53 protein-coding genes and 2 pseudogenes (2 of these 55 running past the window's edge) are annotated in these 55,894 nt (G+C 64.1%); 17 read left to right on the top strand and 38 right to left on the bottom strand.

All coding sequences use genetic code 11. The features are described 5' to 3' along the window. Positions 1-792, bottom strand: partial view of an endonuclease/exonuclease/phosphatase family protein gene (locus LPW39_RS22515; RefSeq protein WP_230780794.1) — the 5' portion only. The gene continues 75 nt to the left of window position 1, outside the view; the window shows 792 of its 867 coding nt (coding positions 1-792); the start codon lies at positions 790-792; its stop codon lies beyond the left edge, outside the window. 120 nt (positions 793-912) lie between these two features. Between LPW39_RS22515 and LPW39_RS22520 the strand changes: the two genes are divergently transcribed. Both LPW39_RS22520 and LPW39_RS22525 read left to right on the top strand, forming a co-directional pair. Next, positions 913-1,365 carry a GNAT family N-acetyltransferase gene (locus LPW39_RS22520; RefSeq protein WP_230780796.1) on the top strand — a complete coding sequence of 151 codons (453 nt, stop codon included), beginning with the start codon at positions 913-915 and terminating at the stop codon, positions 1,363-1,365. A gap of 179 nt (positions 1,366-1,544) precedes the next feature. Continuing rightward, entirely contained in the window at positions 1,545-2,069 is a 525-nt protein-coding gene (locus LPW39_RS22525) for an AAA family ATPase (RefSeq protein WP_230780798.1), read from the top strand. 23 nt (positions 2,070-2,092) lie between these two features. On the opposite strand, the gene LPW39_RS22530 is transcribed toward LPW39_RS22525, so the two are convergent. From LPW39_RS22530 to LPW39_RS22545, 4 genes and pseudogenes are all read right to left on the bottom strand, one after another. Next, positions 2,093-2,800 carry an SDR family oxidoreductase gene (locus tag LPW39_RS22530; protein WP_230780800.1) on the bottom strand — a complete coding sequence of 236 codons (708 nt, stop codon included), beginning with the start codon at positions 2,798-2,800 and terminating at the stop codon, positions 2,093-2,095. Positions 2,801-2,836: 36 nt separating this feature from the next. Continuing rightward, positions 2,837-2,983, bottom strand: a pseudogene (locus LPW39_RS22535) (zinc-binding dehydrogenase); the annotation flags it as partial. Between the two features lie 108 nt (positions 2,984-3,091). Next, positions 3,092-3,727, bottom strand: a complete 636-nt coding sequence (locus tag LPW39_RS22540; protein WP_230780802.1) for a TetR/AcrR family transcriptional regulator — start codon at positions 3,725-3,727, stop codon at positions 3,092-3,094. Positions 3,728-3,776: 49 nt separating this feature from the next. Further along, positions 3,777-4,667: a LysR family transcriptional regulator gene (locus tag LPW39_RS22545; RefSeq protein WP_230780804.1), complete on the bottom strand. Its 891-nt coding sequence runs from the start codon at positions 4,665-4,667 to the stop codon at positions 3,777-3,779. 246 nt (positions 4,668-4,913) lie between these two features. On the opposite strand from LPW39_RS22545, the gene LPW39_RS22550 reads away from it, so the two are divergent. After that, positions 4,914-5,945 (top strand): agmatine deiminase family protein, encoded by a 1,032-nt coding sequence (locus tag LPW39_RS22550; RefSeq protein WP_407928907.1) that lies wholly within the window; start codon positions 4,914-4,916, stop codon positions 5,943-5,945. Between the two features lie 21 nt (positions 5,946-5,966). On the opposite strand, the gene LPW39_RS22555 is transcribed toward LPW39_RS22550, so the two are convergent. From LPW39_RS22555 to LPW39_RS22585, 7 genes are all read right to left on the bottom strand, one after another. Next, positions 5,967-6,362 carry a VOC family protein gene (locus LPW39_RS22555; protein WP_230780808.1) on the bottom strand — a complete coding sequence of 132 codons (396 nt, stop codon included), beginning with the start codon at positions 6,360-6,362 and terminating at the stop codon, positions 5,967-5,969. Between the two features lie 48 nt (positions 6,363-6,410). Beyond that, complete coding sequence (locus LPW39_RS22560; protein ID WP_230780810.1) at positions 6,411-7,244, bottom strand: carbohydrate ABC transporter permease; 834 nt, start codon at positions 7,242-7,244, stop codon at positions 6,411-6,413. Then, positions 7,241-8,140 carry a carbohydrate ABC transporter permease gene (locus LPW39_RS22565; protein ID WP_230780812.1) on the bottom strand — a complete coding sequence of 300 codons (900 nt, stop codon included), beginning with the start codon at positions 8,138-8,140 and terminating at the stop codon, positions 7,241-7,243. Before LPW39_RS22565 ends, LPW39_RS22560 begins: the two co-directional genes overlap by 4 nt. 84 nt (positions 8,141-8,224) lie before the next feature. Further along, on the bottom strand, positions 8,225-9,511 hold the full coding sequence (locus LPW39_RS22570) for an ABC transporter substrate-binding protein (protein ID WP_269075930.1): 1,287 nt from the start codon (positions 9,509-9,511) through the stop codon (positions 8,225-8,227). 86 nt (positions 9,512-9,597) lie between these two features. After that, complete coding sequence (locus LPW39_RS22575) at positions 9,598-10,623, bottom strand: ABC transporter ATP-binding protein (RefSeq protein ID WP_230780815.1); 1,026 nt, start codon at positions 10,621-10,623, stop codon at positions 9,598-9,600. A 151-nt stretch (positions 10,624-10,774) separates the two neighbouring features. Continuing rightward, positions 10,775-10,969: a DUF2905 family protein gene (locus LPW39_RS22580; protein WP_230780817.1), complete on the bottom strand. Its 195-nt coding sequence runs from the start codon at positions 10,967-10,969 to the stop codon at positions 10,775-10,777. A gap of 37 nt (positions 10,970-11,006) precedes the next feature. Continuing rightward, a complete protein-coding gene (locus LPW39_RS22585) occupies positions 11,007-12,548 on the bottom strand; it encodes an amidohydrolase (RefSeq protein WP_330166631.1) in 1,542 nt (513 codons plus the stop codon). Here LPW39_RS22585 and LPW39_RS22590 point away from each other — a divergent pair. Continuing rightward, entirely contained in the window at positions 12,429-12,971 is a 543-nt protein-coding gene (locus LPW39_RS22590; protein WP_230780978.1) for a hypothetical protein, read from the top strand. The genes LPW39_RS22585 and LPW39_RS22590 overlap by 120 nt on opposite strands. 260 nt (positions 12,972-13,231) lie before the next feature. On the opposite strand, the gene LPW39_RS22595 is transcribed toward LPW39_RS22590, so the two are convergent. From LPW39_RS22595 to LPW39_RS22620, 6 genes and pseudogenes are all read right to left on the bottom strand, one after another. Then, positions 13,232-15,226 (bottom strand): BCCT family transporter, encoded by a 1,995-nt coding sequence (locus tag LPW39_RS22595; protein ID WP_230780959.1) that lies wholly within the window; start codon positions 15,224-15,226, stop codon positions 13,232-13,234. Positions 15,227-15,580: 354 nt separating this feature from the next. Beyond that, entirely contained in the window at positions 15,581-16,483 is a 903-nt protein-coding gene (locus tag LPW39_RS22600; protein ID WP_230780819.1) for an ABC transporter permease, read from the bottom strand. A 29-nt stretch (positions 16,484-16,512) separates the two neighbouring features. Continuing rightward, entirely contained in the window at positions 16,513-17,547 is a 1,035-nt protein-coding gene (locus LPW39_RS22605) for an ABC transporter ATP-binding protein (RefSeq protein ID WP_230780821.1), read from the bottom strand. Position 17,548: 1 nt separating this feature from the next. After that, positions 17,549-18,676 carry an ABC transporter substrate-binding protein gene (locus tag LPW39_RS22610; protein ID WP_230780823.1) on the bottom strand — a complete coding sequence of 376 codons (1,128 nt, stop codon included), beginning with the start codon at positions 18,674-18,676 and terminating at the stop codon, positions 17,549-17,551. 238 nt (positions 18,677-18,914) lie between these two features. Beyond that, positions 18,915-19,882, bottom strand: a pseudogene (locus tag LPW39_RS22615) (TauD/TfdA dioxygenase family protein). A gap of 329 nt (positions 19,883-20,211) precedes the next feature. Continuing rightward, the gene (locus LPW39_RS22620) at positions 20,212-21,285 is read right to left on the bottom strand and encodes a class I SAM-dependent methyltransferase (RefSeq protein WP_230780827.1); all 1,074 of its coding nucleotides are present in this window, start codon (positions 21,283-21,285) and stop codon (positions 20,212-20,214) included. A gap of 78 nt (positions 21,286-21,363) precedes the next feature. Here LPW39_RS22620 and LPW39_RS22625 point away from each other — a divergent pair, with 78 nt between their 5' ends. The 6 genes from LPW39_RS22625 (at position 21,364) to LPW39_RS22650 (ending at position 26,367) form a co-directional block, all read left to right on the top strand. Next, entirely contained in the window at positions 21,364-22,140 is a 777-nt protein-coding gene (locus tag LPW39_RS22625) for an SDR family oxidoreductase (protein ID WP_230780829.1), read from the top strand. A 26-nt stretch (positions 22,141-22,166) separates the two neighbouring features. Next, positions 22,167-22,541, top strand: a complete 375-nt coding sequence (locus LPW39_RS22630; RefSeq protein ID WP_230780831.1) for a dihydroneopterin aldolase — start codon at positions 22,167-22,169, stop codon at positions 22,539-22,541. A 4-nt stretch (positions 22,542-22,545) separates the two neighbouring features. Beyond that, the gene (ttcA, locus tag LPW39_RS22635) at positions 22,546-23,541 is read left to right on the top strand and encodes a tRNA 2-thiocytidine(32) synthetase TtcA (protein ID WP_230780833.1); all 996 of its coding nucleotides are present in this window, start codon (positions 22,546-22,548) and stop codon (positions 23,539-23,541) included. A gap of 133 nt (positions 23,542-23,674) precedes the next feature. Beyond that, positions 23,675-24,400, top strand: a complete 726-nt coding sequence (locus LPW39_RS22640) for a DUF4136 domain-containing protein (RefSeq protein ID WP_407928904.1) — start codon at positions 23,675-23,677, stop codon at positions 24,398-24,400. Positions 24,401-24,410: 10 nt separating this feature from the next. Next, entirely contained in the window at positions 24,411-25,052 is a 642-nt protein-coding gene (locus LPW39_RS22645; protein WP_230780835.1) for a histidine phosphatase family protein, read from the top strand. Positions 25,053-25,410: 358 nt separating this feature from the next. Beyond that, positions 25,411-26,367, top strand: a complete 957-nt coding sequence (locus tag LPW39_RS22650) for a LysR family transcriptional regulator (RefSeq protein ID WP_230780837.1) — start codon at positions 25,411-25,413, stop codon at positions 26,365-26,367. Positions 26,368-26,440: 73 nt separating this feature from the next. Here the strand turns inward: LPW39_RS22650 and ruvB are convergent, their stop codons facing one another. The 5 genes from ruvB to ruvA all read right to left on the bottom strand — a co-directional run bounded on the left by ruvB (position 26,441) and on the right by ruvA (position 33,639). Then, complete coding sequence (ruvB, locus tag LPW39_RS22655) at positions 26,441-27,508, bottom strand: Holliday junction branch migration DNA helicase RuvB (RefSeq protein ID WP_230780845.1); 1,068 nt, start codon at positions 27,506-27,508, stop codon at positions 26,441-26,443. Positions 27,509-27,527: 19 nt separating this feature from the next. Further along, a complete protein-coding gene (locus LPW39_RS22660; protein ID WP_230780847.1) occupies positions 27,528-29,441 on the bottom strand; it encodes a trypsin-like peptidase domain-containing protein in 1,914 nt (637 codons plus the stop codon). Positions 29,442-29,634: 193 nt separating this feature from the next. Next, a complete protein-coding gene (locus LPW39_RS22665) occupies positions 29,635-31,074 on the bottom strand; it encodes a trypsin-like serine peptidase (protein WP_230780849.1) in 1,440 nt (479 codons plus the stop codon). Positions 31,075-31,514: 440 nt separating this feature from the next. Next, the gene (locus tag LPW39_RS22670) at positions 31,515-32,990 is read right to left on the bottom strand and encodes a trypsin-like serine peptidase (protein ID WP_230780851.1); all 1,476 of its coding nucleotides are present in this window, start codon (positions 32,988-32,990) and stop codon (positions 31,515-31,517) included. A 76-nt stretch (positions 32,991-33,066) separates the two neighbouring features. Further along, positions 33,067-33,639 (bottom strand): Holliday junction branch migration protein RuvA, encoded by a 573-nt coding sequence (gene ruvA / locus LPW39_RS22675; protein ID WP_230780859.1) that lies wholly within the window; start codon positions 33,637-33,639, stop codon positions 33,067-33,069. A 93-nt stretch (positions 33,640-33,732) separates the two neighbouring features. Here ruvA and LPW39_RS22680 point away from each other — a divergent pair, with 93 nt between their 5' ends. The 3 genes from LPW39_RS22680 (at position 33,733) to LPW39_RS22690 (ending at position 36,084) form a co-directional block, all read left to right on the top strand. Continuing rightward, positions 33,733-34,680: a PhoH family protein gene (locus LPW39_RS22680; RefSeq protein WP_230780860.1), complete on the top strand. Its 948-nt coding sequence runs from the start codon at positions 33,733-33,735 to the stop codon at positions 34,678-34,680. Positions 34,681-34,729: 49 nt separating this feature from the next. Further along, entirely contained in the window at positions 34,730-35,188 is a 459-nt protein-coding gene (gene ybeY / locus LPW39_RS22685) for an rRNA maturation RNase YbeY (protein ID WP_230780864.1), read from the top strand. Between the two features lie 143 nt (positions 35,189-35,331). Continuing rightward, a complete protein-coding gene (locus LPW39_RS22690; protein ID WP_230780865.1) occupies positions 35,332-36,084 on the top strand; it encodes a sulfite exporter TauE/SafE family protein in 753 nt (250 codons plus the stop codon). Here the strand turns inward: LPW39_RS22690 and LPW39_RS22695 are convergent. The 4 genes from LPW39_RS22695 to LPW39_RS22710 form a co-directional block, all read right to left on the bottom strand. Continuing rightward, positions 36,081-36,983, bottom strand: coding sequence for a LysR family transcriptional regulator (locus LPW39_RS22695; RefSeq protein ID WP_230780866.1), 903 nt, complete (start codon positions 36,981-36,983; stop codon positions 36,081-36,083). The two genes, LPW39_RS22690 and LPW39_RS22695, sit on opposite strands and share 4 nt — an antisense overlap. A gap of 80 nt (positions 36,984-37,063) precedes the next feature. Next, on the bottom strand, positions 37,064-38,227 hold the full coding sequence (locus LPW39_RS22700) for an acyl-CoA dehydrogenase family protein (protein WP_230780867.1): 1,164 nt from the start codon (positions 38,225-38,227) through the stop codon (positions 37,064-37,066). Between the two features lie 67 nt (positions 38,228-38,294). Next, complete coding sequence (locus LPW39_RS22705; RefSeq protein ID WP_230780869.1) at positions 38,295-38,678, bottom strand: cupin domain-containing protein; 384 nt, start codon at positions 38,676-38,678, stop codon at positions 38,295-38,297. Positions 38,679-38,733: 55 nt separating this feature from the next. After that, on the bottom strand, positions 38,734-39,714 hold the full coding sequence (locus LPW39_RS22710) for a Bug family tripartite tricarboxylate transporter substrate binding protein (protein WP_133855098.1): 981 nt from the start codon (positions 39,712-39,714) through the stop codon (positions 38,734-38,736). A 223-nt stretch (positions 39,715-39,937) separates the two neighbouring features. On the opposite strand from LPW39_RS22710, the gene LPW39_RS22715 reads away from it, so the two are divergent. Then, positions 39,938-40,525: a dihydrofolate reductase family protein gene (locus LPW39_RS22715; RefSeq protein WP_230780871.1), complete on the top strand. Its 588-nt coding sequence runs from the start codon at positions 39,938-39,940 to the stop codon at positions 40,523-40,525. Here the strand turns inward: LPW39_RS22715 and LPW39_RS22720 are convergent. From LPW39_RS22720 to LPW39_RS22755, 8 genes are read right to left on the bottom strand one after another with little or no spacing between them, the layout of a single operon-like run. Continuing rightward, positions 40,522-42,003 carry an N-acyl-D-amino-acid deacylase family protein gene (locus LPW39_RS22720; protein ID WP_230780873.1) on the bottom strand — a complete coding sequence of 494 codons (1,482 nt, stop codon included), beginning with the start codon at positions 42,001-42,003 and terminating at the stop codon, positions 40,522-40,524. The genes LPW39_RS22715 and LPW39_RS22720 overlap by 4 nt on opposite strands. 33 nt (positions 42,004-42,036) lie before the next feature. Continuing rightward, positions 42,037-42,987 carry a MurR/RpiR family transcriptional regulator gene (locus tag LPW39_RS22725; protein WP_230780875.1) on the bottom strand — a complete coding sequence of 317 codons (951 nt, stop codon included), beginning with the start codon at positions 42,985-42,987 and terminating at the stop codon, positions 42,037-42,039. A gap of 1 nt (position 42,988) precedes the next feature. Then, positions 42,989-44,260 (bottom strand): amino acid deaminase, encoded by a 1,272-nt coding sequence (locus tag LPW39_RS22730; protein WP_230780877.1) that lies wholly within the window; start codon positions 44,258-44,260, stop codon positions 42,989-42,991. A gap of 11 nt (positions 44,261-44,271) precedes the next feature. Then, positions 44,272-45,288 (bottom strand): ABC transporter ATP-binding protein, encoded by a 1,017-nt coding sequence (locus LPW39_RS22735; protein ID WP_230780970.1) that lies wholly within the window; start codon positions 45,286-45,288, stop codon positions 44,272-44,274. 2 nt (positions 45,289-45,290) lie between these two features. Further along, positions 45,291-46,409, bottom strand: a complete 1,119-nt coding sequence (locus LPW39_RS22740) for an ABC transporter ATP-binding protein (protein WP_230780972.1) — start codon at positions 46,407-46,409, stop codon at positions 45,291-45,293. Beyond that, on the bottom strand, positions 46,409-47,302 hold the full coding sequence (locus LPW39_RS22745; protein ID WP_230780878.1) for an ABC transporter permease: 894 nt from the start codon (positions 47,300-47,302) through the stop codon (positions 46,409-46,411). The genes LPW39_RS22740 and LPW39_RS22745 overlap by 1 nt, the downstream gene beginning before the upstream one ends. Continuing rightward, positions 47,302-48,252, bottom strand: a complete 951-nt coding sequence (locus LPW39_RS22750) for an ABC transporter permease (protein WP_133855104.1) — start codon at positions 48,250-48,252, stop codon at positions 47,302-47,304. The genes LPW39_RS22745 and LPW39_RS22750 overlap by 1 nt, the downstream gene beginning before the upstream one ends. A gap of 25 nt (positions 48,253-48,277) precedes the next feature. Next, positions 48,278-49,852: an ABC transporter substrate-binding protein gene (locus tag LPW39_RS22755; RefSeq protein ID WP_230780880.1), complete on the bottom strand. Its 1,575-nt coding sequence runs from the start codon at positions 49,850-49,852 to the stop codon at positions 48,278-48,280. A 131-nt stretch (positions 49,853-49,983) separates the two neighbouring features. Here LPW39_RS22755 and LPW39_RS22760 point away from each other — a divergent pair, with 131 nt between their 5' ends. The 3 genes from LPW39_RS22760 to LPW39_RS22770 all read left to right on the top strand — a co-directional run bounded on the left by LPW39_RS22760 (position 49,984) and on the right by LPW39_RS22770 (position 52,112). After that, the gene (locus LPW39_RS22760) at positions 49,984-50,370 is read left to right on the top strand and encodes a RidA family protein (RefSeq protein ID WP_133855106.1); all 387 of its coding nucleotides are present in this window, start codon (positions 49,984-49,986) and stop codon (positions 50,368-50,370) included. A 108-nt stretch (positions 50,371-50,478) separates the two neighbouring features. Continuing rightward, positions 50,479-51,477, top strand: coding sequence for a 2-dehydro-3-deoxygalactonokinase (locus LPW39_RS22765; protein ID WP_230780882.1), 999 nt, complete (start codon positions 50,479-50,481; stop codon positions 51,475-51,477). Beyond that, positions 51,474-52,112, top strand: a complete 639-nt coding sequence (locus tag LPW39_RS22770; RefSeq protein WP_230780884.1) for a 2-dehydro-3-deoxy-6-phosphogalactonate aldolase — start codon at positions 51,474-51,476, stop codon at positions 52,110-52,112. The genes LPW39_RS22765 and LPW39_RS22770 overlap by 4 nt, the downstream gene beginning before the upstream one ends. A 203-nt stretch (positions 52,113-52,315) precedes the next feature. On the opposite strand, the gene LPW39_RS22775 is transcribed toward LPW39_RS22770, so the two are convergent. The 3 genes from LPW39_RS22775 to LPW39_RS22785 all read right to left on the bottom strand — a co-directional run. Further along, complete coding sequence (locus tag LPW39_RS22775) at positions 52,316-54,058, bottom strand: dipeptidase (protein ID WP_230780886.1); 1,743 nt, start codon at positions 54,056-54,058, stop codon at positions 52,316-52,318. A gap of 171 nt (positions 54,059-54,229) precedes the next feature. Next, a complete protein-coding gene (locus LPW39_RS22780; protein ID WP_230780888.1) occupies positions 54,230-55,090 on the bottom strand; it encodes a DMT family transporter in 861 nt (286 codons plus the stop codon). A gap of 136 nt (positions 55,091-55,226) precedes the next feature. Next, positions 55,227-55,894: the 3' end of an aminotransferase-like domain-containing protein gene (locus LPW39_RS22785; RefSeq protein ID WP_230780890.1), read on the bottom strand. It continues 730 nt past the right edge of the window; the window shows 668 of its 1,398 coding nt (coding positions 731-1,398); its start codon lies beyond the right edge, outside the window; the stop codon is at positions 55,227-55,229.

The raw sequence follows: 55,894 nt of genomic DNA on the forward strand, positions 1-55,894 counted from the left end.
GCTGCGCAGGCTGTCGCTGACCAGCGCAAAATCGCAGGCCACCGGCGTGGGCCCCCAGGTGCGGTCAAACAGGCAGAAGGTGGGCGGCTGCGGCGCACTGCCATGCAGCAAGGGCCAGCTGTCATGCCAGAGCGCGGATCCATCCGCCTGCGCTGCGACCAGGGCAGTATAGGCGGGCTCGCCGGCGTGCAGGTTGAAATCACCACACAGCACCGCATGCGGGGTGTGCACGGGCGTGGTGTAAGGCGTGGCCGCCGCTGCCGTACCGGGCAGGGCCGGCAGCTGCGCCAGTGCCTCGGCATGGATTGCCCGCAGCGCCTGCACCTGCGCCATGCGCTGGCTGGCGCTGTGGTACTCCAGATGCGTGCACATCACCCGCACCTGGCCCAGAGCCGGGTCGCGCACCGTCACCACCAGGCAGCCCCGGGGCATGCTCACCACAGCGGCCTCGGCCAGCCAGGGCAGGCGGTGCTGCGCCACCTCGGCCACCGGCAGGCGGCTGGCCACGACATTGCCAAAGCTGCGGCGCTGGCCGCTGGCATCAAAACCATCGGTGGTGGCCGCAAAGAACAGCTGCCAGCCCGGCAGCAGCGCCTGCAGCTGGGCCAGCTGGTCACCCGGTGCGCCCGCCAGCCCGCCATGGCCCACGGCCACCTCCTGCAGGCACAGCACATCGATGCCACCCGTGCCCACGCCCTCGCCCATGGCCAGCGCATGGCGCACAATGCGCGCCGGATCCGCCAGGCCATCGAGGCCGCAGCACCATTGCACATTCCAGCTCAGTATTTGCATGTGGAAAACTCTGTGGATAGCCGCGCCCGCTGGCGCCATCGCCTGCCATTGTGCAGCAGGGGCCAGGCGTTTTTCGTGTCAGCGCCCCAAGCCAGACCCGAGCGCCTCTATAGTCGGGCAATGCCCAAGCACCAAGATTCCTTTCAGATCCGCCCCGCTACCGTGGACGATGTCGCGGCCATGTTCCAGGTGCGCCTGGCCGTCACCGAGAACCGCATGAACCGTGACGCGCTGGCCGCCGTCGGCGTAACCCCCGACTCCATTGCCGATGCCATCCGCAGCGCGCCTTGCGCCTGGGTCGCCACGACCGAAGGCGAAGTCGCCGGCTTTGCGATGGTGGACCTGGACAGCGCCTGCCTGTTTGCGCTGTTTGTGCGCAGCAACCACGAAGGCCGGGGCATGGGCAGCGCCCTGTGCCAGGTCTGCGAGCAGGCCTTGTTTGCGCAGCATGAAGAGGCCTGGCTGGAAACAGCCAAAACCAGCCGCGCCGTGCGCCTCTACCGGCACCTGGGCTGGGGCAACGAGAGCGATATCGGCGATGGCGATATCCGCCTGAGCAAGCGGCGCGATTGACGCCGCACAGCGCTGCAGGCTGGCCGGGCTTCTGCTACATTGCGCTGATGGCTCTGTGCACCACCCCCCGAATTATTCGCATCGTCGAACCGACGGTGGGATAGCGCGCAGCCACGCAATCATGCAACCTACCCTGGAGGTGGGTTTTCCGTCTCTGGGCTTTCCTTCAAGGAGATGGAATGAACACCACCCAAGCGCCTGATACGTTCGCCGATAGAGACCCAGATGCCGGCACCCTGCACCTGCTCTGCGGAAAGATCGCGTCCGGCAAATCCACCTTGGCCCGGCAGCTGGCGGCGCAGCCCCGCACCGTGCTGGTCAGCGAAGATGCCTGGCTTGCCCAGCTCTACCCGGATGCACTGGTCTCGATCCAGGACTATGTGCTGCTGTCCGCCAGGCTGCGCGGTGCGATGCAGCCCCATATCGTGTCGCTGCTGCAAGCGGGTACCTCCGTGGTGCTGGATTTCCCGTCCAACACCCCCAGCACCCGCGCCTGGGCGCGCAGCATGTTTGAAGCAGCGGGGGCACCGCATGCGCTGCACTGGCTGCAGCTGCCCGACGAAGAATGCAAGCGCCGCCTGCGGGCGCGCAATCCCTCGGGCGAGCATCCGTTTGAAACCAGCGATGCGCAGTTTGACCTGATCAGCCAGCACTTTGTGGCGCCGTCAGCGGCGGAGGGCTTCCAGCTGGTGCTGCACGGCTGATACGCACCGCCAAGCACCACGCCTCAGGCGCGCTGCGGCAGGTAGCTGGGCCTGTCCGCTGCCAGTCCGCGTTTGACTTGCTGCGTCAAGTCATCGGCCAGCACCTCGTCCAGCCCGGCTTCCAGCGCATCGAGCGCGCGGCGGACGATATCCGCGGGACTGGACTTGGGGGCCTCCAGTCCGCGAGTCAGGTCGGTATCGACAAAGGCCATGTGCAGGCCCAATACCTGCGTCTTCTGCGCAGCCAGCTCGTAGCGCAGCGAATTGGTGAGCGACCAGGCGGCAGACTTGCTCGCCGAGTAGGCGGCCAGATCGCTGCCGTTCACCCAGGAAGCAATCGACAAGACATTGAGCAAGCCACCACCGCCATTGGCCGCCAGCACCGGCGCAAAGGCCTTGCTCATGCGCAGTACGGCGAAGAAATTGGTCTCGAACATGCGCCGTGCCACCGCTTCGCTGTCGTCGGCAAGAAAACCACCTGTCTGCGCGATGCCAGCGTTGTTGATCACCAGGGTCACATCTGGCGCCTGCGCCAGCGCAGCCGCTACGTCCTCGGGCTTGTTGACATCCAGCCGCAGCGGATGCACCCCTGCCTGTGGGCTGATATTGGCGGGATCGCGGGAACCCGCGTAGACCTTGCTGGCACCACGGGCGAGCAACTCGTGCACAAAGGCCTGGCCAATGCCACGGTTGGCACCAGTGACAAGAACGACAGCGTTAGCAATTTTCATGGAAATCTCCACATGGTTGTGAGGGTGAGAGAGCGCTCATTGGCGCTGGATGACGACTTTTCCCCTGGCATGGCCGGCCTCGACACAGGCCAGTGCTTCCGGGGTGCATTCGAAGGGGAAAACGCGATCCACCACCGGGCGGATCGCGCCTGACTCGATCAGCGCGGCGATCTCGTGCAACTGCCAGCAGCAGCCAGCTCTTGTTGCCATGCCGATCCAGCACATGCGCTGGCAATCTTGTATTTAGTATGATGTTCATCATATTAAGAATCAAAAAAAAGCAGCGCGCTGTTAGGCGCCGCTATCCGGTACGAGTTCCGTTGCCCGTTCGGCTGGCAGCAATTGCTTGAGTGCTGCTTCGCGCAAGCTGTCCGCCAGCACCGGGTCGTCCACCGCACGGGCCAGCAACAGGCTGCCTACCATTGTGGACAAGGTCACCATCGCGCGCTCGTGGGCCTGGGCCTGCCCCCAATCGGGCGATTGGCGGGCGATCAAGTCCACCATTGCCTTGATGTGCTGGGTGGTCACGCGGCGCACTTCCGGGGCCTGGCGTGCAGTCTCGGAGCCCAAGGCAACCAGCGGGCAGCCCTGCTCGGGATGCGCCACATGGGCTTTGGACAGATAGGCGCGGAGCATGGCCTCCCAGGTCTGGCCAGGGGGCGCCTGCGCAGCCACATCGGCCACCACGGCAGCAGATTCTGCACACGCCAGACCGGCAGCTTCGGCCAGCATCGCCTCGCGCGAGGCGAAATGCGCGTAGAAGGCCCCATGCGTCAGGCCGGCCTCTTTCATGATGTCGGCCACGCCCGTACCGCCATAGCCGCTGCGGCGGATGGCGCGCGCTGCGACGGACACAATGCGCTCATGTGTCGCTTGCTTGGCAGCAGCCCGGGTGTTGGAAGTGTCATTTCGCATGACGATCATCATACATATTTTTCGGAACCTGCGCGTCGCAGGGTGAATGCTGCGCAGCCAATCAACGTGTTGGGCCCTGTGCACCCAGCCATTGGAAAACCTGCGACACCATGTCCGAACGGGCAGGCCCTGCGGCACCCGACAGCCACCAAGTGCTGCCCGGCAAACGCGGGTAGCCCGGCAGCACCTGCAACTGCCCGCTGGCTACGCTGCCCTCCACCAGCAGACTGGGCAAGCAAGCGATACCTTGCGCTGCCAACACGGCATCGAGCACCAGCCGCACATCGTCATAGATGGCGCGCTTGCGAAAGTGCGCCAACGGCCCCAGAAAAAGCGGCGCAGTGGCCTCGGCAGTCAGGCTTTCTTCCAGGCACAGCACATCCGCATTCAGGTGGTGCTGGTCCTGTGGGACGCGGCCCAGCTTCTTGGCGGTACCCGCATCTGCTACCAGCAGCCATTCGTCTTGCAGCAGCTGCAGCTCTTGCAAGCCCGGTTGCAACAGCGGCCGGCTGCTGATGGCAATATCGACATCGATCTCATCGACAAAGCGGGCGCTTTCATCGACCGATAGCACCAGGCTCAGCCCGGGCAGCAGCGCCTGCAACTTGGGCAGCCGTGGCTGCAGCCAGCCGCGCAACAACGGAGCGGGACAGACCAGGGACACCAGGCCGGGATCGAGGTAAGTGCCAATGCGTTCCACGCCGCTGCGCAGCACGCTGAGCGAGCGCTGAACGCTGCGCAGCAGCACCTCGCCTGCAATAGTTAGCTCCACGCCCCGCCCTGCGCGGCGAAACAAGGGTTGCATCAGCTGTTCTTCCAGCTGCTGCACCTGGTGGCTGATGGCAGACTGGGTCACATGCAGCTCATCCGCTGCGCGCGAGAAACTGCCGAGCCGGGCAGCAGCCTCAAAGCCCATCAACAGCTTCATCGAAGGAATGCGCGGCTCAGACATATGAGAAGTATTAATGAATTAAGGCAAATCTTATCATTTGATCTCATAGATTCCGCCCTCCACAATGCGACCTGGTCCGAGCTTTCGGCAACGCAACCGCTCCGGACAGGAGCCATTGGAAAAGTGATGAAGACAGGTCAAGATGTAGTGCGCCATGGCGCGCACGCCCCCATGGAAGCCAACACCATGCAACGACGACAATTTCTCTCGGCCGGCACCAGCTTGGTCACCGGAGGCGCGGTGGGCATGCCAGCGCAATACGCGTCTGCGGCAGACAACCCATGGCGCATGCCCGATGAAGGCGAGCGCCATGCTGCCACCTGGATGGCCTTTGGCGCCAGCGACGAGATCTGGGGCCGGCGGCTGAAGGCGGGCGCACAGTCCAACCTGGCGCTGATCGCACAGACCATTGCCCAGCTGGAGCCCGTGCAGATGCTGGTCAGCGCACAAGACTACGACCTGGCCGCGCGGCTGTGCGGCAGCAAGGTCCAGTTGGTGGTGCAAGACATCGATGACCTGTGGATGCGTGACACCGGCCCGGTGTTTGTGAAGAAGGCAGGCGGCGGGTTCGCCGGGGTTGCATTCAATTTCAACGGCTGGGGCAACAAGCAGCAGCACCGCAACGATGCCAAGGTGGCCGCCTTTGTCGCAAAAACGGCAGGCGTTCCGTTGCTGAAAAGCAGCCTGGTCCTGGAAGGCGGCGGCATTGAGGTGGACGGCCAGGGCACCGCCATCATCACCGAGAGCTGCGTGCTCCATGCCAACCGCAACCCGGGGGTCAGCAAGGCGCAGTGCGAGCAAGAGTTGCAGCGCGTGCTGGGGATCGACAAGGTGATCTGGCTGCCTGGCATTGCTGGCCACGATATCACTGATGGCCACACCGACTTTTATGCCCGTTTCTGTGCACCGGGGGTGGTGGTCGCGGGTATCGAGAACGACCGATCCTCACCCGAGCACGCTGTCACCCAGCGCCACCTGGATATCCTGCGCAAGGCGACGGATGCACGTGGCCGCCCCTTGCAGGTGGTTCGCATGCCCGGGCCTGACGATGTGCGGCCGCAGTATGCGAACAAGGACTTTGCGGCCGGCTATATCAACTTCTATGTCTGCAATGGCGCGGTGATCTGCCCCGAGTTTGGCGACAGCCGCGCTGATCGCAATACCCGGGCCATCTTGCGTGAGCAGTTTCCCGGGCGCGAGATTGTGCAGCTCAATATCGATGCCATTGCGGCGGGCGGCGGCGGCATCCACTGCACCACGCAGCAGCAACCGGCTTGAACAAGGCTACCCTGGCCCGGGCTACACCAGTGCCGTGGCGTCCTCGCGCAGCTGGAAGACATTGCCCTCGCAGTCCATCGCATTGCAGGCGCTGTAGCCCGGGCCGGTCCAGGCTTCGTGGAACATCGCTCCGCCCAGGCTGCTGGCGCGCGCGCCGGCATCCTGCAGCGATGGCACGCTGACAAAGAACTTCAGCGCCACATCCTCGCGGCGCTGGGGCGGCGTGCTGATGTGGATGCGCTCGGCGATCTCGGCCGGGATGGCATGCAGCTCCAGCTGGAAGGTGGCAGATGCCAGAGCCACCCAGCCGGGCAAGCGGTTCTGCTCCAGCAGGCCCAGCACCTGCGCATAAAACTGCGCCACGCGCTCGATATCCTTGACGTACAGCACTACGCCAGCCTGGCCCTTTGCGGACATAGAAAGCTCCTTAGAACAAGCACACCCAAAACGGCCACTCTAGCGTTTTTACTTGATCCCTGCCCGCATAAAGCTCTGCACAAACTGGCGCTGGAACAGGATGAAGCCGATCAGCAGCGGCGCCGAGGTCATCAAGGTGGCGGCCGTGATGGTGGACCAGTCCACGCCCTGCTCCACGCTGGAGAACACCTGCAGCCCGACGGTGAGCGGGCGCGATTCCACGCTGTTGGTGATGATCAGCGGCCAGAGAAAGTTGTTCCAGTGAAAGCTCACCGACACCAGCGCAAAGGCGGTGTAGACGGGCCTTGCCAGCGGCACATAGACGCGCCAGAGAATCTGCAAGGTGCTGGCCCCTTCCACGCGCGCGGCCTCGTCCAGCTCCTTGGGGATGCCCATGAAGGTCTGGCGCAGCAGGAAGATCGCAAAGGCCGAGGCAAAGTACGGCAGGCCAATCGCGAACAAGGTATCGACCAGGCCCAGCCGGGCCATGGTCTGGTAGTTCTCGACCAGCAGGATGTCGGGCATGATCATCAGCTGCACCAGCACCAGCGCAAAGGCGATGTTCTTGCCCCGGAACTGGTAGCGCGCAAAAGCAAAGGCCGCCAAGGTGGACAGCAGCAACTGCGCCGCCAGGATGAGGGCCACCAGCAAGGTGGTGTTCAGAAAGTAGCGTGCAAACGGTGCGGCATCCCAGGCCTTGCGGAAGTTCTGCAAGGTCCAGGGGGCGCTCAGGTCAAAACGGATCGCGTAGTCGCTGGGGTGGAAGGCCGTCCAGAACGCATAGGCCAGCGGCAAAATCCAGAGCAGCGCCAGCAGCCAGGCGGCAACAGTGTCCAGCCAGGTGTGGCGGTAGATGACGGCAGGGGCTTGGCTGCGGCTCATTGGTAGTGCACCTTCTTGTCCAGCACAAAGAACTGGAACAGCGCCACGCTGGACAACACGACCACCAGCACCACGGTGATGGCCGCTGCATAGGCCGTGTCCCAGAACTTGAAGCCCACCTCATACAGGTGGTAGAGCAGCAAGGTGGTGGCATTGTCCGGGCCGCCCCGGGTCAGGATGAACACATGGTCCACCAGGCGGAAGGCATTGATCACCGCATTGACCAGCACAAACAAGGTGGTCGGCATCAGCAGCGGCCACTGCACCCGGCGGAAGAAATACCAGCGCGAGGCGCCCTCGATCGCCGCTGCTTCCTTCAGGCTGGGGTTCAGCGTTTGCAGCGCTGCCAGGTAGAAGATCATAAAAAAGCCGGCTTCCTTCCATACCGCCACCAGGGTGATCGCCCCCAGCGCGGTGGAGGGGCTGCCCAGCCAGTTGTGCGATGGCAGGCCCAGCGCGCCGGTGACCTGCTCCAACAAGCCGTACTGCGGCGTGTAGAAGAACAACCAGATATTGGCCACTGCAATCATCGGCAGCACCGTGGGCGTGAAGTAGGCCATGCGCACAAAGGTGCGCCCGGCGATGCGCTCATTCACCCACACCGCCATCAGCAGCGCCAGGCCGATGGAGGCCGGAATGGTAGCCGCAGCAAACCAGAGGTTGTTGCGCACCGCCTGCCAGAACACCGGGTCCTCGGCCATGGCCTGGTAGTTCTCGGCCCCCACCCACACTGCGGCACGCGCGCCCTTGGGGGTGGAGTAAAAGCTGTCGATCAAGGTCGCCACGGCGGGCCAGTGGGTGAAGGCGACCAGCAGCACCAGCGCAGGCAGCAGCAGCAACCAGGCGTGGATTCTGCGCTGGCCGCTGCCGGCGATGGACGAGGAAGAGGCGCTCATGCGTTGGGTTCTTTCAACCGGGCTGAGGCCTTGCCCCAACCCTGGCCCGGCATGGTCTGCAAGCAGGCCACGCCGGGTGCGGCTTTACTGGTAGCTGCGCAGGATGCGGTCGGCCTCCTTCTGCGCATCCTTCATCGCCTGCGCCGAGGTCTTGGTGCCGTTCAGCGCAGCCTGCACCGCATCGTTCAGCACCTTGGTCACGCGCTGGTTGTCATGCGTGGAGAACTCGGCCACCGAGACGGGCAACTGGTCGCGGGCGACCAGCGCCTGCGGGAACTCCTGGCCGTATTTCTTCAGCGCCGGCGTGTCATAGGCGGCAGGTGATACAGCCACATAGCCGCTGTCCATGCTCCACTGCGCAGCGCGCTCGGGCTGGGTCACCCACTTGGCAAATTCGAAAGCGGCCTGCTGCTGCTCCTTGGGCGCCTTCTTGAAGATGTAGAAGTTGCCGCCACCGGTGGGCGAGCCGCCCTTGCGCACATTACCGGCGATCTGGCCGACCCCGAAATCAAACTTGGCGTTGGCCTTGATATTGGTCAGGTTGCCGGTGGTGGTGACGATGATCGCGGCCTTTTTTTCCAAAAAGTCCTTCGGCGTCGTGCCCCACTCGATCACGCCCTTGGGGTGCACGCCTTCCTTGGTCAGGTTGACCCAGTAGTCCAGCGCCTCGATCACCTTGGGGTTGTCGAAGCTGACCTTGGTGCCCGCCTCGTTGGCCAGCAGCACGTCATTGGGGGTGGTCAGGGTCTGCAGCATCCAGTAGGCAAATCCGGTCGATGGGATCTGGATGCCGTACTGGGTCACATTGCCGCTGGCGTCTTTCTTGGTGAGCTTCCTGGCCGCCTCACTCAGCTCCTTCCAGGTGGCAGGGGCCTTGTTCGGGTCCAGGCCGGCCTCCTTGAAGGCTTCCTTGTTGTAGTACATCACCACGGTGGAGCGCTGGAAAGGCACGCCCCAGGTCTTGCCACCCGTCTGGCTGTTGGCCATGAAGGCGGGGTAGAAGCCCTTGAGCCAGGCCTTGTCGGCATCGGTCTTCGCGAAGTCGTCGATCGGCACGATGGCGTCGTCGTCGATCAAGGTGAACATGTCGGTCGACAGCAGCACTGAGGTGGCCGGTGCCTTGCCCGACTTGTTGGCGGTGAGCGCCTTGACAATGGTTTCCTGGTAGGTGCCCGCGTAGATCGGCGTGATCTTGTACTGCGGATGCGCCTTGTTGAAATCGCTGGCATAGCCGTCGATCACCTTAGTGATCGGGCCGCCCACGGCCACGGGGTAGTAGAAAGGCACTTCCAGCGGATCGGCCGCATGCGCGAGGCCCGCACCCAGGCCGAGCATGGCGGCGGCCGATGCGGCCAGGGTCTTCAAAAACATATTGCGTTGCACGGAATCACTCCTCGGGTTGAGCGCCTGCCTGCAGGCGCTGCTCAAACAGACCAGTCAAAGAAAAATGGGTCGCCTCAGGCCATGCGCAGGCCATCGGCATCGAAGAAATGCATGTCTTCCGCACGCCAGGCCAAGCGCAGCGCCTGCCCCACGGCCGCTGCCTGCTGGCCGGGTGCGCGCACCGTGATCTGCTCGCTGCCAATCGCGCAGCGCAGCACCACATCGGCGCCCAGGTATTCCAGGCCGATCACCTGCGCATCTACGCCTTCGGCTGCCAGGCACTGCACCGCCTCGGGCCGCAAGCCCAGTGCCGCAGCACCGGCCGGCGCTGGCACCTGCACCTGGCTGCCGGCAATCGCGCCATCGCTGAGCCGCAGCAAATTCATCGCCGGTGTGCCGATGAAGCGTGCCGCAAAGCGGCTGGCCGGGCGGGCGTACATCTCGCGCGGGGTCGCGCATTGCTCGACCCGGCCCTGGTGCAGCAGCACCACCTGGTCGGCCATGCTCATCGCTTCGGTCTGGTCATGGGTGACATAGACAACGGTCAGCCCCAGGCGCTGCTGCAGCTCGCGCAGCTCGGCACGCATCTCCTGGCGCAGCTGGGCATCCAGGTTCGACAGCGGCTCATCCATCAGGCAGACATGGGCCTGCGCCACCAGTGCCCGGCCGAGCGCCACGCGCTGCTGCTGGCCCCCCGAGAGCTGGCCCGGCTTGCGGTCCAGCAGGTGCGCCAGGCCCAGCAGCCCGGCCGCATCCTTCAAACGCTTGTCAGCCTCGGCCCTGGGCACCTTGCGCACCGCCAACCCAAAGCCGATGTTCTCGGCCACCGACAGATGCGGGAACAGCGCATAGTTCTGGAACACCATCGCAATGCCGCGCTGCGCAGGGGGCAGCCCGGTCACATCGCGCCCTCCAATCAGCACCTGGCCGGCGCTGGCCGTCTCCAGCCCGGCAATGATGCGCAGGGTCGTCGATTTGCCGCAGCCCGAAGGGCCGAGCAGCACGCAAAAGCTGCCCGGCGCGATCTGCAGATCGACCGAATGCAGTGCCGTGGTGCTGCCCCAGGATTTGGCAACCTGCCGTAACTCAATGCTTGACATCGCGCCAGTGTATGAAAGCGCGATGACAATTTGTTTACAAGCTTTCCCTTAGCTGACGGGGCGCTCCAGTGAGGTGGCTGCATACACCCCCTGGTTTTGCTTACAACCATGACAAATGTTGCGCTGCATCAAGAACGGGGGCGGCTAGGGATTACAGCCAGCGTGCAATCCCCGCCGCCAGCAGGCTCAGCACCACAGTCGTCGCGATCGGCAGCCACAAGGTCTTGCCAAACAGCCGGATCTCAAAATCCCCCGGCAGCCGCCCCAGCCCCAGCTTGCGCAGCAGGGCCGCAAAGCCGTTGAGCAGTATCAGTGCCAGGAAGACCACGATCAGCCAGCGGATCATCGCAGCACCTCCAGCGGGTTAAGGGCCAGTGCGCTCATCATGCGGCGCGGTAGACCTGTTCACCGGCAATCCAGGTCTCTTGCACGCGCAGGCTGCCAATGTCGGCCACGGGCACCGTGAAGATATCGCGGTCCAGCACCGCAAAGCTGGCTTCAAAGCCGGGGGCAATCTGGCCCAGCTGGCCTTCGAACGGCGACAGGCTGGCCGCACGCGCGGTGTAGAGCAGCAGGGCCTGGGGCACGGTCAGCGCCTGGCTGTCCACAATCGGGGCCCCGTTGTAGGCGCGGCGCTGCACGGCAGCCTGGATGGAGACAAAGACATTGTCCGGATCGGCCCAGGTGGTGGCCGGCGCGTCGGACGACAGCGCGATATGGTCGATCTCCTCGTAGAAGGTCTTGAGCGCATAGGACTGGTCAAACTCCGATGCCACCAGGTTCTCGGTGTAGGCCTCGTACTCGGCAAACATGAAGATGATCTGCGTCGCCACGCCCCACTGCATCGGCATGGCGTTCATCTGCGCGATCTGCGCGGGCTTGAGCAAGGTGGCATGCTCCAGCCGCACCGACGGCACGCCGGCGGGCAGCCAGGGCTTTTTATCGGCAAAGAAGTCGATCACCAGCTGCAGGGCCGCATCGCCCATCGCATGCACGGCCATCTGCGCGCCGTTGGCCACCGACCATTCGTAGGCCTGCGCCAGCGCCGCGCTGCTGAGCAAGGACATGCCAAACAGGCTGCCCGTGTGTTTGTAGGCACAGCTGCACCAGGCCGTCTTGCCGGAGATGGAGCCATCGGCAAACAGCTTGATACCGGCGATCTTGACCCGGCCATCTTTTTGCGCGGCCTGCAGCCCTGCCGATAGATCACCCTTGCAAGGCTCCCAGGAAAAATACAGCGCCGCCTGCTGCTTGAAGCCCGCTTGCGCAGCGTCGCGGTAGACATCAAGGTGGTGGAAAGGCTGGGTGAAGGCCATCATGTCGGTCACCGCGACAATGCCGCGCTCGCTAAAGCGCTGCGAGGTGCGTGCCAGGCTGCCCACTGCCTGCGCATAGTCCAGCACCGCCTTGGCGCGCTGCACCACACTGTTGGCTGCCAGCTCGGTCAGCACACCATTGGGCGAGCCATCGGCATCGCGGCCAAAGTGGCCACCAATGGGGTCGGGCGTGTCCTTGCCAATGCCCGCCAGCGCCAGTGCACGGCTGTTGCAAATGCCCGAGTGGCAGTCGGAGCGGCCCACATAGACCGGCTGCGTGGCCGACACCAGATCCAGATCATGGCGCGTTGGCGTGCGCCCTTCCTTCAGCTTGGACTCGTCATAGCCCCAGCCCTCAATCCAGTCATTGGGCCCGAGCCCCGCCTTGGGGTGCTGCTTCAGCGCCGCAATCAGCCCCGGAATGTCTTCGACCAACGGCACCGTGCAAGGCACCGCATCAACGATCTGCGACAAAAAGGTGGGATGCGTATGTACATCAATGAACCCCGGCACCACCGTCCGCCCCTGCAAATCCACCTGCCGATCAACCACCGGCTGCGCCGCATCACCCACATGCCCAACCCAGCGCACCACCCCACCCTCCACCACAAAAGCCGTCGCGAAATCGCTCTCGCTGCGACCGGTAAAAACATGGGCATGGGTGAACAGGCAAGAGGACATGGCAGGGCTGCAAAAAGCAAAGGCGGCAAAGAAGCCGCCATTGTCCGCGATTGCAAGAACCACCCAGCAAACCGCCGACCCGGATGTTCCAAGCCACCAGCCAAACAGCAAGCACAGCACCAAGGCCAAACATTGAATGCGGCTGTTCAGAACAACCAACTACGCAGCAAGCGCAGCGCCCGAACCACCACCACCAATGGCGAGATGGGCGCGCAGGCGCGACGCCGGGGGCGCAGACAATACGCCTGTATGGCAAGCCCCCGCAACAAAGCCTACGCGCCCATATCGCCACCCCAAAACGAAAACTGCCAACGCCCCAAACAACAACAGCACCGCCAGGGCAGCAGTTAACCCAACAGTGCATTGGGCTTAAAAACAACCACCCAAGCAGCAAGCGCAGCGCCCGAACCCCCACCTCCAATGGCGAGATGGGCGCGTAGGCGCGACGTCGGGGGCGCAGACAATACGCCTGTATGGCAAGCCCCCGCAACAAAGCCTACGCGCCCATATCGCCACCCCAAAACGAAGACTGCCAACGACACAGAAAAAGAATGCCCCGCCAGGGCCTAAAACCAAAAAAGAAAAGGCCACCCGAAGGTGGCCAAAAAAACTTACACAGGATCTGTATGTCCTGGGGCTCGGTTTAGGAGTTGGGTTCTCTTGTCTGCGCTGAGTGAGAGATAGCGTTCGTACTGGCGGAGAATATCGGCAATGAGCTCCTCGCTGCGCAAATACTGCACGTCATACCCCGACCGCCCATCTTCAAAGAAGGTAATGGGCTCGTACATATAACGCCGCTCCTTGCTGCCCGCACTCTCGCGCACCGTGAAGGTGGGGATTGCGCGGCGCACGGTACGCACACCGTAGACAAAGTCGCGCAGCTTCTCCACCGGTACCACCAGGCGTACTTCGCTGTCGCCCTCGCCCTCCAGGCTTTCATGCACATGCGCCTGCAGGCCGCGCTTTTGCATCTCGGCAGACACCTCATGCATCGCAGGCAGGACGGTGGCGCGCAAAAAGCGCTGCACATCCACCTTGAGCGGCTGGTGCACGATCTGCTCCAGGCGCTTGCGCCAGTGCTGGCCGCTCCAGAAGTTGGTCGCAGGCGCCAGGTCGGGCGAGTAATGGGCCAGGTCGGCGACCATGCCGCGCCACAGACCGACGCACAGCACCAGCATGATTACCGCCACCGGCAAGGCGGCCACCAGTGTGACAGCCTGCAGCGCGCCCAGGCCGCCGGCGAGCAGCAACACGATCGAAGTGACGCCCAGCAGCACGCACCAGAACAGGCGCTGCCACACGGGCGATTCGTTGTTGCCGCGCGAAGCGATGGAGTTGACCACCAGCGCGCCCGAGTCGGCCGAGGTGATGAAGAACACGCCAATCAGCAGCACGGCCAGCCACGAGACCGGTTTGACCCAGGGCAGGTACTCGAAGAAGCGGAACAGCAAGGCATCGACATTGGTGGCAGTCTGCGCCAGCGCGCCGGCGGCCACATGGCTATCGGTCCAAATGGCGCTGTTGCCAAAGGCGGTCATCCACAGCAGGTTGAAGGCGGTGGGCACCAGCAGCACGCCGATGACAAACTCGCGCACCGTACGGCCGCGCGAGATGCGGGCGATGAACATGCCGACGAAGGGCGACCAGCTCACCCACCAGGCCCAGTACAGAATCGTCCAGCCGCCAAACCAGCCCTCTTCGCGCGACGGCGCATAGGCAAAGGTGCGCAGCGACATGCCCAGCAGACCTTGCAGGTAGTTGCCAATGTTCTCGCTCAAGGCCTTGAAGATATGGGCCGTGGGTCCGGCAATTACGACAAAGCTCAGCAGCAGCACCGACAGCAGCATGTTGAACTCGCTCAGGCGCCGCACGCCCTTGTCCACGCCCAACAGGGCGGACAGGCTGGCCAGGGTCACCACAATCACAATGATGGTCACAAGCACGCCGGATGTGTCCGTCTGCCAGCCCGTCAACGTGTGCAGACCGGCGGCCATCTGGCGCGCGCCGTAGCCCAAGGTGGTGGCAATGCCGGCAATGGTGCCCACCAGTGCAAATGCATCGACGCCGTGGCCAATCGGCCCGTTGATGCGGTCGCGCAGCAGCGGGTACAGGCCCGAGCGCATGGTCAGAGGCAGGTTGTAGCGAAAGCCGAAATAGGCCAGCACCAAGCCCATCGTGCCGTAGACCGCCCAGGCATGAAAGCCCCAGTGGAAGAAGGTGGCCTCCATCGCCTCACGCGCAGCAGCGGGCGTGCCCGGCTCCTGCGTGGCGGGATTGAGGAAATGCTGCAACGGCTCGCCCACGCCAAAGTACATCAGGCCAATGCCCATGCCGGCGGCAAACAACATCGACGACCAGGAGACAAAGCTGAACTCGGGCTTGGCATCATCGGGCCCCAGGCGGATATCGCCATAGCGGCTGGCGGCCAACACCACCAAAAACAGCAGGAAGGCGCTCAGCGCCATCACATAGAACCAGTCAAAACTGGCCACTACCCAGCGCTGCGCGCCAGAGAACAGGCGGTCCGCTGCATCGGGCGCGAGCACGCAGACGAGCAGCAAGGCGGTCAGCACCAGCAGTGCCGGTATCACCACCGGCAGCGACATGGTCGAGTGCTGGCTGCTCTGCGGCGCCGGCGCAGCAGGCCCTGAGGCAGGTGCGCCCGGGCCTGACAGGGTGCCAGCCTCAGGCGCTACCGCCGGATCGGGAGAAGAGTTGGTCATAGGTATACCCGTTGGGAGCACGCCCCGTCCTTCGCAGGCGCGCCGCAGAAGCCTTCCGGCCCCCAATGGGCACGGCAAGGCACTGCAAAACCTATCAGTATGCAATAAGTGATTGTGCAAATACTATGCCGCAGATCAGCCAATCTTCAACAATCGCCACCGTCTTACAGCGGCAGCGCTGCTGGCACGGGGGCGGCGTTGGGCTGACGCCACAGGCCGGGCAGCCCCCTTAGCTGCTCAGCGCTGTACACCCCAGCGCTTGACGGTCACCCGTTCGAGTTGGTGGAAGCCCAGGGTCTCGACCAGCAAGCCGATGATGATCACCAGCGCCAGCCCGGCAAACACCTGGTCGGTGTAGAGCTCGTTGCGGCTTTGGAAGATGTACCAGCCCAGTCCGCCCTTGCCCGAGGATGCACCGAACACCAGCTCGGCGGCAATCAGGGTGCGCCACGCAAAGGCCCAGCCAATCTTGAGCCCTGACAGGATCGACGGCAGCGCTGCAGGCACGAGGATCTGCAACACATAGCGCGCGCCGCGCAGGCCGTAATTGCGGCCAGCCATGCGCAAGGTCTCGGGCACGGCCTGGAAACCCGCATAGGTGGCCAGCGCCAGCGGCCACAGCACCGAATGCACCAGCACCGCCAGCAGGCTGGCCTGGCCCAGGCCCAGCCAGAGTAGTGCCAACGGCAGCAGCGCAATGGCGGGCAAGGGGTTGAACATGCTGGTCAGGGTGGTCAGCACATCGCGCCCCCATTGGCTGGAAACCGCCAGCACGGTCAGCAGCAGGGCCCCGGCCACGCCCAGCAGGTAGCCCTGCAGCAGGATGCCCAGCGACACCGCTGCCTTGCCCAGCAACTCGCCATTGGCCAGGTCGCGCAGCAGGGTGGCAGCGGTCTGGCTGAAGGTGGGCAGCAGCAGGTCGTTGTCCTGCCAGCGGGCCGCCAGCTCCCAGATGATGGCCAGCACCACCAGGATGATGGCCTTGCGCAAGGCCGGATGCTGCAGCAGGCGCTTGGCCAGCGGCAGACGGCGCGCCGTCAGCTGCTGCGGCACATCGGGCAGCGGGTATTCGGCTTCGGGCCGCACGGGTGCCTGGGCTTTGGTATCGCCAGGCCAGGCAGTAACAGGGGTGGATGCCATGCGGAACTCCTGGGGGGGGGCTTGTCGCGTCAAGCCACGCGGCGCAAGGCCTGGGGGGGTTGATTGCTGGAGCTGGTGCTTTCCACCAGCGGGCCGCCTGCGCGGTCTTCATCGAACAGCAGCCGGTGGATGCGCTGGTGCGCGGCTTCAAACTCGGCACTGCCACCGCTGGTCAGGCCAAAGGCATGGGCATTGATTTCAGCCCGCAAACGCCCGGGGTGTGGCGACAGAATGGCGACGCGGCTGCCCACGACGAGCGCCTCCTCGATCGAATGGGTGACAAACACGAGGGTGAAGCGCAGCTCGTCCCACAGCGCCAGCAGCTCCTCCTGCATGCGCCTTCTGGTCAACGCATCCAGTGCGGCAAAGGGCTCGTCCATCAGCAGCACCTGCGGGTGCATCGCCAGCGCACGGGCAATGGCCACGCGCTGCTTCATGCCGCCTGACAGCTGGTGCGGGTGCACATCGGCAAAGCGGCTCAGCCCCACCTTGTCCAGGTAGAGGCCGGCGCGCTCGCGCGCCTCGGCCTTGCTGGTGCGGCGCGAGGCCAGCAGCGGAAACATCACGTTCTCGCGCACGGTCTTCCACGGTGGCAGCTGGTCAAACTCCTGGAACACCATCACGCGGTCCGGACCCGGGCCTTGCACAGGACTGCCGCCCAGGCGGATCTCCCCTTCGCTGACCGGCACAAAACCCGCCATGGCCTTGAGCAAGGTCGACTTGCCGCAGCCCGAGGCCCCCAGCAGCACAAAGCGCTCGGCGGCATGCACCTGCAGGCTTACCTGGTGGGTGGCGCGCAGCACGCGCTCTTCCGTCACGTAGTCGATGCTGACCTGGTCCACCTCCAGCAAGGCTGCGCCCGCTTGCACGGCGTGGCTGGGCAAGGCCTGGCTGGGCAAGGCCTGGCTGGGCGCTGCCGAGGGGGCAGGGTGTGCACGGCTGACCAGGCGGTCGGCCAGCTCGGCCTCAGCCAGACTGGCATAGGGCTCGGCGGCGCTGCGCAGCCAGCTGCCCCGAGACAGGGCGACATCGCCATCCTGCGCAAAGACGTGGGGCCAGCGCATATCAGCTCCCTCCGGAGATACGGGCGTCGTCGAAGAAATAATCACGCACCGATTCAGGCTTGGTCTTGATCACTCCCACCCGCTGCAGGAACTGGCCCAGACCCACGGTGTTCTGCGGCTGGATCGTGAACTGCACCTGCGGGTTCTTGATGATCTGCAGGATCAGATTGCGGTCCACCTTGCCGCCGCCACCGCTCTTGAGAAAGATGTCAGCCGCCTGCTCGGGATTGGCCTGGACAAAGCGGGCCGATTCATCGAGGGCATCGACAAAGGCGCGGTAGGTCTTGGGACTTTCCTGGCGGAACTTCTCGGTGGCGTAGAGCACGGTGGACGATGCGGGTCCGCCCAGCACCTCGTAGCTGTTGAGCACAATGCGCGCATTGGGGTTGCCAGCCAGCTCCACCTCCTGGAACGGCGGATTGCCAAAGTGCGCGGTGATCTCGGTGCCGCCCTTGATGATGGCCGCTGCGGCATCGGGGTGCGGCAGCGCAACCTGCAGCTTGTCGAGCCGCTGGTAGTGCTGCTCACCCCAGAGCTTGGCCGAAGCATATTGCAGCACGCGCGACTGCACCGACACACCGACCGCCGGTGTGGCAATGCGGTCCTTGTCGGTGAAGTCGGCAATCGTCTTCACCTGCGGATTGTTGCTGACCAGGTAATAGGGAAAATTGCCCAGCGAGGCCACGCCCTTGACGTTCTGCTTGCCCTTGGTGCGGTCCCACAGCGTAAACAGCGGCGCCACGCCGGCGCCGGCAATGTCGACATTGCCGGAGAGCAGCGCATCGTTGACCGCCGGCCCGCCTGAGAACTGCAGGTAGCTCACCTTGATATCGACGCCCTGGGCCTTGCCCTGCTTTTCGATGAACTGCTGGTCCTGCGCCACATTGAGCAGCAGGTACACGATGCCGTACTGCTGGGCAATGCGCAGCTGGCCTTCTGCCGCCTGCGCGCTGCCCGCGCCCACACCCCACAGCGCCGCGGTGGCAGCGAGCACTGCGGCCGCATGTTTACCAACCTGGCCCAGGCTGCTGCGGCGCTGGCTGGCAACGCAGGGGTTGGCCACGGCGTGGAGGGTGGCAGGGTCTTTGGCGGGCGGCTGGCTGCGCGCCCAGGTGGAATTGAAGGTCATGGTGCTGGATAAGAGAGCTGGGATCGGAGGATCGAATCGGGGCCGCAGACCAGCCCCGCTGCGCCCTGGGTGTGCCGGGGGCAGCTGAGCGGTTGCGGAAGGCTGGCGTCAATCGCCGCTGTCAGTGGGGCAGGCCGCGCGGCCACAATGGCCGGCGCTGGCGATCAACAACAGGCGGCAGCCAGCGCCAGGGACAGCAGGAACAGCGATTGGCGGCGCTGTGGGGTCTGGGCGGCGCTCATACCGGCACATCCCCTTCAATCGTGGTGCGGTAGAGCTTGCGGCGCTGGTCGGCCGGCACGCCGGTGGCCAGATGCAGCACAGCGCGGTTGTCCCAGAAGACCATGTCCCGGTCACGCCAGTGGTGGCGGTAGACAAACTGCGGCTGGGTGCTGTGCGCGAACAGCTCGGCCAGCAGCGCGGCAGAGCGGGCTTCGGGCAGCCCCAGGATGCGGGTCGTGAAATGCTCGCTGACAAACAGCGATTTGCGGCCGGTCTGCGGATCGGTGCGCACCACCGGGTGCACGGCGGGCTTGACCTCGGCCACCTGCGCGGCGCTCAGCGCCGGGCGGAAGGCATTGCGCTCGCGCAGTGCCTCATATTTGAGCAAGTAGCTGTGCTCGGCCAGCAGGCCCACCAGCTGCTGCTTGAGGGTGTAGGGCAGTGCCTCGTAGGCGGCCACCTGGTCGGCAAACAAGGTATCGCCGCCGACATCGGGCAACTCCTGTGCATGCAACAGCGATCCCATCGCCGGTTTGGGTTTGTAGGACAGGTCGGAATGCCAGTACGCTCCGGCATCGCCCAGCCCCACAGGCTGGCCGTTTTCGATGATGTTGGGACGATCAGGATCTCGTCATGGTCGGCCAGCTGGTAGTTGCGCAGCACATGGCGCTGCAGCGGCCCAAAGCGGCGGCTGAAGGCAATCTGCTCAGCCGGCGTGATGCGCTGGTTGCGGTAGACCACCACGCTGTGGTCCTGGTGCGCCTGCTGCAGCCGGGCAAAATCCTCCGGCCCCAGCGGGCGGGACAGGTCCAGACCCACAACCTCGACACCCAGACGGGTCTGGGCACCAGCGGGCTGCTGGATGGGGCGCAGGCTGAAGGCCTGCGTGCTGCCAGTGGCGCCCCCCGCCTGGCTGGCGCTGTCGGGCACCGGGCGGCGGAAGAAAAACGGATGGGCAGTCAGAACATCAAACAGCGCGGACATGGCGGCTTTCCTTGGCGGACCAGTGATAAGCCCAATGTAGAAGCCCTGCCACGAACAGAAAACGAATGAAAACGCGTATCTTTATACGAAAACCGATGAAGGGCGGGATGGCGCTGCCGCGTTACGCGCCGTCATGAGGCTGTCACGCAGCGCTGCGATGATCGACGTCTGTCGGTGCAGCACAAGCCAGCCTTGCATGCCCTGCGCCGGGCACGACCAGATCGGACGCGCCTGGCTGCGGGTATGTGTCAGGGCTTGGCACCGGCAGCCATCTTTTTGCGGCCCGCGTCTGCGGGGCCGATCCCACCACCCTACCCAAGCGCCAGTGGCTACAGCCGATGCATGCGGTCGCCCTGCACAAAGCCAGTAGGGTCCCACAAGGCCACGCCCTTGCTCAGCATGATGGCCTTGAAGAACTCGCCCATCTCGTGCTCCATCATCAGCTTGGCCGCCTTGCTGCGGGCAATCACTTCGAGCTGGTCGAGCTTGGCAGCCAGACCGCAGTTGATCAGGAAATGGGCCTGGCTGGTGTAGCCCAGCACGTCCATGCCGGCATCCTGCGCCGCCACGGCAATGCCGGTGAAGTTCACATGGGCAGTGATGTCCTTCAGGCCCACCAGCACCAGAGGGTCACTGTCGACCTGGTGCAGGTGGTGGCAGACCAGGGTGCCCATGTGGCGCTGCGGATGGTAGTACTCGGATTCGCCAAAGCCATAGTCGATCAGCAGCACCGCGCCCCGGCTGATGCGGTCGGCCAGGGTCGCCACAAAGGCCTCGCCCTGCGGATGGATCTCGGTCAGGTACTCCGCCTCCAGCGGCAGCTCCGGCTCCATCGGCGGGCGCAGGCGGGTGGGGCGCTCTGCCCAGCCAAAGCGGATATCGTCCCCAACGGCACTGGCGACGACCACCCCGCGCTCCTGCCATACGCCCTGCTGGCGCAGCAAGAGCTTGACCGGCATCGCATCAAGCACCTCATTGCCGACGACCACGCCCTGCATCTGCGCGGGCAGGCTGTCGGCCCACTGCACCTGGTCGCCAAAGCGGGCCAGGCGCTCTTGCTGGCGCAGGCGCAGGCTGCCCGAGACATCGACAATCGTGTAGCGCGTGCAGGCAGGGCCCAGGGTGGACAGCAACTGCTCCGCCAGCGCACCGGTACCGGCGCCGAACTCCCAGACCTCGCTGGTCTGGGTATGGGCAAAGGCATCCTGCACCTGGGCGGCCACCAGCTCGCCAAACACCGGCGACAGCTCAGGGGCGGTAACAAAGTCGCTGCCCTCCTCAGGCATGACGCCAAACTTGCTGCGGTCATTGGCGTAGTAGCCCAGGCCGGGCTCGTACAGCGCCATGCGCATGAAGTCATCAAACGGGATCCAGCCGCCGGCCTGGGCAATAGCCTCAGCCATGCGCCTGGCCAGCACAATTGTTAAACTAGAGGGTTCTGTATTCACCCCCCTATTGTCGCCGCTTGCCGCACGCTTGCCATGCCAATGCCTTCTTCGACCCCACGCACCGTACTGGTCACCGGCGCTGCCAAGCGCCTGGGCCGGGTGATTGCGCTCGGGCTGGCACGCCATGGCTGGCAGGTGGCCGTGCATTACCGGGGCTCGGCCGCCGAGGCCGCGCAGACTGCCGCCGAGTGCGCCGCGCTGTCGGGCCTGAGCGGCCATTTTGATGCGGATTTCGAGGACGAGACAGCGGTGCGCGGCTTGCTGCCCCGGGTGGTGGCCCATTTCGGCCAGGTCGATGCGGTGGTCAACAGCGCCTCGCTGTTCGAGCACGACGGCGCCGCCGATTTTGGCTATGCCGCACTGGAGCGCCATCTGCGTAGCAACACGGCCGCACCCATCGTGCTGGCCCAGCTGCTGCACCAGCATATCTGCCAGCGGGGCGATGAGGCCCAGGGCGTGGTCGTGAACCTGCTGGACCAGAAGCTCTGGAACATGAACCCCGACTTCGTCAGCTACACCTTGAGCAAGGCGGCGCTGGAGGCGGCCAACACCTTGCTGGCCCAGGCGCTGGCGCCGCGCCTGCGCGTGGTGGGTGTGGCGCCGGGCTTGACCCTGACCAGCGACTACCTGAGCCCCGAGAAGTTCGAGGCCCTGCACCGCATGAGCCCGCTGGGGCGCTCTTCCACCGCAGAAGACGTGGCAGCCACCGTGCGCTTTGCGCTGGACAACAGCTCGATCACCGGCACCAGCCTGCTGGTGGACGGTGGCCAGCACCTGATGCGGTTCGACCGCGATTTTTCGATGATGTAGCGGCTCTTCGCTGCCTTGCTGCTTTTATGACGACATTTGACACCGGGTTGCAAACCCTGAGCTTGACGGGCCTGCGTTTTGATGCCAATTTAGGCATCCTTGCCCACGAGAAGACTGCGCCGCAACCCATCTTGGTGGATGCGCAGATCAACATGGGCCAGCAGCCGCTGGCGCCCAGCGATGACGACATCATGCATGTGCTGGACTACCGCAAGGTGCGCCAGATCATCATCGATGAATGCACGGCAGAGCACGTGAACCTGCTCGAGACCCTGATCGGCAAGGTCGCCCAGCGGCTGATGCAGCTGCCCAATGTGCGCGGCGTTCGTGTGAAGATCGCCAAGCTAGAGATTTTTGACGATTGCGAAGTTGCAATCCGCACCGAAACCGGACAATGGTGAACCTATGAATGCCCCCACCGATACCGCACTCCTCCAGCCCCAGCCTGCCGCCGCAAACGCTTGGGACTTCGATGACGCCGCTGGCGACGATGCACAGGCATCGGGCGCCAACGAGAAGCGCCTGAAGATCCAGCGCGAGAACCACAAGCTGGAAAAGCGCCTGTGCCGCGAGGTGGCGCGCGCCATTGGCGACTACAACATGATCGAGGACGGCGACAAGGTGATGGTCTGCATGTCCGGCGGCAAGGACAGCTACACCCTGCTCGACATCCTGATGAAGCTGCGCGCCCGCGCACCGATCAAGTTCGACCTGGTGGCCGTGAACCTGGACCAGAAGCAGCCCGGCTTTCCTGAACACGTGCTGCCCGAGTACCTGAAAAGCGTGGGCGTCGATTTCCACATCGAGAACCAGGACACCTACAGCGTCGTCAAGCGTGTGGTGCCCGAGGGCAAGACCACCTGTGGCCTGTGCTCGCGCCTGCGCCGCGCCATTCTGTACAAGGTGGCCGACCAGCTGGGCTGCAACAAGGTGGCGCTGGGCCACCACCGCGACGACATCGTGCAGACCCTGATGCTCAACATGTTCCACGGCGGCATCATGAAGGCCATGCCACCCAAGCTGGTGAGCGACGACGGCAAGCATGTGGTGATCCGCCCGCTGGCCTATGTGCCCGAGAAGGACACCGAGCGCTGGGCCCAGTACCGTGACTTCCCCATCATCCCCTGCAACCTCTGCGGCAGCCAGGAGAACCTGCAGCGCCAGATGATTGGCGACATGCTGCGCGAGTGGGACCGCAAGCACCCCGGCCGTGTGAACAACATGTTCCGCGCGCTGCAGCACGTGGTGCCCACCCACCTGGCCGACCCCAAGCTGTTCGATTTCCAGAACGCCAAGCCCACCGGCATCGCCGATGAAAACGGCGACAAGGCCTTCGACCACGACGACCTGCCCGCCAACCCATCGCTGCCCGCAGGCATGCAGGTGGTGCAATTGGGTTGATATCCATCGATTGAGAGCCATGCAGCCCTGCTTGTCGCCCCTGACTGACAGCCGCTGCCGCTCCAAGCGTTTATTGTTGAGCGTCTGCGCTGTGTCCTTATGGCGCAGCGCTTTTTTTTCGGGAGACTGCGCCATGTTTCGTTCTTTTGACAAGGCAGCCCTGGCAAGCGCGCTCCAGTGGCGTCGCATTGCCGGCATCACGGCGATGGCCTGCGCCAGTCTCTGGCTGGCCGGCTGCGCCGGGGTCCGCACCATCGACAGCGATGTGCAAAGCTATTCCAGCTTGCAGCAAATACCGGCGCCGCCCACCTACCGCTTGCAGTTGCTCCCCTCCCAAGTCGCGCTGGGGCCACAATTTGATACCGTCGTGCAACAGGCGGAAGCCTCGTTGGCAGGCGTAGGCCTGCGTCGCGATGACAGCCAGGGTAGCGTGATAGCGCAAATTGATGTACAAGCTCGTTACATTCCCGACAGCTGGCTGCTGCCCGGCAGCCCCTATAACCCCTATGGCGGTTTTGGCTGGGGACCCGGCTGGGGTTGGGGCTGGCGCGGCGGCATGGTCTGGCGCGACACCGGCCCCTCGCTGCACTACCGCGCCGTACAGCTCACCTTGCGCGATGCCAACACCCAGCAGGTGGTCTATGAGACCTCGGCCCGCTATGAAGACGTCTGGGTCGATGACCAGGTGATCTACCGCATCCTGTTCGATTCCGCCCTCAACGGCTTTCCCAAGCCACCGCAAGGCCCACGCCGGGTCAATACCACGCTGGGCGCACCCACTTCCGCCCAGCCCGCATCCTCTTCTGCTGCACCTGCAGCAGCCAGCACCCCCGCTACGCCCGCCGCCAAACCCAAATAACAAGGAACGCATGCACAGCACCCAGATCATTGCCATCCGCCACGGGGAGACCGATTGGAATCTTGCCGCACGCATTCAGGGGCATACGGACATACCGCTGAACGCTACCGGCGAGCGCCAGGCCCAGCAGCTGGCCCAGGCCTTGGCGCAAACCGCGCTGGCCCATATCTACAGCAGTGATCTGCAACGCGCGCTCAGCACCGCCCAGGCGCTGGCACAGGCCAATGGCGCGCCCATTAGCACCCACACTGCCTTGCGCGAGCGCAGCTTTGGCGACTACGAAGGCTCCCGCTTTGCGGACATTGAGCTGTCGGATCCACCATCGGCACTGCGCTGGCGCAAGCGCGATCCCGGTTTTGCCCCGCCCCAGGGCGAATCCCTGGAGGCGCTACAGGCCCGCGTGTCGCAAGTGGTGGCGGAACTGGCAGCCGGCCATCTCGGACAGCAAATCGCGCTGGTGGCCCATGGTGGCGTGCTCGACTGCCTCTACCGGCTGGCGACCCGACAGGACATTCAGGCCCCCCGCACCTGGGAGCTGGCCAACACCAGCGTCAACCGCCTGCTGTGGACCCCCGACAGCGGCCTGACCCTGGTCGGCTGGGGGGACACCAGCCACCTGAACACTATCGGGCTGGACGAAACCACCCAATAGCGGCAAGCCGCCCGCCTCTGACGCACTGCCTCCTCCCCGCTTCCTCATCCACTTTCTGTGACTTTTTTGCATCAGCGCCCCCTGGTGCATGCCTGAAATCGGCAGGCCCGCCCCTGTCCGGCCCTTCAATGCCGCCGTGTGCCGGCTGCGATGACACAAACAAATGAAACGCAATGCATCATAGAGCCGATAAAATACCAAGGTATGTCAGCATTCACTCCAATCCCTGGTGATCAAGTGACATTTAATTACTTTTAGAATTCACTAATTGCTTGATCATTATTAATAGTAGTGAGACCATCTATAGACGAGTTCAATGACTCCTCTGTGAGATTACTTAAAAGGTATTGACCGTTATATGCCAGAAGCCGAGCTGACCCGTAAACCCCTGCCGACGCCCTCCCTGCGGCAGCTGAGCTGCTTCAAGGAAGTGGCCACGCACCGCAGTTTCAGCCGTGCCGCGCAGGCGCTGTCCATGAGCCAACCCGCCCTGTCTTCGGCCATCCGTGAGCTGGAGACGCTGCTGGGTACCGCCCTGTTTGACCGCAGCACCCACCATGTCCGCCTGACGTCGGCCGGCGAAGCCGTGCGCCCGCAGGTGGAATGGATGATCAACAACTTTGTGCAAGGCGTGCAGGATCTGCAGCAGTTGCTCAAATACCAGGCCGATACCGTGCGCATCAGCTGCATCCCCTCCACCACCCACCTGCTGGCGCCCTGGCTCGCCATCTGGCAGCAGTCCCATCCGATGGTGGACCTGCAGCTGCACGACATGCGCAACGATGACCTGCTGTCCTCCGTCGCCAATGGCAGCTCGGATATCGGCTTGGGCCTGGAATTCACCGTGCCCCCGTCGGTGGAGACGCAGTTCGTGACCGAGGACGAGGTCATGGCCGTCATCCCTGCCAAGCACCGCCTGGCGCAAAAAGCCGATCTGCGTTGGTCCGATTTGAGCGATGAACCGCTGGTCGTGCTCTCGCGCGGCAGCACCTACGAGATGATTGTCTCGGTGCTGGAGCAGCAAGGCGTGGGCACCAGCCACACTGAAACGCTGAGCTACACCGAATCGCTTTACGCGCTGGTGCAAAGCGGCCTGCGCATCGGCCTGCTCTCGCGCCTGTACACGCAGGGCCACCACAACGATGACTGGGTGACCGTACCGCTCAAAGGCCCCTTGCTGTCGCGCCGTATCTGCCTGATGACACGCGCCGCCAACGGCAGCCGCCGCGCCATCGTGCAGGAATGCTGGGACTACCTCTGCCAGAACATGGGCAACGAATCGCCGCCCACCAAGCGCACTGCCAAGGCCGTTTGAATCAGCGCCCTGCGGGGCCAAGCGCCCACGCTCGGCACCCATGTTCAAAGCCCCAGCAATGGGGCTTTATACGTTATACCAACGCAGCCTGCCCGGGCCCGCCGCCCACCAGCCCCAAGTGGCGGTAGGCCGCCTGGGTGGCCATGCGGCCGCGCGGCGTGCGCTGCAAGAATCCTTGTTGAATCAGATACGGCTCGATCACATCCTCGATCGTGCCGGGCTCCTCGCCAATGCTGGCGGCAATATTGTCCAGCCCCACCGGCCCGCCATCAAAGCGGTGCACTACCGCTTCGAGCAGCTTGCGGTCCATGATGTCAAAGCCTAAGGGATCCACATCCAGCATGGCCAGTGCGCGGCTCGCCATCTCTTGCGTGATGCGGCCGTTGCCCTTGACATCGGCATAATCGCGCACGCGGCGCAGCAGGCGGTTGGCAATACGCGGCGTGCCGCGTGAGCGGCGGGCAATTTCCAGCCCGCCTTCGTCGTCAATCGGCGTGTTCAGCAAGCCGGCGCTGCGCATCACGATCTTGGTCAGCTCTTCCGTGGTGTAGAACTCCAGGCGCGCGACGATGCCAAAGCGGTCGCGCAGCGGATTGGTCAGCATGCCCGCGCGCGTGGTGGCCCCCACCAGGGTGAAAGGCTGCAGGTCCAGCTTGATGGAGCGCGCCGCCGGCCCCTCGCCAATCATGATGTCAATCTGGTAGTCCTCCAGCGCCGGGTAGAGGATTTCCTCAACCACGGGCGACAGACGGTGGATCTCGTCGATAAAGAGCACATCGTTGCGCTCCAGATTGGTCAGCAGCGCGGCCAGGTCCTTGGGTTTTTCCAGCACCGGGCCGCTGGTCTGGCGCAGGTTCACGCCCAACTCCGAGGCGATGATGTGCGACAAGGTCGTCTTGCCCAGGCCGGGCGGGCCGAACAGCAGCACATGGTCCAGTGCCTCGCTGCGCTTTTTGGCGGCGCCAATGAAGATTTCCAACTGCTCACGCGCCTTGGCCTGGCCCACATACTCATCGAGTTGCTTGGGGCGCAGCGCGCGCTCCAGCACCTCCTCCTGCGGCGAGGACTGGCTCGCGGAAATCACGCGGTTGTCAGGACGGGGGGCGGGCGCGGCGGCGAAGGAATCGGTATGGATAGTCATGGGTCAGTGCGGGCATGGCCTAGGGCGCATCCCACACATAATAAGCCAGTCCGTCATACAAAAGCCCCGTATCGGCCAGCCAGGCATCACGCGCCTGGACTTGCAGGCTGTAGAGATGCACACCCGGCACATACTGGTAGGCGCGGTACACGGGCTCTACCCCATCGCCGGGCTGCGCGGGTGACCACCAGGCGATGCCGTCGTAATTCCAGCGGGGGAGGTAGGTCTGCACAAACTGCCGCTCGGCATCGCTGGTAGTGTAGAAATGGGCGCCCACATTGGGGTTGAAATACCGGTGGACGGGCACCAGACGGGCATGCGCACGGGCGGATGCATAGAAGGCGATGCCATCAAAGACCAGGTCATGAGATAACGCAGCGATGACAAGGTCACGCTCCTGCGACGACACGGTATAGAAAGCGCCACCGGTCTTCAGCACCTGGAAGCGGTAGACCGGCTGCTGCATACCGCTGTTCACCGCAACCTCCGCGCCCAGCCAGGCGGCAAAGCTGGCCAGCGCCTGGTCCAGCCGGCCATACACCACCCGGCCATCTTGGGCGGCACACCAGATGTCACCGCCGGTCAGAGTCGCCGTGAGTCGGCCATCTACAAACAGCGCCGAGCCGCTCGAGCCCCCTTCGATACCGCCCTGGCTCCAGCGCACATGGTAGAAGCCGCCATCGCTCTGCGTCTGCGCGCTGCAATCGAGGCGGCGACTGCCATTGTCCACCTTGCAGGCAGCGTCATCTTCAGCGGTACCTGCCGCAAACATCATCAGATCACCGTGCGGGTGGTGAAGGCCAGCCACTGCGGTTCCTGGCAGCAGCGCTGTGGCATCCCAGCCTGCAAACAAGGCCCCGGCGGGCGGCGGCTCGTTGAGCTGCAGCAAGGTCATATCATTGGCGCTGCTCGATGCCAACCAGCGCGCCGCGCCGTACATCTCGGTGTGGCCGGCAAACAGCTGGCTGCTGTCGCAAGACTGCGAGTAGTAGAACCAGGAAGTCTGCAAGGTGGATGCGGCCGCCTGGTCTCCCACACAGTGGGCGGCCGTCAGCACATAGGGCGTCAGATCCTGGCGCGGGTTGTTGATGAGGGTGGCCGTGCACTGGAAGGTGCGGCCCTGGTTCACATAGAAAATGCGGATAACCGCATCGCGCTGGTCCAGCAAGCTGTCTTGGCAATTCACATCCCCCTGGCAGGCATTGGGGCGGCGTTTTTCGGTCAGCACGACGGCATCGTCCAGCTGCAGCACCTCGCCAACATGGGTCACCGCCATATTGGGCGGCACGACCATCTGCGAGACCTGGGGCATCGCCCATTGCAGGCGGCTGGGTGCCAGGGTAGCGGGTAGCAGAATCTCCAGCACTGGCGCCGGACCCACATCCGGCGTCCACCATGTTCGTTTGCCGGTTTGTGCGTCGGCAACCAGGCGCTCAAGCAGCGCAGCACCCGTCACTTCGTAGCTCACAGAGGCCTCGGGCGATGCATAAAGCCGAAACACGGCCACCGCCGGCAATGCGGCAAACTCCACGCCCAGACGCAGGCCATAGGCATCCGGTGCCATCCATTGAACGGCGGCGACCTGCTGCCCCGAGGGCAAGGCTTCCCACTGCAGCAAACTGGCCACCTTCTCTGCGGTATCCAACGCGCCCAGCGCACGCGCCACGCCAATCTGGCGCACGCCGCCCTCATCGGGCACCAGCGCCTTGCTGCCTTGCCAGGGTGGCAGCACAACGGGAACGACATCTGGGGCCGAGAGGGCAGCGGCTTGCCTGGTCAGGGCAGTGCTTGGGCTGGCTGGCATGCTGCGCGCTTCGACCTGCCAACTGGCCTGGGCCCAACCGCTGGCCCCCGCAACCACCAGCACCGGCACCAGCCGCAGCCAATGGCGAGAGAGTGCAGACCCCAGGCGGAACACAATGCGACAAGACATGATGAACTCCTCGCAAGAAAGGCCCCTCCGATCAACACAAACTACCGATCAGATGGAGCCAATCTAGAGCACGCGCCTTCATCAGACAAGTCTATGGACTAGTACAAAAACAAAATATTCGTTAACCAGGCGCAAAAAAGGGCCTGCAAGCAGACCCTCGGGTCATCAGCGGCGCAACCGCTATCGTCAGGGATTACTGTTCAGCGGCCAACCATTGTGAAGCTCCGTCGGCGAAGAATTTGTCAAATCGCCCATAGTAGCTATGGCCCTTAGGAGCTATACAGCGGCTGTTGCTACCGTACAGACTGCCAATCACCCGGCCATCGCTAAACAGTGCAGATCCACTACTACCTCCCTCGGTCCTGCCCTCACCCCAGCTCACGGCGTAAAACCCGCCGTCTGGATCTTCCGGGTCGCAGCTAATGCCACGGTCTCCAGTGGATTGACAGCTGACATGGTCCGACACTGTTCCCACGCTGTACTTGAGCAGATCTGCGCCGGGGTGGTGCAGACCATAGATATCCTGACCCACAGGGACTGCAGCGTCAGCACTCCAGCCTGCATAGGTCACACCTTCCGGGGGCATTTCATTGAGCCTGAGCAATGAGGAATCCGTCATATCGCTCGCGTACAACAAGGTCGCACCGGCGTGGCGCGTTTGCCACGTAGCTATTGGCGAACGTGAATTGCAGCTGTTGGACCGGAAAAACCAGCCGGTGTTCATCGTCGATGCCACTGCCTGGGTTGAAATACAGTGATTCGCTGTTAGAAAGTAAGGTGCGAAGTCACCCTTTGCATTATTCAGCAGGGTCCCCGTACATTGAAAAGTGCTGCCATTCTGGTCGGTAAATACCATGAAGGCTACTGCATTACGCTCTGACTGATAGTCATCCGTGCAAGTGACGTCCTGCCGACAACTTTCCGAAGGCCCTGCTTGGCTGGGCGCGGCCTCGTTCCTCGCTGCCCATTCAATATCTGTTGGAATCGACAGGTTCTCGTAAATGTGGGAGACGAGCGGGATGGAAATTCGCATGGCACCAGGATCTGAACCGGCTGGCAGCATCACTTCCAAGGTGGTATCTCCAGCACCCACGTCTGGCGTCCACCACGTACGGGCTGCAGGGCCAGATTCACCGGCCTGGCGATTGCGTTCCAGCAGTGCGTTGACGTCAGCTCCGCTGTGCTCAAGGATGGCATTCGGATTTTCCTGACTGTAGATGCGCAGCAACGCTTCATCGGGGAGGCTATCGACCAACACACCGGCACGCAGTCCATAAGCGCCTGTTGACTGAATGTTGATAGCGGCCACCTGCTGTCCAGACGGCAGCGGGCTCCATTGCAATGCCGACTGAACTTGCGCAACTGAACTGGTAGCGGCTACAGCACGCGCCACACCAATCTTGTGTGCAGGGCCATCCACACCATCACTTGCCATCACTTGTGCCATGTGCAGCTCGGGCAGCACCTCGTAGTGTGTTGGTACCCGTGCATCTAGCGGCACTGGCATAACTTTCGATTTCTCGATGAGGGATGGAGGCAATACCACAGAGTCCACGATTAAGCCTCTAGGCTGGGATGCGGCTACTCCTGCTACAGACAGTAAGGCAGCCGCTGCAAATAATGCGTATTTCATGACAAGCTCACTCCAAATCAAGTGTTGTTCAAATACCCACAAAAAGCAAATTTACCATTTGCATTTTCATTTTGGCATCCGTGTCATTTGCTAATACCCATAACCGTAAGTTAAATATCTACAGGTAACCAACCTCGAAGCAAACGTCCACTCTTACTACAGATGCACGAGTGACCCACAAAATGAAACTTTTTCGTTGATTAAATATTTTATTATATTCAACAAAATATAAAGACGTCTGGTTAATACTGATAACAGATCCCAACATTAAACATAGCCCATAAAACTACTTGGCCTCGGAGAAATTAGCAGCGTTATGTGTTGGAGCGAGGTCGGCGGGCTGCGGAGCCCTTATCCCAAAAAAAAACCTGCCGTTGTCACACCGGCAGGTTTTTGTGGAGAAAGGTGCGGCAACTGGGCCGCCATTCGCGTCGAATCTATCAGCTCGCCAGCCAGGTCCAGATGCGGTCGCTGAACACCTTGTCAAAACGGCCGTAATAGTCGGACGCATTGGGGGCGAGGCAGCTGGCGCCACCACCGTACAGGTTACCCACCACACGGCCACTGCGGAACAGCGACGAGCCGCTGCTGCCGCCTTCGGTAGTGCCCTGGCTCCAGCGCACGCTGTAGTAGCCGCTGTTGGAGTCGCCCGTGCTGCAGGTGATGGCATTGCCAGCACCGGCCGAGCAGTTCATGTAGCCCACGACCGAGCCTACGCTGTACTTGAGCAGGTTGCCACCGGGGTGGTGCAGACCGTAAACAGCGTCACCCACCTGGCCGGCAGTGCGGGCATCCCAGCCTGCCAAGGTCACGCCCACGGGAGGCATTTCATTGAGCTTGAGCAGTGCCGCATCGGTGGAGGCGGTTGCGTACAGCAAGGTAGCGCCCGCATTGCGCAGCGCGGCATTGGCGCCGGGCACGCCGGAGTTGCAGCTGCTGGAGCGGTAGAACCAGGCCGTCTGCATCGACGAGGCCGACGACTGCGTCGAAATACAGTGGTTGCCGGTGATGAAGTACGGCGCAAAGTCACCCTTGGTATTGTTCAGCAAGGTACCGGTGCACAGGTAAGAGTTGCCGTCCGAGCGGGTGAACACCATGCGGGCGACGGAATTGCGCTCGGTCTGGTAGTTGTTGGTGCAAGTGGCGTCCAGGTTGCAAGCTGCCGAGGTGTCGGCCTTGGTGGTCTCTGCCAGCTCAGCGTCGGTCGGCAAGGACAGGTTCTGGTAGATGTGCGAGACCACAGGGATCGAGATGCGCAGTGCATCGGCACCGGTACCGGCTGGCAACACCACTTCGACCGTGGTGTCGCCTGTGCCAACATCGGGTGTCCACCAGGTGTTGGCGGCCGCGCCGGTCTCACCCGCCTTGCGGTTTTGCGCCAGCAGCGCGTTCACTTCAGCACCGCTGCGCTCAACGATGGCATTGGGATGTTCCTGGCTGTAAACGCGCAGTTGCGCGCCATCGGGCAGGCTGTCCACCAGCACGCCGGCGCGCAGGCCATAGGCACCAGTCGACTGGATATTGATGGCCGCAACCTGCTGGCCATTGGCCAAGGTGCTCCACTGCAGGGCCGACTGGGTCTGGGCCACCGTGCTGGTGACCGCCACAGCGCGCTGCGTGCCGATCTGCTGGGCGGGGCCATTGTCGCTGGCCACGGTCTTTTCCGCTTCCAGCTCGGGCAGCACCACAAAGCGGGTCTTTACCGATGCACCCAAGGATGCAGGCGCTACAGCGGCCGATTTGATGGCCGATGCGGGCAGCACGACCGAATCCAGCACATAGGCCTTGGGCTGGTTCGTACCGCCGTTGTTGTTGTCGTCGGAACCAGAGCCGCCGCCGCAGCCCGCCAAAGCCAGGGCCGCAGCCACGCCGGTAGTCCACAACAGACCGGGCACTGCATACTTGGAAGATTTCATGGATTCGTCCACTCCGTGTTGATTGGTATTGATCGTGACACTCGACCGGGCTGCTGCCCGGGCGCCTCTGCGCGGGCTATTTTGCCAGGGCTTTCAGCGCCTGCTTGATACCGTCCGTTACGCTGATGTCGGCAGGTAACAGTTTCAGAGCGGCAGCGGCATCCTTGTCGCTGTAACCCAGGGCCACCAGTGCTTGCAAAATGTCGGCCTGGGCATCGTTGACCGCGACGGTTCGGGCGCCCATGTCCGCGCCCAGTTTGCCTTTGAGCTCCAGCAGCAGCCGCTCGGCGGTCTTCTTGCCGATGCCGGGCACCTTCACCAGGCGCCCCGCCTCCTGCAGCGACACGGCCTGCGCCAGATCGGTCACGCCCATGCCACTGAGGATGGACAGCGCCGTGCGCGGGCCCACGCCGGTAATCTTGATCAGCTCGCGGAAAGTCTGGCGCTCCTCGGCCGTGCCAAACCCGTACAGCAGCTGCGCATCCTCGCGCACGATAAACTGCGTCAGCAGCGTGATGGTTTCGCCAACGGCCGGCAGGTTGTAGAAGGTGCTCATGGGCACCTGCACCTCATAGCCCACACCATGGCAATCCACCAGTACCTCGGGTGGCATCTTTTCCACCAGTGTTCCGCTCAATCGGCCTATCATTTGTATCTTTCCTTGTAGCTTGTCTGCGGCCGCCCCGATGGGCGTCGCGTGCCCGCCTGCAAGCATACTGAATTTTTCAACGGAATTTGCCGCGTGATCCTGCGCCATACCTTTACGCCCCACAACAACAACCGCATTGCCAATCTCTGCGGCCCTGCCGATGCGCATCTGCGCCAGATCGAGAACCATCTGGGCGTCAAGATCGCCCATCGCCATGAGCAGTTCAAGATCGACGGCCCCAAGGCTGTGGCCAACGAGGCGCTGGAGCTGCTGGAGGCGCTGTACGAGATGGCCGATACCCCCATCAGCGAAGACCAGATCCAGCTGATGATGGCCGGCGACAGCGAACTGATGGCCGCGCCCGAAGACGCGATCGTGCTGAACACGCGCCGCGCCGACCTGCGCGCGCGCACGCCCAACCAGGCCGGCTACCTGGAGAACATTGCCGCGCACGACATCACCTTTGGCATTGGCCCGGCTGGCACCGGCAAGACCTACCTGGCCGTGGCCTGCGCCGTCGATGCGCTGGAGCGCAGCCAAGTGCAGCGCATTGTGCTGACCCGCCCTGCAGTGGAAGCCGGTGAGCGCCTGGGCTTTCTGCCCGGCGATCTGTCGCAGAAGGTCGATCCCTATCTGCGCCCGCTGTATGACGCGCTCTACGACCTGATGGGCTACGACAAGGTGCAAAAGGCCTTTGAGCGCAATGCCATCGAGATCGCGCCGCTGGCCTTCATGCGCGGCCGCACGCTCAACAACGCCTTCATCATTCTGGACGAGGCACAGAACACCACGCCCGAGCAGATGAAGATGTTCCTCACCCGCATCGGCTTTGGCGCCAAGGCGGTGGTGACTGGCGACGTGAGCCAGATCGACCTGCCCAAGGGCCAGCTGAGCGGGCTGATCGATGCCGAACGCGTGCTCAAGCGGGTCAAGGGCATTGCCGTCAACCGCTTTACCAGCGCCGATGTGGTGCGCCATCCGCTGGTCGCGCGCATCGTGGACGCCTACGACAAGCAGCGCCGTCCGGCCCGCGACGACTGAGCCCAGCCCGAACGCCCCCACCTCTGCCACCCCACCGATCAACAACAACATGGCATTGAACCAACTCACCCTGTCGCTGCAATTTGCCCGCTTTGACGGCGTGGCCGAGCACCGCGCCGCCCTGCCCCGGGGCCAGGTCACGCGCTGGATTCGCCACGCGCTGGCCGACGACGCCGAGATCACCGTGCGCATTGTCGATACCGAAGAAGGCCAGGCGCTGAACCGCGAGTACCGCCAAAAGGACTACGCCACCAATGTGCTGACCTTTGACTACCAGCAGGAGCCCACCGTGCTGGCCGACCTGGTGCTCTGCGCACCCGTGGTGGCGCGTGAGGCCAAGGAACAGAACAAGTCGCTGCAGGAGCACTATGCCCATCTGCTGGTGCATGGCACCTTGCACGCCCAGGGCTGGGACCATGAAACCAGCGAGCAGGATGCCGAAGAGATGGAAGCCTACGAGACGGCCATCATGCAAGAGCTGGGTTTTACCGATCCGTACCAGAAGTAAGGCGCTTGGCCAGTTGCCTGGCCATTGGGCGTTCCCGCCTCAAGGCAATGATGACTTTTGAGCGACTAATCCAGCCGCTTCTTCGCGCCATTACTACCTAGAATTCTCCTCATAAAGGCCTTCGGCCCATAACAGGAGGAGACATGTTCGACACCGCCATCTTGCTGGCCGCTGCCCTGGTGGCCGGCGCGCTCAATGCCGTCGCGGGAGGCGGCAGTTTTCTGACCCTGCCTGCACTGGTCTTTACCGGTGTGCCGCCGGTGGTTGCCAATGCCACCGGCACGGTGGCACTGCTGCCGGGCTATGCGGCTGGCGCCTGGGGTTTCAAGGACGATATGCAGGCGCCACCCGGCCTGTCGATGAAGGCGGTGATCCTGCTCGCGCTGCTGGGTGGTGCCGTGGGCGCCGGCTTGCTGCTGGTCACGCCTGAGGCGGCCTTCCGCAAGATCGTGCCCTGGCTGCTGCTGGCAGCCACCGCCATGTTTGCCTTTGGCCCGCAGCTGCGCCAATGGGCCATGGGTGCGCAACATGGCGCCGCGCCATCGCGCAGCAAGGCCGCGCTGGGCATGCTGGCCGTCTCTGTCTATGGCGGCTACTTCAATGGCGGCCTGGGCATCCTGCTGCTTGCGCTACTGGGCTTGCTGGGCCAGACCAATCTGCATGCGATGAATGGCACCAAGAACCTGGTCTCTGCGCTGCTCACCGCCATTGCGGTCGCCATCTATGCCGCTGGCGGCGTCGTGCAATGGCAGCCCGCCTTGCTGATGATGGTGGCCGCCACCTTGGGCGGCTACCTGGGCGCCCGAGTGGCACGCAAGATTGCGCCGCAGTGGTTGCGCGCCGGCATAGTGCTGACGGGCTTGGTGATGGCGGTGCTGTTCTTCTTGAAGGCCTAGTCGTCTGAACCGGTCCTCGGCGCCTTGATCACCTCAATCAGCGCATCCAGCGCCGCCGAGCGGCTTTGCGGGTGCCAGACAAAGGCACCCGCCGTCAGCGCCGTCTGCCCATGGTTGCTGTGCAGCGGCACATAGCGCACACCGGCCATGCCGGCCCGCTGCATGCAGGAGGGTACCAGCGCCACGCCCTGGCCAATGGCGACCAGTGAAATAACGGCCAGCCACTGCCGCACCGCATGGCTGGTGCGCGGGTGGATGCCGGCGTTGTGCAGGCAGGCGATCACATTGTCGTAATTGGCCGGGCTGACATCGCGCACAAACATCACAAAGCGCTCATGGGCGAGGCTGCGCAGGTCCAGGCTGGCCTGCTGGGCCTGGGGGTGGTTTTCCGGCAGGCAGCACACGAGGGTATCCGGCGCCAGCGGCCACAGCTCCAGCCCCGGCGCGGGCGTGATGATGTTGACAAAACCGCCCTGCAGCTGGCCACGCAGAATGGCCGCCTGCTGCTCGGTGGTAGACATCTCATGCAAGGTGATGTCGATATCGGGCCGCTGCTGCGCAAAGGCCTGCATCACATGGGGCAGGTCGCGGTAGATCATCGAGCCGGTCACGCCAATGTCCAGCTGTCCCTGGCGCCCCTGGGCCACATTGCGCGCCACATCGGCCGCGCGCTGGATCTGGCTGAGCACCTGGCGCGCCTCGATCAAGAAGGCGGCGCCGGCGTCGGTCAGCCGCACCTGCTTGGCATCGCGCTCCAGCAGCCGCACGCCCAAATCTTCTTCCAGCGATTTGATGGCCACCGACAGCGGAGGCTGGGTGATGGCCAGGCGCTGGGCGGCGCGGCCAAAATGCAGCTCCTCGGCCAGCACCACAAAATAACGCAGCAAATGGGTCTTCATCTGCGTATCATGCCCCAGCCAGTGCGGGCTGGCAGCACGCCGCAGTGGATGGCCCGGCACCGCACTAGCCATGGCGCCGCCTAGTAGGACTTGGGCAGGCCCAGCACCTTCTCTGCGATAAAGCACAGAATCAGCTGCGGGCTCACCGGCGCCAGGCGCGGAATCCAGCTCTCGCGCATCAGCCGTTCGACATGGAACTCCTTGGCATAGCCCATGCCGCCATGCGTGAAGATGGCGCTCTCGCAGGCCTTGAAGCCCGCCTCCGCCCCCAGGAACTTGGCCGCATTGGCCTCGGCCGCGCAAGGCTGATGGCGGTCATACAGCCAGGCCGCCTTCATCGCCAGCAAGAAAGCAGCCTCCAGCTCCATCCAGCGCTCGGCCAGCGGGTGCTGGATGCCCTGGTTCTGGCCAATCGGGCGGTTGAACACCTCGCGCTCGCGGGCGTACTGCGTGGCGCGGCCCAGCGCAGCGCGGCCCAGGCCAATCGCTTCGCAGGCAATCAAAATGCGCTCGGGGTTCATGCCATGCAGGATGTACTCAAAACCCCGGTTTTCCTCACCAATGCGGTCCTCTACGGGGATGCGCAGCCCATCGATGAACAGCTGATTGGTGTCCACGCATTTGCGGCCCATCTTGGCGATCTCATGCACCTCGATCTTGCTGCGGTCAAAGTCGGTATAGAACAGCGACAGGCCTTCGGTGCCCTTGCATTCCTCCACCGGCTTGGTGCGCGCCAGCAGTAAGATCTTGCTGGCCTGCTGCGCGGTGGAGATGAAGACCTTCTGCCCATGCACCACATAGTGGTCGCCATCCCGCACCGCGCGGGTCTTGAGCTTGAGCGTGTTCAGCCCCGTGTTGGGCTCGGTCACGCCAAAGCAGGCCTTGTCCTTGCCGGCAATCAGCGGCGGCAGCATGCGCGCCTTTTGCTCCTCGGTGCCATAGACCACCACCGGGTGCAGGCCGAAGATGTTCATGTGCACCGCAGACGCGCCCGACAGACCCGCGCCGGTGGCCGAGATCGTATGCATCATCAAGGCCGCCTCGGTGATGCCCAGGCCGGCACCACCATAGGCCTCGGGCATTGCAATGCCCAGCCAGCCGGCATCGGCCAGCGCGCGGTAAAAGTCTTCAGGAAAAGCGCCATCGTTGTCACGGGCATGCCAGTAGTCGGCATCAAACGGGGCACAGACTTTCTCGATGGCATCGATGATCTGTTGCTGCTCTTCGGTCAGGGCGAAATCCATGGTGTTGCGGTCCTCAGTACTCAATCAATGGCGCCGTGCCGTGCACGGCGCAGGTTCACATCGCCGCTCAGGCCGGCCGGCGCACCCGATCCGGGTTCTCGCCATAGGGCGGGCTGTAGATCACCAGCAGCTTGGCCGGTGTGTCGCTGGTGGTCTGGAAGATGTGCATCTTGTCGGCCGGGAAAAAACAGGTGTCGCCCGGCACCATCTCAAAGCTCTCGCCCTCCACCTCGACATGGGCCGTGCCCTCCAGCAGGTAGCAGGCCTGTTCCATGCCGGGGTGGGCATGCGGCAGCGCGCCGCCGCCCTTGGCAATCTCGCCCAGCACCACTTCCATATGCTGGGCGCCCACATTGGCCTGGCTCACCAGGCGGCGGTTAAAGGTTCCGGTATGGTTGGCCGGGCTATAAGCCTCCACCTCGGAGGCACGGATCAGGTAGCGCGAAGTCATCGTGGGGCAGTCATTCTGTAAGAGTTAACAAAGGCGTCGGAGACAGAGCCCAGACTTATTGCGCAGGGATATCGGCCTGTTTGACCAGGCGCCCCCAGTACGCCAGCTGCTCGCTCACATACTGCGCAAACTCCTGCGGGGTCTTCGTAGGCCAGACTTCAAAACCAATCTGTTCGAGCTGCTTTTGCACGGCCTCATCGGCCAGCACCGCCTGCAAGGCGCCATTGATCTTGTTGACCACCTCCGGGGGCGTGCCCGCTGGCGCAAAAATGCCGTTCCAGGAGGTGATGTCAAAGCCCGGCAAGGTCTTGCCGATGGGCGGCACATTGGGGAGGATCTTGCTGCCCTTCGCGGCCGTCACGGCCAGGGTGCGCACCCGGTCGGTCTTGAGCATGCTCCAGCCCGAGCCCAGGTCCACCACATACATCTGCACCTGGTTGCCCATCAGGTCGGTCAGCGCCTGCGGGCTGGATTTGTAGGGCACGCCAACGATATCGGTCTTGGACAGAAAACGCAGCGTCTCTGATGCCACCAAGGAGGTGCTGTTGGGCGTCGCGTACGAGAGCTTGCCCGGGTTGGCCTTGGCATAGTCGATCAGCGCCTGCACCGAATCGGCCGGCACCGACGGGTGCACCGCCAGCGCAAACGGCAGCTCGCCCACGCGGGCAATCGGCGTGAAATCCTTGATCGGGTCGTACTTCAGGCTTTTGACCAGCCAGGGATTGGCCGAGTGCGAGGTGTTGGTGGTCATGAACAAGGTGTAGCCATCGGGCTTGGCCTTCGCCACCAGGCCTGCCGCAATCTGCGCATTGGCGCCCGCGCGGTTGTCCACAATCACCGGCTGCTGCAGGCGCTCACCCAGCTTCTGGCCCACGGCCCGGGCCACCGCATCGGTGCCGCTGCCTGCCGCAAAAGGCACGATCATCGTGATCGGTGCATTGGGGTAGTTGCCCTGCGCTGTGCTGGCATAGGCAGCTGTTGTTACGGTGGCTATCGCGGTCAGGGCCAGCGTGGCCCACCATTGGCGTCGTTGCATGTCTTTGTCTCCTGTTTTTAGTCGAGCCTCTACGGGCCGAGCTTGCATGGTGCAGTTCTCAACGATTCGCGTCCAATGTTTTATATGGATGGTTTGATATTCAAATCGAATTCTTAAACGCAGCGAATGAACACTGTGAAAAAAACAGGTATTTGACCCGCCAGACCTCTACCCGCTGCTTAGAATTCGAGGCTTAGCCCATGAATTTCACCAGGACATCCCCATGCAATGCAGCAGCTTTATCGCCACCAGCCTGGACGGTTTTATCGCCAAAACCGATGGCAGCCTGGACTGGCTCAATGCCGCCAATGCCACTGTGCCGGAGGGGGAAGACTGTGGCTATGCGCTGTACATGGCGGGTGTGGACGTGATCTTGATGGGGCGCAAAACCTTTGAGACGGTGCTGGGCTTTGGCGCTTGGCCGTATGACAAGCCGGTCTATGTCATCTCCCGCCAGTGGAGCGCCCTGCCCGCTGGCGCGCCCGCCACTGCACAGCTGTGGAAAGGCAGCCTGCCGGCCCTCTGCACCCATCTGGCCGCCAGCGGCGTGCGCGCAGCCTATGTCGATGGCGGTCAGCTGATCCAGTCCTTCATCAATGCGCAGCTGCTCGACGAGATCACCATCACCCGCATTCCCGTGCTGCTGGGCAGCGGCCTGCCGCTGTTCGGGCCCTTGACGGATGGCTGCAGCACGGTGACAGCCCAGCATCTGCAGACGCGCAGCTATGACTTTGGCTTTGTGCAGAGTGACTACCGGCTGCGCTATGCGGCAGCCGGTCAATCACAGGATGAGACCCAGGCTGGCGCCTAAGCCGCCACCGCCCGCCGCACAAACCGCCCAGCACGCGCCGGCAAGGCGCCCGCCTCTTCGGTGTAGCTGAGCACGCCATTGACCCAGACGGCTTCCACACCCACGCTGCGCTGCTTGGGGTTTTCGAAGGTGGCCTGGTCCTGGATGCGGGCGGGGTCGAACACGACCACATCGGCCGCCTTGCCGGCGGCCAGCAGGCCCCGGTCGGCCATGCGAAAGCGCTGGGCCGACATGCCCGTCATCTTGTGCACCGCCTGGGCGAGGCTCAGCACGCCCTTGTCGCGCCAGTACATGGCCAGCACGCGCGGGAAGGCGCCCCACAGCCGGGGGTGTGGGCGCTCGTCGTTGGGCAGGCCGTCCGAGCCGATCATGGCCAGCGGGTGGCGGATGACGCGCTCCACATCGTCTTCGCGCATCTGAAAGTAGCAGGCATTGCCAGGCTTGAGGCGCACGCAGGCGTCGTACTCGCTGATGCCCCAGTCCGCCGCAATATCGCGCAGGTAGCGGCCGCCCACCTCGGGATAGGGTTCGCTGCGGGTGATCAGGATATCGATCACGCCATCGACCAGGTCCTCGCGCAGCACGGTGGAGCCGGCGGTGTAGGGATAGACGTCCATCGACAGCTCCTGCTGCTGCGCCAGTTTGTCGGCCAGCGGCAAGGTCTGCAGCGTGCGGCCCCAGTTGGCCGAGCCCGCGCATTTGTGGTGCGACAGCACCAGCGGCAGGCCCGACTGCCGGGCCGTGCCAGCGGCCTCCAGCATGGCCTCCAGAATGCCTTCGAGCTCGTCGCGGATATGGGTGGCATAGACGCCGCCATGCCGGGCCGCCACGGTGGCTACTGCTACCAGCTCCCGCATGTCGGCCGCATAGGCCTCGCGGTAGAAGATGCCGCTGGACAGGCCCAGCGCGCCAGCCTGCATGGCCTCATGCATGTCCTGCGCCATGGCCTCGCGCTCGGCGGCATTGGCCGGGCGGCTCAGATCGGCCATGTGCTTGATGCGCAGCGAGGTGTGGCCCAGCAACGCCGCGATATTGATGGAGGGCTGCGCCGCATCCACGGCGGCTGCGTAATCCTGCATGCTGCCAAAGCGGAACTGCTGGTCGCCCAGCAGTGACAGCGGTGCGGGCGGGTGCGCCGTCACCACCGGTGCCAGCGAGATGCCGCAGTTGCCGGCGATCACCGTGGTCACCCCTTGCGAGAGCTTGGGCAGCATGGCCGGGCTGTTCAGCGCCGCCGCATCGTCATGGGTGTGTACATCGATAAAGCCCGGTGCGATCACCTTGGCGGTGCAGTCGATCTGCAGCGGGTCCTGCGCCTTCCAGCCGGCCAGCGCTGCCTGCTGTGCGGCGCCGGCCGCACCATCGCGGGCAAACACGCCAATGATGCGCCCGCCCTGCAGCCACACATCCCCGACAAACTCCGACAGGCCGGTGCCATCCACCACCGTGCCATTGCTCAACCACACTCTGCGTTCCATTGTTGTATCTCCAGGCACTGCTGCCGGCTGCCATCAGCCAGCGGTGGGGCCTTGTTGTTTGGTGGGGGCGGGTGCATCCCCTTTGCGCTGCTGCGCAGGCTGCTGAAAGCCCATGTATTCATAGCTGTCAAAGCCATGGGTCTCCAGCAGCCTCTTGTACTGCTGCATGCCCGTGACCACGCGCGGCCCCAGAATCTGCGCCAGGCGCACCATCATGATTTCGATCACCACCAGGTGGGCCAGGTAGGCCTCGGTGCCCACGCGCATCACCGCGTCCTGGGGCACGTTCACCGCCAGCACATGGTCGGCCATCTCGGCCAGCGGCGTGTCCGGCTGGGTCAGGGCCACCACGGTAGCGCCCTGCTGCTTGGCAAACTGCGCCGCCTCCAGGGTGTAGGGCATGCGCCCCACATGCGATATCACAAAGGCCACACCATTCTTGCCCAGGGTCGAGGCCGACACCAGCTGCTGGTGCGCATCAAAGATGGCGTTGGACGTGAGGCCCAGGCGGAACAGGCGGCTTTGCAGCTCCTGCGCCATGAAGGACGAGGCCGCCCCGACGGAATAGCAATCGATGCGCGAGGCCTTGGCCATCTTGCCGGCCACCTCGTCGATCAGCGCCGCATCCAGGCGCTGGCCCAGGTTGGCGATCGCACCGGCAGCGGCATGCACGATCTTGCTGACCACCTCGGCGGTGGAGTCGTCCTGCTGCACGCTGCGGTGCAGGTGCGAACCCGACACCGCCAAGGTCTGCGCCAGCGCCACCATGAACTCACGCACCGACGCATAGCCAAAGCGGCGGCACATGCGCACGATCGTCGGCATGGACACATTCGCCTGCAGCGCCAGTTGCTCGACGGTGGCCAGCACCGCGGCGCCCGGGTCGCGCAGGATCACATCGATGACCTGGCGCTGGGCCAGCGGCAGCGCGGCCTGCTGCTGTTGCAGCAACTGCAGGCTCAGCGCTGTTTTAAGGCTGGACATGTCAAAACCTTGTCTCGATCGCATCGACCAGGTTCCAGGCATCGTCCACCACGGGGATCCAGCGCCACTTGTCAAAGGTGGTGCAAGGGTGGGAAATGCCCAGCGCAATGCGGTCGCCCACGGCCGGCGCGCCCTGCGCCGGGTCAAAGCGCAGATAGGCATGCTGGTCGTTCAGGGCCGAGATGGTCCAGCCGGCAGGCGCAGGCTGCGCCGCTTGGCTGCCGCGTGGCGCATAGCGTTGCACCGATGGCATCTCCAGGTCGTAGGAGATATCGCGGCGGCCGCAGGTCAGCAAGGCCAGGCCTGGCTCTGGCACAGACTGCACCATGGCCCAGACCTCCAGCGCGGCCTGCAGCGATGCATCCACGCCTTCGCGCTGCTCGACCAGCTTGAGCAAGCGCCGGTAGTTGCCATGGTCATGGGTGATGTAGCAGCCCGAGCGCAGCACGCCGGTAAAGGCACGCGACAGGCCGGCGCCCTGCAGCAAGGGGACGACCAGGTCAAAAATGGCCGAGCCACCGGCGCTCAGGATCGGCGCCTCCTCCGGCAGCAGGCCCTGGGCATCGCAGGCCTTGGCAATCTCGACCACGCGGCGCACCAGTTCAGCGACGGCAGGGATGTCATGGGCGCTGTCGCACTGGGTCAGGCCCCCTTCATAGCATTCGATGCCGCCCAGCTGGGCGCTGCCGCTGGCATGGATGGCCTGGGCCAGCGCCAGCGCGTCTTCCTGGCTGCGCACACCGGTGCGCTGGCCGGGAATGCCCACCTCGATCAGCACATCAAAGCGGCGTACGCTGTTGCGTGCGCGGCTCCAGTCCTCGATGCAGCGCAGCTGGCTGATCGAATCCACCAGGAACCAGACGCGCAGATCCGCGTGCTGGCTCAGCAAGGCATCCAGCCCATCCAGATCGGCAGGCGCCACCACCTGGTTGGCAATGATGGCGCGGCGCGCACCGGCCTCCACACCCACGGCGAGCTGGAAGATGGTCGCAAAGGTCAGGCCCCAGGCGCCGCCTTTGAGCTGCAGATCAAACAGCTGGGGCGACATGGTGGTCTTGCCGTGCGGTGCAAACTGGATCTGGCGGCGCGCCGCATAGTCTTGCATCCAGCGGGCGTTGTGGGCCAGGGCCGACTGGCGGATGACGGCCAGCGGGTACGGCAGGTCATCGCGCAGCACATTCCAGCCGCGTGCGGCCAATGCAGAGGCCTGGGTGGGAGCAGCAGCCAGCGGGTAGCTCTTGCTGCGCGCGTCAATCAAAAAATCGGGTTGCATGGTTCACTCTCTCAATCTTGGACTTTCCAGCAGGCCTGCAGATGGCCTTCGGCCACGGGGCGCAGCTGCATATCAGCCTGGGCGCAGCGCGCCTCGGCCTGCGGGCAACGGGTACGAAAGACGCAACCACTCGGTGGGTTCTTGGGGCTGGGCAGGTCACCCGACAGCAGCGGAATGCTGCGCCGCTGGGCCGGGTCCGGAATCGGTGCGGCTGCCAGCAAGGCCTGGGTATAGGGGTGGCGCGGCCGGGCATACAAGGCCTCGGTCGGTGCCACCTCCACCACACGGCCCAGATACAGGACCACCACGCGATCGCAGAGGTATTCCACCACATCCAAATCGTGGGAGATGAACAACAGCGTCAATCCAAGGCGATCTTTGAGGTCGCCCAGCAAATTGACCACCTGCGCCTGGATGGACACATCCAGCGCCGACAGAGGCTCATCGGCCACGATGAAGCGCGGCTCCACCGCCAACGCCCGGGCAATGCCGATGCGCTGGCGCTGGCCGCCGGAGAACTCATGCGGAAAGCGCTCGGCATGTTCGGGACGCAAACCCACCTGGTCCAGCAGCTCGGCAATGCGCTGCTGCCGCGCCGCACCGGGCGCCAGCCCGTGGGTGGACAGCGCCTCGCCCAGCACATCGCGGATGCGCATGCGCGGGTTCAGGCTGGCATAGGGGTCCTGAAAGATGATCTGGATATCGGCGCGCAGCGGTCGCATCGCGCTGGGGCCCAGGTGCGCCAGGTCCACGGTCTCGCCGCCCTGCTTGCGAAAATGCAGCTGGCCGTCGGTCGGCTCGATCAGCCTCGTCAGCAGCCGGCCGATGGTGCTTTTGCCGGAGCCGGACTCGCCGACCAGGCCCAGGGTCTCACCGGGGTAAATGTCGAAGGAAACATCCTGCACCGCGCGCACCGGGTGGGCACCGCTGCCAAACTGCTTGCTCAAATGCTGGATGCTTACCAGCGGCTCGGCCGCTGCGGGCGCTGCCGTGGCCTGCTCGGCCGGGCGTTCCAGGGTGTCGGTCATGCTCATGCGGCTTCTCCTGCGCGAATGCAGCGCACCTGGCGCTCGCTGGGCTGGGCATCGTTGCCGGTGCGCCATGTCTCCAGGCCGGGCATGGCCTGCTCGCAGGCGTTCAGGCGCTTGCTGCAGCGCGGCGCAAAGGCGCAGCCGGGCGGCGGGCTCAAGGGGCTGGAGACCTGGCCGGGGATGGCATCCAGGCGGCGCCGCCCCACAAAGGCGGGCTTGCCACCGGCGCGCAGCTCGGCGGCCTCGGCCAGCTCGCGCTGGCGCGCCATGCCGGGCAGGCAGCCCAGCAGGCTCTGGGTATAGGGGTGCTGGGGCGCGGCAAACAGTGCATGCACGCTGGCGGTCTCGACAATGCGGCCTGCATACATTACCGCAATCGCATCGGCGTACTGCGCCACCACGCCCAGGTTGTGGGTCACAAACAGAATGCTCATGCCCGTCTCCTTTTGCAGCCGGCCCATCAAGGCCAGGATCTGCGCCTGGATGGTCACATCCAGCGCGGTGGTGGGCTCGTCGGCAATCAGCAGGCTCGGGTCGCAGGCCATGGCCAGCGCAATCATCACCCGCTGGCGCATGCCGCCCGACAGCTGGTGCGGGTACTCATGCACGCGCTGGGCGGCAGCCGGTATCTCCACCAGCTCCAGCATGCGCTGGGCATGGGCCAAGGCCGCCGCCTTGCCCAGGCCCTTGTGCAGGCGCACCGATTCGGCAATCTGCTCGCCCACAGTCAGCACCGGGTTCAGGCTGGTCATGGGCTCCTGGAACACCATGGCCAGCTCATTGCCGCGCAGCGCACGCAGGGACTTGGCATCGAGCGACAGCAGATCCACCGTGCGGCCATCGCGCTGCACAAACCGGGCCTGGCCCTGCACCTGGGCTTGCGAGGTCTTGGCATGCAGGCCCATCAGCGACAGGCTGGTCACCGACTTGCCCGAACCCGACTCGCCCACCAGGGCCAAGGTCTGGCCCGGCAGAATCTGAAAGCTCACATCGGAGACGCTCTGGATGCGCCCGCCTTCGGTGGCGAACGAGGTCGACAGCGAGCGCACATCCAGGCGGGGCGCGGCCAGGCGTGGCGCGGCCAAGCTGGCGGCCGCTGCAGGGGTGGCGGTGTTCATCATGATTTGTTCTTCAGCTTGGGGTCGAGCAGATCGCGCACACCGTCGCCCAGCAACTGCAGCGACAGCGCTGTCAGCACAATGGCCACGCCCGGGGTCAGAATGGTCCAGAAGGCCTTGTCGGCATACTCCAGGCTGCCAGCAATCATCGTGCCCCAGGTGGGGATGTCAGGCGGCACGCCCACGCCCAGAAAGGACAGGCCCGCCTCGGCCAGGATGGCATAGGCAAAGATGAAGGTGACCTGCACCAGCACCGGCGACAGCAGGTTGGGCAGGATGTGGCGCCACAGAATCAGCGGCGTGCGCACGCCCAGCGCCTTGGCGGCATCGACAAACAGCAGCTCGCGCAGAACCAGCGTGGAGGCGCGCACGACACGGGCCACGCGGGGTGTGTAGACGATGGTCAGCGCCAGAATCACATTCCACAGCGATGCACCCAGGATCGACACCAGCGCAATGCCCAGCAGGATGTCGGGGAAGGCCATCATCGCGTCGACCAGCCGCATCAGCGGTGCATCGAGGCGGCGAAAGTAACCGGCCAGCATGCCCAGCAAGGTGCCCAGCACCACGGCACCCAGCGCGGTGAACAGGCCAATCATCAGCGAGTAGCGCGCGCCGTAGATGATGCGCGCCATCACATCGCGGCCCAGCTCATCATTGCCGGCCCAGTGCGCCCAGGAAGGCGCATGCAGGCGCATGCTGATGTTCATGTCATTGGGGTCGGAGTCGGTCAGCAGCGGGTAGAGCAAGGCGGTGGCTGCAATCAGCAGCAGCACCACGGCGCTCAGCAGCACCACCTTGCGCGCAAACAGCCGGCGCAAGGTCTTGAACCAGGGGGATTGGGCCCAGCCAGCGCGTGCGGGCAGCGGCAATGCCGTTGGGGAGGCGTTCATCATTGGCCCTCCAGACGAATGCGGGGATCCACCACCGTGTAGAGCAGGTCGATCGCGAGGTTGATGAAAACGTAGATCGCGGCAATGACGAGCAAGGTGCCCTGGATGACGGGGTAATCGCGCCGCAGCACGGCCCGCACCACCAGGTTGCCCACGCCGGGCAGGTTGAACACGGTCTCGGTCACCACAGTGCCGCCAATCATCAAGGCCAGGGTCAGGCCCAGCACGGTGACGACCGGCACCAGCGCATTGCGCAGCACATGCTTGACCAGCACCACCGACTCACCCAGGCCCTTGGCCCGGGCGGTGCGCACATAGTCCTCGCCCAGGATGTCGAGCACCGAGGCGCGGGTAAAGCGGATGATCAGCGCCGAGTTGAGCACGCCCAGCACCAGGGCGGGCAGCAGTAAATGCTGCAGGCGGTCGCCAAAGCTCGCATCCGGATCGCCATAGCCCGAGGCCGGGAACCAGCCCAGGTGCACGGCAAACACCTGGATCAGGATCAGGCCGAACCAGAAGCTGGGGATGCTGGCACCCAGCATCGCAATGCTGCTGAGCACCTGGTCGATCCAGCTGCCGCGCCACACGGCTGCGGCCATGCCGCAGGGCACGCCAATCAACGCTGCAATCGACACGGCGAACAGGGCCAGAAACATCGTGGGCTCGGCGCGCTCGAGCAGCGCCTGCGTGACCGGCATTTGCAGGAACAACGACTGGCCCAGGTTGCCTTGCAGCACCTGGCCAATCCAGAGCACAAACTGCGTGGTCAAGGGCTTGTCCAGCCCGTACTGCACACGCGCGGCAGCAATATCGGCAGCGGTGGCCTGGTCACCCAGCAGCAGCGCCACCGGATCGCCCGACGCCAGACGCGTGAGCAGGAACACCAGCACGGCCACCAGGGCGAGCACCACCACAGCGCCGCCCAGGCGCTTGACTAAAAAATGCAGCATGGCTGAACTCGAGAGACGCTGGGGCTTACTGGCTCAGCGAGGTGTTCCAGAAGAATGGCCAGGGCATGGGCTGGTAGCCCTGCAGCTTGGACGAGCGCGCCGACAGCGCATTGAACTTGCCCACTTCGACAAAGGGCACCTCGTCATAGACCAGCGCCTGCACCTTGCCCCAGAGCGGGCCGCGCTTGGCCACATCAGGCTCGCCATTGAAGGCGGCGAGCGCGGCCTTCTTGGTCTCGGTCTCCCACCAGCCGGGGGCGCCGCTGCCCATCTGGGGTGGCGACAGCATCGGCTCAGGGAACAGGCCCGAGTGGGTCATGTAGACATCCCAGAGCTTGGCATCGTTGCGGCGCTGCACCAGGGTGGCCCAGTCCACCACCTGCAGCTCGGTCTTGAAGCCGGCGCGCTTCAAGTGCTCGGCCATCACCAGCGCCATGTTGTAGTGGAACTCATACTGGCGGCTGGCCATGATGCGGATCGGCTCGGACTTGTAGCCGGCCTTGGCCGCCTGGTCCTTGGCCAGCTGCGGGTTCTTCTGGTTGTACTGCTTGGCACCGGCATCCGAGTAGTACGGCGTGCCCTTGGCAAAGAAGTTGGGCTCGGCGGCGAAGAAGCGCTTGTCGCCAAAACCGGCCTGCAGCATTTCGGCCGGGCCCATGGCCGTCTGCACCGCCTGGCGCAGTTCCTTCTTGGCCAGCACCCCTTCCTTGGTGTTGAAGACGATGTAGGGGAAGCCAAAGTTCTGCGTGACGATCGGCACCACATTGGGCGCGGCCTTCTCCAGGCGGCCTACCGATTCAACCTGCAGCAGATCGGCGTACTGGAACTGGCCCGAGAGCACGCCCTCGACCCGCGTCGTCGCATTGGGCACCGGCACAAAGCGCAGCTCATCGAGCTGGGCCTCGCGCTTGCCGGCATAGCCACTGGCGGGCTCGCTGCGTGCGGCGTAGTGGTCAAAACGCGCCAGCACGGTGAACTGGTCGGGCTTGCGCTCCTTGAGTTGGTAGGGGCCGGTGCCGATGAAATCCTTGAGCACCGGTGCCACCACCTCCTTGGGCATGATGCCGGCCATGCCGCTGGGCATCGCCAGGTGGGCCAGCAGCGGGGCATACACGGCCTTGAGCTTGATCTCCACCGTCTGCGGGTTCTTGGCGGTCATGCGGGCAATCTCCTGGCCCACCGCCTTGCCGCGTGCCGACACGTCCATCCAGCGCTGCAACGAGGCGACCACGTCATCGGCCACCATCTCCTTGCCGTTGTGGAACTTGACGCCCTTGCGCAAGGTGATGGTGTAGGTCAGGCCATCGGCCGAGATGACCGGCATGGACTGGGCCAGCATGGGCTGGATGTTCCACTGCGCATCAAAGGTGAAGAGCGGCTCGTAGACATGCTGCATGATGGTGCCCACCAGGTCGGTGGAGCTGACCATCGGATCCAGACTCTGGGGCTCGCCAATCATCGCCAGATTGGCGGCACCACCCTTGTGGGCGGCCTGGGCCCAAGCGCTGCCCGCTGGCAGGCCTACGCAGCCGGCAGCCAACAGGGCTGCGGCAAGCAGTTGGCGACGGGACGTGCGGACACGCGAGGCAAGGGCGTTCATGGGGCAGGCTTTCATCGAAGGGGTGAAGAAATTTTTTTACACCACAACCGCTAAAAACTGCCTTCAAATCGATTTATTGACAGGTTTATCGGTTGTTGATGTAATATCTTTACATACAGGAGACCCACCCCATGACAGTAATTACCCTAGGCCAAGCCCCTCTCGCATCGGACCGTCTGGCCCGTCCGCTCTCGCCCGCCGTGCGCGCTGGCGACTTTGTTTTTGTCTCGGGAACCGTGCCCACCGATGACCAGGGCCAGGTCGTGCCCGGCGGTATCGAGGCGCAGACCCGCGCCGTGTTCAAGCGCCTGGAAGAGGCCTTGGCGCTGGGCGGCTGCACTCTGGCCGATGTTGCCAAGGTCAACGTCTGGCTGGACGACCCCCGTGATTTCGGCAGCTTCAACCGCGTCTACATGGAGTGCTTTGGCGACCACCGTCCAGCCCGTTCGACCGTGGAATCGCGCCTGATGATCGACGCCAAGGTCGAGATCGACGTGACGGCCTACAAGCCGCTGTAAGCCCATAGCCGCCAGGCGCAGCGGGCGCGACAGCGGCCCGCTGCAGACGCTTCTACAATGGCCCGCGCAGACCACGTCTGCGCTTTTTTTGGCCCCTTTTCACCGCCCATGCCGAAGCCCCCATCCTTTACTGCCCGCACGCCGGGCGACCCGCGCCCCCGCATGATTGCCATCGACTGGGGCACCACCTCGCTGCGGGGCGTGCGCATCGATGCGCAGGGCCAGATCAGCGAGCGGCGCGCCCTGCCCCAAGGCATCCTGCAAGTGGCGCCCGGCGGCTTTGCCGATGCGTTTGCGCAGCACTTTGGCGACTGGCTGGCCGAGGACCCGCAGCTGTGCCTGCTGTCGGGCATGGTGGGCAGCCGCCAGGGCTGGCAGGAAGCGCCTTACTGCCCCTGCCCGGCCGATTTTTCCGCGCTGTGCCAGCAGCTGCTCTGGCTCGATCTTCCCCAGGGCGTGCCGACGGCCATCGTGCCGGGCATGAGCAGCCTGGCACAGAGCCAAGTCGATGCCGTGCATGGCGTGCCCGATGTGATGCGTGGTGAGGAAATCCAGATCATCGGCGCGCTGCAGCTGATGGGCAGCCGCGACGGCCTGCTGCTGCTGCCGGGCACGCACAGCAAATGGGTGCAGGCGCAGAGCAGCAGCATCACCGGCTTCAAGACCTTCATGACCGGCGAGCTGTTTGCGCTGCTGGCCCAGCACTCCATCCTGGGCAAGACCCTGGACAGCAGCGCTGCGCTGGACGAGGCCGCCTTCATCCAAGGGCTGGAGCGGGCACAGAGCCCCGACACCCTCAGCCACCTGCTGTTTGGCACGCGTGCGCTGTCGCTGTTTGGCGCGCTGGACCCGGCCCAGTCGGCCAGCTACCTCTCCGGCCTGCTGATTGGCCAAGAGCTGCGCACCATGCCGACGGCTGCGGGCAGCCGCGTCGCCGTCATTGGCTCCAGCACCCTGGTGCAGCGCTACAGCCTGGCGCTTCACCATGTGGGCTGCGAAGCGGTCGCCTTTGGCGATGAGGCCACCTGGGCCGGCCACCAAGCGATTTACGACCACCTGACCCAGACGACCGTCTCCACACCGCAGTCACTGCCACCCCAGCCATGAACCTGATCCAACAATTCCAGGCCCTGCAGGCCAAGCTGCCGCTGATCGCCATCCTGCGCGGCCTCACCCCCAGCGAGGCCGTGCCCGTGGGTGCCGCCTTGCAATCGGCAGGGTTTGGCCTGTGGGAAGTACCGCTGAACTCGCCCGAGCCGCTGGAGAGCATTGCCGCGATGCGCGAGGCCTACCCCCATGTGCTGGTGGGCGCCGGTACGGTGCTGACGCCCCAGCAGGTGCGCGATGTGCATACCGCCGGCGGCCAGCTCATCATCTCGCCCAATTGCAACCCCGCCGTGATCGACGAGGCCGTCAAGCTCGGCCTGATCAGCCTGCCCGGCGTCTTCACCCCCACAGAAGCTTTCATGGCGCTGGAACATGGCGCGCATGGCCTCAAGATCTTCCCGGCCGAGCTGGCATCGCCCGCCGTCGTCAAGGCCTTGCTGGCCGTGCTGCCCAAGGGCAGCAACATCTACCCTGTCGGCGGCATTGCGCCAGACAATATGGCCCCCTGGCTGCAAGCGGGCGCGGCCGGTTTTGGCATTGGCTCGGCACTTTTCAAGCCCGGCAAAACAGCCGCGCAGGTGCGTGTGGATGCGCTGGCGTTTGCAGAAAACTTTCGCGCTTCAAAGGCCGGCTGATCCTCTGATGTCTGCGCCATAAAAAAGGCCTGCACCCCGTCTGGGATGCAGGCCTTTTGCTTGGGCCACAGCCTCGTGCTTAGAGTCGCTAACACGACCCAGCAAACCGAAGGTTTGCGGTTGAGACGAGGCGCCAAGCCGCAGACAGTACAGACGTACGGCCAGGCTTGGTAACGACGGATCAAGGGTTGTGTTAGCGACTCTTATTGCATCTGCTGCAGGTTGCCGATGCGTACCAGCATCTCGGTAAACATCTGCATATCGGCTTGCAGGTCCGGCACTTCCTTGTACTCCAGCGCATTGTGCGCGGTGTACTTCTTGCCGGGCATCGCAGGGCCAAAGTTGATGGCATTGGGCATCAGCTTGGCGGTGGTGCTGCCAGCAGTCGGCACGGGCTTGGCATCCAGGCCGGTGGTGTCGCCAAAGATGTTCAGCAGGGTCGAGAGCCAGGCACCCTTGGGGTCGCGGGCCATCCAGTTGCCTTGGCTGTAGTCGATCTTGACGGGCACCTTGGTGGCCGCGCTCCAGTTGGCAATGCCCTTTTCCACTTCGGCCTTCAGCTGCTCGGGCGACTTGCCGCGCGGCATGCGGGCATTGGCGGTCACTTCCAGCTGGCCATTGCCGGGCTTGATCAGGTTGGGCGAGATGGTCAGTGGGCCCATGAAGTCGTCCGCGTAGGCAACGTTCAGGCCCTTGCCAAAGTAGTCCATGCCAAACACGCCATTGATGTAGCGCACCGCTTCGCTGTACTGGTTCTGCTGCACCAGGGGCTGGCCCTGGGCGGGCATCAGCGCCGATTGCAGCAGCAAGGCCAGGCGCGGCACGGGGTTCACGCCTTCTTCAGGGCGCGAGCCGTGGGCGGAGGTGCCGGTCACCTTGATATCGATCTTGTTGGCGCTGCTCACCAGGTCCACACTGAACTTGCCAAACTGCTGGTTGCTGGCCACAAAGCCCTCCTTGGCGGCCTGCAGCTTTTGGGCCACGGCGGCCAGCGCGGCGGCATTGCCGGCCTCGATCGTCGCGGTGGCGGTCTGGGCAATCGCATTGGCCGATGCCGCACCCGCCATCGCGGTGATGGCCGGTTGCTGCGGGTCGGTCTTCACATCGGCAAAGCTGGCCTTGATGGCGCCCGTGCCTTTTTCTGCGACCACCGCCGGGTACTTGCTGTCGAGCACGATGTTGTAGTCGGGCAGCTTGGTCTTGTCGCGGTAGTACTTCATCGCATCACCACCGGTCTCTTCGGTGGTTTCGATCATCAGGCGGATGCTGCGCTGCAATGGCAGCTGCGACTGCTTGACGGCCTTCATCGCATACAGCACCGTGGCGATCGAGCCCTTGTCGTCGATGGTGCCGCGCCCGTAGAGCTTGTCGCCCACGCGGGTGACCTTGAAGGGGTCGAGCTGCTGGCCATCTACCACCCATTCGGCCGGCACCACCGGCACCACGTCCGCATGGGTCAGGATGCCGAACTCTTCCGTGCCCTTGCCAGGCAAGGTCACTTCAAAAATGCGGTTGTCCACATTGCGGTACTGCAGGCCAAAGTCCTGGGCCATCTTTTCCACCATGCGGCCAAAGTCGATGATGGCCGGGCTCTCATGCGGTGGCACCTTGGGGTCGCGCACCGTTGGCAGCGCCACCATCTGGCTGATGCTGCTGAGCACCTGGTGCTCTTGCGTCAGGCGGGTGTAGAGGCCCAGCAGGCGGGCCACATTGGCCAGGTCATCGCCTTGCAGAAGCTCGCCTTGCGTGTAGCGCTGCACCGCTGGCGCCAGGCGCGTGTCCTGCTTGGCAGCGTTCTGCAGAAACTGTGCAAAAGTCGCAGGCGCCTTCACCGCTTCGGCGGCAATCGCATCGAGCGCCGGCTTTTGCAGCAGCTGGGCCTGGGCGCCGGCCGCTGCCAAGGCAATGCCCAAGGCGATGGCGGTGTGGCGGAATACGGTCTTCATAGCAAACCTCGTCTCTTATTTTGGAAAGCCGAAAGAATAGCCGTTTTCTGCCCCGCCCTGCGCCAGAAAACGCCGCCAGCACCACGCAGAACATGCCGAACATGCCCGCTTGGTATCGGATGCAGACAGCGTGTTGCCCCAGCTGCTGTCAAACGCCGTGTGGCGGCTGGATCAGGCGTATTTCTTGGCCCCCGCCACGCAGACCACCGCCACCAGGGTCACGACCAGCATCGACCAGCTGACCTGCTCATGCAGCAGCACAGCAGCCAAAGCCAAACCCATAAAGGGCTGCAGCAGCTGCAGCTGGCCGACCGCCGCAATGCCCCCTTGCGCCAGGCCCCGGTACCAGAACACAAAGCCGATCAGCTGGCTGAAGACTGCCACATAGACAAAGCTGAGCCAGGTGGCGCTGCGCACATGCGCCAGGCTGGTAGGGGCCAGCCACAGCGCCAACGGCAGCATCAGCGGCAGCGACAAAATCAAGGCCCAGCTGATGACCTGCCAGCCGCCCAGCGTGCGCGACAGGCGCGCGCCCTCGGCATAGCCCATGCCGCAGACCAGCACAGCGGCCAGCATCAGCAGATCGCCACTCAGCGTGCCTTGCCCGCCGCCCAGGGCGGCATAGCCCGCCACCACGGCAGCCCCCACCAGCGAGAAGACCCAGAACAGCCCCCCGGGCCGCTCACCGCCACGCAGTACCGCAAAAATGGCGGTGGACAGCGGCAGCAAGCCGATAAAGACGATGGAATAGGCGGAAGTCATGCGCTGCAGCGCCAAGGCCGTCAGCAGCGGAAAACCCACCACCACGCCCAAGGCCGCAATTGCGAGTGACGGCACATCGGCTGCCGCAGGCCGGCGCGCACGCTGGGCCAGCAAAAACGCACCACCCAACAGCGCCGCCACCACGGCGCGGGCGCAGGTCAAAAAACTGGGGTTCAAATCCGCCACCGCCACCCGCGTGGCCGGTAGCGACCCGGCAAAAATCGCCACACCGACCAGGCCATTGACCCAGCCGCCCGTACTTTTCTCCATGCAACACTCCTTGATCGAGCCAGGAGTACACCATGGGGCCTGCACTGCGCACCAGACACAGTGCAGTACAGTTCAAAGAAACTGTTATCAATAAAAAGCAATACAGTTGATGAAGGGCTGCGCAAAAAGGCAGCCGTCAGCGGCTCGCCGTGGCTTGGTTCAAGGCCCGGGCCAGCACCGCAAACACCCGCTCATCTGCGCACTGCGACACATTGAATCGCACATAATCCCCCGCCGACTGCGACTGGCTGAACGAGTTGCCTGGCGCCAGCACCACCCCTTCCTGCAGGCAAGCCTTTGCCACCGCCGCAGCATCGGCGCCTTGCGGCAGACGGCACCACAGAAACATGCCGGACTGCGGCATCAAGGCGGGCTCCACCCGCAGCTTGCGCAGCCGCTGGGCCACCTTCTCCATGTTCTCGGCCAGGCGCTGGCGCACCAGGTCCATGTGCTTGCGGTAGCCGCTGTCGGTCAGGGTTTTCAGGATGATGTCCTGCGCCAGCCGCCCGGCGCCAAAGGTGGTGGCCAGCTTCAGATCGACCAGGCCCTCGATCCATTCGGGCCGCGCCGCCAGGTAGCCACAGCGCACCGAGGCGGAGATGGTCTTGGAAAAGCTGCCGATCTGGATCACCCGGGCCAGCCCGTCAAACGCAGCCAGCCGGGGCGCATGTTGGTTCTCGAAGTCGGCAAAGATATCGTCTTCCACAATCACCAGGTCCGAGCTTTCCACCAGCTTGAGCAGCCGGTGCGCGACCAGCGGCGACAGCGCGGCACCCGTGGGGTTGTGGATGCCGGCATTGGTGA

It is taken from the genome of Comamonas koreensis, from assembly GCF_021026195.1.
GTDB lineage: Bacteria > Pseudomonadota > Gammaproteobacteria > Burkholderiales > Burkholderiaceae_C > Comamonas > Comamonas koreensis.

Coding starts and splice junctions, on each gene's coding strand:
- LPW39_RS22520 (WP_230780796.1), top strand. CDS start 913: ATGCCCAAGCACCAAGATTCCTTTCAGATCCGCCCCGCTACCGTGGAC.
- LPW39_RS22525 (WP_230780798.1), top strand. CDS start 1,545: ATGAACACCACCCAAGCGCCTGATACGTTCGCCGATAGAGACCCAGAT.
- LPW39_RS22530 (WP_230780800.1), bottom strand. CDS start 2,800: ATGAAAATTGCTAACGCTGTCGTTCTTGTCACTGGTGCCAACCGTGGC.
- LPW39_RS22540 (WP_230780802.1), bottom strand. CDS start 3,727: ATGATGATCGTCATGCGAAATGACACTTCCAACACCCGGGCTGCTGCC.
- LPW39_RS22545 (WP_230780804.1), bottom strand. CDS start 4,667: ATGTCTGAGCCGCGCATTCCTTCGATGAAGCTGTTGATGGGCTTTGAG.
- LPW39_RS22550 (WP_407928907.1), top strand. CDS start 4,914: ATGCCAGCGCAATACGCGTCTGCGGCAGACAACCCATGGCGCATGCCC.
- LPW39_RS22555 (WP_230780808.1), bottom strand. CDS start 6,362: ATGTCCGCAAAGGGCCAGGCTGGCGTAGTGCTGTACGTCAAGGATATC.
- LPW39_RS22560 (WP_230780810.1), bottom strand. CDS start 7,244: ATGAGCCGCAGCCAAGCCCCTGCCGTCATCTACCGCCACACCTGGCTG.
- LPW39_RS22565 (WP_230780812.1), bottom strand. CDS start 8,140: ATGAGCGCCTCTTCCTCGTCCATCGCCGGCAGCGGCCAGCGCAGAATC.
- LPW39_RS22570 (WP_269075930.1), bottom strand. CDS start 9,511: ATGTTTTTGAAGACCCTGGCCGCATCGGCCGCCGCCATGCTCGGCCTG.
- LPW39_RS22575 (WP_230780815.1), bottom strand. CDS start 10,623: ATGTCAAGCATTGAGTTACGGCAGGTTGCCAAATCCTGGGGCAGCACC.
- LPW39_RS22580 (WP_230780817.1), bottom strand. CDS start 10,969: ATGATCCGCTGGCTGATCGTGGTCTTCCTGGCACTGATACTGCTCAAC.
- LPW39_RS22590 (WP_230780978.1), top strand. CDS start 12,429: ATGTACATCAATGAACCCCGGCACCACCGTCCGCCCCTGCAAATCCAC.
- LPW39_RS22595 (WP_230780959.1), bottom strand. CDS start 15,226: ATGTCGCTGCCGGTGGTGATACCGGCACTGCTGGTGCTGACCGCCTTG.
- LPW39_RS22600 (WP_230780819.1), bottom strand. CDS start 16,483: ATGGCATCCACCCCTGTTACTGCCTGGCCTGGCGATACCAAAGCCCAG.
- LPW39_RS22605 (WP_230780821.1), bottom strand. CDS start 17,547: ATGCGCTGGCCCCACGTCTTTGCGCAGGATGGCGATGTCGCCCTGTCT.
- LPW39_RS22610 (WP_230780823.1), bottom strand. CDS start 18,676: ATGACCTTCAATTCCACCTGGGCGCGCAGCCAGCCGCCCGCCAAAGAC.
- LPW39_RS22620 (WP_230780827.1), bottom strand. CDS start 21,285: ATGGCTGAGGCTATTGCCCAGGCCGGCGGCTGGATCCCGTTTGATGAC.
- LPW39_RS22625 (WP_230780829.1), top strand. CDS start 21,364: ATGCCAATGCCTTCTTCGACCCCACGCACCGTACTGGTCACCGGCGCT.
- LPW39_RS22630 (WP_230780831.1), top strand. CDS start 22,167: ATGACGACATTTGACACCGGGTTGCAAACCCTGAGCTTGACGGGCCTG.
- ttcA (WP_230780833.1), top strand. CDS start 22,546: ATGAATGCCCCCACCGATACCGCACTCCTCCAGCCCCAGCCTGCCGCC.
- LPW39_RS22640 (WP_407928904.1), top strand. CDS start 23,675: ATGTTTCGTTCTTTTGACAAGGCAGCCCTGGCAAGCGCGCTCCAGTGG.
- LPW39_RS22645 (WP_230780835.1), top strand. CDS start 24,411: ATGCACAGCACCCAGATCATTGCCATCCGCCACGGGGAGACCGATTGG.
- LPW39_RS22650 (WP_230780837.1), top strand. CDS start 25,411: ATGCCAGAAGCCGAGCTGACCCGTAAACCCCTGCCGACGCCCTCCCTG.
- ruvB (WP_230780845.1), bottom strand. CDS start 27,508: ATGACTATCCATACCGATTCCTTCGCCGCCGCGCCCGCCCCCCGTCCT.
- LPW39_RS22660 (WP_230780847.1), bottom strand. CDS start 29,441: ATGTCTTGTCGCATTGTGTTCCGCCTGGGGTCTGCACTCTCTCGCCAT.
- LPW39_RS22665 (WP_230780849.1), bottom strand. CDS start 31,074: ATGAAATACGCATTATTTGCAGCGGCTGCCTTACTGTCTGTAGCAGGA.
- LPW39_RS22670 (WP_230780851.1), bottom strand. CDS start 32,990: ATGAAATCTTCCAAGTATGCAGTGCCCGGTCTGTTGTGGACTACCGGC.
- ruvA (WP_230780859.1), bottom strand. CDS start 33,639: ATGATAGGCCGATTGAGCGGAACACTGGTGGAAAAGATGCCACCCGAG.
- ybeY (WP_230780864.1), top strand. CDS start 34,730: ATGGCATTGAACCAACTCACCCTGTCGCTGCAATTTGCCCGCTTTGAC.
- LPW39_RS22690 (WP_230780865.1), top strand. CDS start 35,332: ATGTTCGACACCGCCATCTTGCTGGCCGCTGCCCTGGTGGCCGGCGCG.
- LPW39_RS22695 (WP_230780866.1), bottom strand. CDS start 36,983: ATGAAGACCCATTTGCTGCGTTATTTTGTGGTGCTGGCCGAGGAGCTG.
- LPW39_RS22700 (WP_230780867.1), bottom strand. CDS start 38,227: ATGGATTTCGCCCTGACCGAAGAGCAGCAACAGATCATCGATGCCATC.
- LPW39_RS22705 (WP_230780869.1), bottom strand. CDS start 38,678: ATGACTTCGCGCTACCTGATCCGTGCCTCCGAGGTGGAGGCTTATAGC.
- LPW39_RS22710 (WP_133855098.1), bottom strand. CDS start 39,714: ATGCAACGACGCCAATGGTGGGCCACGCTGGCCCTGACCGCGATAGCC.
- LPW39_RS22715 (WP_230780871.1), top strand. CDS start 39,938: ATGCAATGCAGCAGCTTTATCGCCACCAGCCTGGACGGTTTTATCGCC.
- LPW39_RS22720 (WP_230780873.1), bottom strand. CDS start 42,003: ATGGAACGCAGAGTGTGGTTGAGCAATGGCACGGTGGTGGATGGCACC.
- LPW39_RS22725 (WP_230780875.1), bottom strand. CDS start 42,987: ATGTCCAGCCTTAAAACAGCGCTGAGCCTGCAGTTGCTGCAACAGCAG.
- LPW39_RS22730 (WP_230780877.1), bottom strand. CDS start 44,260: ATGCAACCCGATTTTTTGATTGACGCGCGCAGCAAGAGCTACCCGCTG.
- LPW39_RS22735 (WP_230780970.1), bottom strand. CDS start 45,288: ATGACCGACACCCTGGAACGCCCGGCCGAGCAGGCCACGGCAGCGCCC.
- LPW39_RS22740 (WP_230780972.1), bottom strand. CDS start 46,409: ATGAACACCGCCACCCCTGCAGCGGCCGCCAGCTTGGCCGCGCCACGC.
- LPW39_RS22745 (WP_230780878.1), bottom strand. CDS start 47,302: ATGAACGCCTCCCCAACGGCATTGCCGCTGCCCGCACGCGCTGGCTGG.
- LPW39_RS22750 (WP_133855104.1), bottom strand. CDS start 48,252: ATGCTGCATTTTTTAGTCAAGCGCCTGGGCGGCGCTGTGGTGGTGCTC.
- LPW39_RS22755 (WP_230780880.1), bottom strand. CDS start 49,852: ATGAACGCCCTTGCCTCGCGTGTCCGCACGTCCCGTCGCCAACTGCTT.
- LPW39_RS22760 (WP_133855106.1), top strand. CDS start 49,984: ATGACAGTAATTACCCTAGGCCAAGCCCCTCTCGCATCGGACCGTCTG.
- LPW39_RS22765 (WP_230780882.1), top strand. CDS start 50,479: ATGCCGAAGCCCCCATCCTTTACTGCCCGCACGCCGGGCGACCCGCGC.
- LPW39_RS22770 (WP_230780884.1), top strand. CDS start 51,474: ATGAACCTGATCCAACAATTCCAGGCCCTGCAGGCCAAGCTGCCGCTG.
- LPW39_RS22775 (WP_230780886.1), bottom strand. CDS start 54,058: ATGAAGACCGTATTCCGCCACACCGCCATCGCCTTGGGCATTGCCTTG.
- LPW39_RS22780 (WP_230780888.1), bottom strand. CDS start 55,090: ATGGAGAAAAGTACGGGCGGCTGGGTCAATGGCCTGGTCGGTGTGGCG.